The sequence below is a fragment of the Streptomyces sp. NPDC107454 genome (assembly GCF_055582885.1).
Map to the genome: position 1 here is coordinate 110972 of NZ_JBVJPA010000010.1, position 57671 is coordinate 168642.

General features: G+C 70.6%; 46 protein-coding genes and 2 pseudogenes (2 of these 48 running past the window's edge). 33 read left to right on the plus strand and 15 right to left on the minus strand.

Annotated features, from left to right (window positions below; genetic code table 11):
• The 4 genes and pseudogenes from ACZ69M_RS26040 to ACZ69M_RS26055 form a co-directional block, all read left to right on the plus strand.
• Window positions 1–602 carry the 3' portion of an SDR family NAD(P)-dependent oxidoreductase gene (locus ACZ69M_RS26040; RefSeq protein WP_470053380.1) on the plus strand. 157 nt of this gene lie to the left of the window's left edge, so only the last 602 of its 759 coding nucleotides appear in the window; its start codon lies off the left edge, out of view; it ends in the stop codon at window positions 600–602.
• Window positions 603–647: 45 nt separating this feature from the next.
• Window positions 648–1918 (plus strand): annotated as a pseudogene (locus tag ACZ69M_RS26045) (SMI1/KNR4 family protein); the annotation flags it as partial.
• A gap of 224 nt (window positions 1919–2142) precedes the next feature.
• Window positions 2143–3126, plus strand: a complete 984-nt coding sequence (locus tag ACZ69M_RS26050) for a Dyp-type peroxidase (protein ID WP_470053382.1) — start codon at window positions 2143–2145, stop codon at window positions 3124–3126.
• A 22-nt stretch (window positions 3127–3148) separates the two neighbouring features.
• A complete protein-coding gene (locus tag ACZ69M_RS26055) occupies window positions 3149–3946 on the plus strand; it encodes a family 1 encapsulin nanocompartment shell protein (RefSeq protein WP_470053873.1) in 798 nt (265 codons plus the stop codon).
• Window positions 3947–3997: 51 nt separating this feature from the next.
• On the opposite strand, the gene ACZ69M_RS26060 is transcribed toward ACZ69M_RS26055, so the two are convergent.
• Window positions 3998–4462: a GreA/GreB family elongation factor gene (locus ACZ69M_RS26060; RefSeq protein ID WP_470053384.1), complete on the minus strand. Its 465-nt coding sequence runs from the start codon at window positions 4460–4462 to the stop codon at window positions 3998–4000.
• Window positions 4463–4635: 173 nt separating this feature from the next.
• Between ACZ69M_RS26060 and ACZ69M_RS26065 the strand changes: the two genes are divergently transcribed.
• From ACZ69M_RS26065 to ACZ69M_RS26115, 11 genes are all read left to right on the plus strand, one after another.
• Window positions 4636–5016, plus strand: a complete 381-nt coding sequence (locus ACZ69M_RS26065; RefSeq protein WP_470053386.1) for an NUDIX hydrolase — start codon at window positions 4636–4638, stop codon at window positions 5014–5016.
• A gap of 123 nt (window positions 5017–5139) precedes the next feature.
• Window positions 5140–5445, plus strand: coding sequence for a hypothetical protein (locus tag ACZ69M_RS26070; protein ID WP_470053388.1), 306 nt, complete (start codon window positions 5140–5142; stop codon window positions 5443–5445).
• 30 nt (window positions 5446–5475) lie between these two features.
• Window positions 5476–5949: a hypothetical protein gene (locus tag ACZ69M_RS26075; RefSeq protein WP_470053390.1), complete on the plus strand. Its 474-nt coding sequence runs from the start codon at window positions 5476–5478 to the stop codon at window positions 5947–5949.
• A gap of 127 nt (window positions 5950–6076) precedes the next feature.
• Complete coding sequence (locus ACZ69M_RS26080) at window positions 6077–6703, plus strand: DUF1345 domain-containing protein (RefSeq protein ID WP_470053875.1); 627 nt, start codon at window positions 6077–6079, stop codon at window positions 6701–6703.
• A 16-nt stretch (window positions 6704–6719) separates the two neighbouring features.
• The gene (locus ACZ69M_RS26085) at window positions 6720–8453 is read left to right on the plus strand and encodes an FUSC family protein (protein ID WP_470053392.1); all 1734 of its coding nucleotides are present in this window, start codon (window positions 6720–6722) and stop codon (window positions 8451–8453) included.
• An 80-nt stretch (window positions 8454–8533) separates the two neighbouring features.
• Window positions 8534–10882, plus strand: a complete 2349-nt coding sequence (locus ACZ69M_RS26090) for an FdhF/YdeP family oxidoreductase (RefSeq protein ID WP_470053394.1) — start codon at window positions 8534–8536, stop codon at window positions 10880–10882.
• A gap of 83 nt (window positions 10883–10965) precedes the next feature.
• A complete protein-coding gene (locus ACZ69M_RS26095) occupies window positions 10966–11238 on the plus strand; it encodes a hypothetical protein (RefSeq protein WP_470053396.1) in 273 nt (90 codons plus the stop codon).
• Between the two features lie 33 nt (window positions 11239–11271).
• Complete coding sequence (locus tag ACZ69M_RS26100) at window positions 11272–12384, plus strand: serine hydrolase domain-containing protein (protein ID WP_470053397.1); 1113 nt, start codon at window positions 11272–11274, stop codon at window positions 12382–12384.
• 321 nt (window positions 12385–12705) lie between these two features.
• Window positions 12706–13809 (plus strand): LLM class flavin-dependent oxidoreductase, encoded by a 1104-nt coding sequence (locus tag ACZ69M_RS26105; protein ID WP_470053877.1) that lies wholly within the window; start codon window positions 12706–12708, stop codon window positions 13807–13809.
• Between the two features lie 90 nt (window positions 13810–13899).
• Window positions 13900–14334 carry a tetratricopeptide repeat protein gene (locus tag ACZ69M_RS26110; protein ID WP_470053399.1) on the plus strand — a complete coding sequence of 145 codons (435 nt, stop codon included), beginning with the start codon at window positions 13900–13902 and terminating at the stop codon, window positions 14332–14334.
• Between the two features lie 246 nt (window positions 14335–14580).
• The gene (locus tag ACZ69M_RS26115) at window positions 14581–16581 is read left to right on the plus strand and encodes a protein kinase domain-containing protein (RefSeq protein ID WP_470053401.1); all 2001 of its coding nucleotides are present in this window, start codon (window positions 14581–14583) and stop codon (window positions 16579–16581) included.
• On the opposite strand, the gene ACZ69M_RS26120 is transcribed toward ACZ69M_RS26115, so the two are convergent.
• Together ACZ69M_RS26120 and ACZ69M_RS26125 are read right to left on the minus strand one after the other, a co-directional pair.
• Window positions 16521–18077, minus strand: coding sequence for a hypothetical protein (locus ACZ69M_RS26120; protein WP_470053403.1), 1557 nt, complete (start codon window positions 18075–18077; stop codon window positions 16521–16523). The two genes, ACZ69M_RS26115 and ACZ69M_RS26120, sit on opposite strands and share 61 nt — an antisense overlap.
• Window positions 18067–23883: a hypothetical protein gene (locus ACZ69M_RS26125; RefSeq protein ID WP_470053405.1), complete on the minus strand. Its 5817-nt coding sequence runs from the start codon at window positions 23881–23883 to the stop codon at window positions 18067–18069. The genes ACZ69M_RS26120 and ACZ69M_RS26125 overlap by 11 nt, the downstream gene beginning before the upstream one ends.
• A gap of 178 nt (window positions 23884–24061) precedes the next feature.
• On the opposite strand from ACZ69M_RS26125, the gene ACZ69M_RS26130 reads away from it, so the two are divergent.
• On the plus strand, window positions 24062–24991 hold the full coding sequence (locus ACZ69M_RS26130; protein WP_470053407.1) for an S-4TM family putative pore-forming effector: 930 nt from the start codon (window positions 24062–24064) through the stop codon (window positions 24989–24991).
• Between the two features lie 42 nt (window positions 24992–25033).
• Here ACZ69M_RS26130 and ACZ69M_RS26135 read toward each other — a convergent pair whose 3' ends face one another.
• Window positions 25034–26461 carry an alkaline phosphatase family protein gene (locus tag ACZ69M_RS26135; RefSeq protein WP_470053409.1) on the minus strand — a complete coding sequence of 476 codons (1428 nt, stop codon included), beginning with the start codon at window positions 26459–26461 and terminating at the stop codon, window positions 25034–25036.
• A gap of 216 nt (window positions 26462–26677) precedes the next feature.
• A complete protein-coding gene (locus ACZ69M_RS26140) occupies window positions 26678–27415 on the minus strand; it encodes an SAM-dependent methyltransferase (RefSeq protein ID WP_470053411.1) in 738 nt (245 codons plus the stop codon).
• A 272-nt stretch (window positions 27416–27687) separates the two neighbouring features.
• Between ACZ69M_RS26140 and ACZ69M_RS26145 the strand changes: the two genes are divergently transcribed.
• Both ACZ69M_RS26145 and ACZ69M_RS26150 read left to right on the plus strand, forming a co-directional pair.
• Window positions 27688–29613: a glycoside hydrolase family 5 protein gene (locus ACZ69M_RS26145; RefSeq protein ID WP_470053413.1), complete on the plus strand. Its 1926-nt coding sequence runs from the start codon at window positions 27688–27690 to the stop codon at window positions 29611–29613.
• A 107-nt stretch (window positions 29614–29720) separates the two neighbouring features.
• Entirely contained in the window at window positions 29721–30911 is a 1191-nt protein-coding gene (locus ACZ69M_RS26150) for an MFS transporter (protein ID WP_470053415.1), read from the plus strand.
• A gap of 48 nt (window positions 30912–30959) precedes the next feature.
• Here the strand turns inward: ACZ69M_RS26150 and ACZ69M_RS26155 are convergent, their stop codons facing one another.
• Window positions 30960–32690 carry an IclR family transcriptional regulator domain-containing protein gene (locus tag ACZ69M_RS26155; RefSeq protein ID WP_470053417.1) on the minus strand — a complete coding sequence of 577 codons (1731 nt, stop codon included), beginning with the start codon at window positions 32688–32690 and terminating at the stop codon, window positions 30960–30962.
• Between the two features lie 282 nt (window positions 32691–32972).
• Here ACZ69M_RS26155 and ACZ69M_RS26160 point away from each other — a divergent pair, with 282 nt between their 5' ends.
• Both ACZ69M_RS26160 and ACZ69M_RS26165 read left to right on the plus strand, forming a co-directional pair.
• Window positions 32973–33719, plus strand: coding sequence for an aquaporin (locus tag ACZ69M_RS26160; RefSeq protein WP_470053419.1), 747 nt, complete (start codon window positions 32973–32975; stop codon window positions 33717–33719).
• Between the two features lie 103 nt (window positions 33720–33822).
• Complete coding sequence (locus ACZ69M_RS26165; protein WP_470053421.1) at window positions 33823–35292, plus strand: aldehyde dehydrogenase family protein; 1470 nt, start codon at window positions 33823–33825, stop codon at window positions 35290–35292.
• Between the two features lie 112 nt (window positions 35293–35404).
• On the opposite strand, the gene ACZ69M_RS26170 is transcribed toward ACZ69M_RS26165, so the two are convergent.
• The gene (locus ACZ69M_RS26170; RefSeq protein WP_470053423.1) at window positions 35405–36577 is read right to left on the minus strand and encodes an acyltransferase family protein; all 1173 of its coding nucleotides are present in this window, start codon (window positions 36575–36577) and stop codon (window positions 35405–35407) included.
• A gap of 170 nt (window positions 36578–36747) precedes the next feature.
• Between ACZ69M_RS26170 and ACZ69M_RS26175 the strand changes: the two genes are divergently transcribed.
• Window positions 36748–37737: a phosphotransferase gene (locus ACZ69M_RS26175; protein ID WP_470053425.1), complete on the plus strand. Its 990-nt coding sequence runs from the start codon at window positions 36748–36750 to the stop codon at window positions 37735–37737.
• 13 nt (window positions 37738–37750) lie between these two features.
• On the opposite strand, the gene ACZ69M_RS26180 is transcribed toward ACZ69M_RS26175, so the two are convergent.
• Window positions 37751–38851 (minus strand): winged helix DNA-binding domain-containing protein, encoded by a 1101-nt coding sequence (locus ACZ69M_RS26180; protein WP_470053427.1) that lies wholly within the window; start codon window positions 38849–38851, stop codon window positions 37751–37753.
• 160 nt (window positions 38852–39011) lie between these two features.
• Window positions 39012–39596: a DinB family protein gene (locus tag ACZ69M_RS26185; RefSeq protein WP_470053879.1), complete on the minus strand. Its 585-nt coding sequence runs from the start codon at window positions 39594–39596 to the stop codon at window positions 39012–39014.
• Window positions 39597–39718: 122 nt separating this feature from the next.
• Between ACZ69M_RS26185 and ACZ69M_RS26190 the strand changes: the two genes are divergently transcribed.
• The 4 genes from ACZ69M_RS26190 (at window position 39719) to ACZ69M_RS26205 (ending at window position 43934) form a co-directional block, all read left to right on the plus strand.
• Entirely contained in the window at window positions 39719–40786 is a 1068-nt protein-coding gene (locus ACZ69M_RS26190) for a helix-turn-helix transcriptional regulator (RefSeq protein WP_470053428.1), read from the plus strand.
• A 53-nt stretch (window positions 40787–40839) separates the two neighbouring features.
• Window positions 40840–41013, plus strand: coding sequence for a hypothetical protein (locus tag ACZ69M_RS26195; RefSeq protein WP_470053430.1), 174 nt, complete (start codon window positions 40840–40842; stop codon window positions 41011–41013).
• Between the two features lie 111 nt (window positions 41014–41124).
• Complete coding sequence (locus ACZ69M_RS26200) at window positions 41125–42987, plus strand: ABC transporter ATP-binding protein (RefSeq protein WP_470053432.1); 1863 nt, start codon at window positions 41125–41127, stop codon at window positions 42985–42987.
• 77 nt (window positions 42988–43064) lie between these two features.
• Window positions 43065–43934, plus strand: a complete 870-nt coding sequence (locus tag ACZ69M_RS26205; RefSeq protein ID WP_470053434.1) for a serine/threonine-protein kinase — start codon at window positions 43065–43067, stop codon at window positions 43932–43934.
• Here ACZ69M_RS26205 and ACZ69M_RS26210 read toward each other — a convergent pair.
• Together ACZ69M_RS26210 and ACZ69M_RS26215 are read right to left on the minus strand one after the other, a co-directional pair.
• Window positions 43912–44667: a hypothetical protein gene (locus ACZ69M_RS26210; protein ID WP_470053436.1), complete on the minus strand. Its 756-nt coding sequence runs from the start codon at window positions 44665–44667 to the stop codon at window positions 43912–43914. The genes ACZ69M_RS26205 and ACZ69M_RS26210 overlap by 23 nt on opposite strands.
• Window positions 44657–45256: an RNA polymerase sigma factor gene (locus ACZ69M_RS26215; protein WP_470053438.1), complete on the minus strand. Its 600-nt coding sequence runs from the start codon at window positions 45254–45256 to the stop codon at window positions 44657–44659. Before ACZ69M_RS26215 ends, ACZ69M_RS26210 begins: the two co-directional genes overlap by 11 nt.
• Before the next feature lie 299 nt (window positions 45257–45555).
• Here ACZ69M_RS26215 and ACZ69M_RS26220 point away from each other — a divergent pair, with 299 nt between their 5' ends.
• Together ACZ69M_RS26220 and ACZ69M_RS26225 are read left to right on the plus strand one after the other, a co-directional pair.
• Window positions 45556–46353 (plus strand): SAM-dependent methyltransferase, encoded by a 798-nt coding sequence (locus ACZ69M_RS26220; RefSeq protein ID WP_470053440.1) that lies wholly within the window; start codon window positions 45556–45558, stop codon window positions 46351–46353.
• A 58-nt stretch (window positions 46354–46411) separates the two neighbouring features.
• The gene (locus ACZ69M_RS26225) at window positions 46412–46942 is read left to right on the plus strand and encodes a GNAT family N-acetyltransferase (RefSeq protein WP_470053442.1); all 531 of its coding nucleotides are present in this window, start codon (window positions 46412–46414) and stop codon (window positions 46940–46942) included.
• A 164-nt stretch (window positions 46943–47106) separates the two neighbouring features.
• Here ACZ69M_RS26225 and ACZ69M_RS26230 read toward each other — a convergent pair whose 3' ends face one another.
• The 3 genes from ACZ69M_RS26230 to ACZ69M_RS26240 all read right to left on the minus strand — a co-directional run bounded on the left by ACZ69M_RS26230 (window position 47107) and on the right by ACZ69M_RS26240 (window position 50166).
• On the minus strand, window positions 47107–48087 hold the full coding sequence (locus ACZ69M_RS26230) for a CU044_5270 family protein (RefSeq protein ID WP_470053444.1): 981 nt from the start codon (window positions 48085–48087) through the stop codon (window positions 47107–47109).
• Window positions 48084–48836 carry an RNA polymerase sigma factor gene (locus ACZ69M_RS26235; RefSeq protein ID WP_470053446.1) on the minus strand — a complete coding sequence of 251 codons (753 nt, stop codon included), beginning with the start codon at window positions 48834–48836 and terminating at the stop codon, window positions 48084–48086. Before ACZ69M_RS26235 ends, ACZ69M_RS26230 begins: the two co-directional genes overlap by 4 nt.
• Window positions 48837–48963: 127 nt before the next feature.
• Complete coding sequence (locus ACZ69M_RS26240) at window positions 48964–50166, minus strand: MFS transporter (RefSeq protein ID WP_470053448.1); 1203 nt, start codon at window positions 50164–50166, stop codon at window positions 48964–48966.
• 314 nt (window positions 50167–50480) lie between these two features.
• On the opposite strand from ACZ69M_RS26240, the gene ACZ69M_RS26245 reads away from it, so the two are divergent.
• A complete protein-coding gene (locus ACZ69M_RS26245) occupies window positions 50481–51152 on the plus strand; it encodes a beta-glucanase (protein ID WP_470053450.1) in 672 nt (223 codons plus the stop codon).
• Between the two features lie 159 nt (window positions 51153–51311).
• On the opposite strand, the gene ACZ69M_RS26250 is transcribed toward ACZ69M_RS26245, so the two are convergent.
• Window positions 51312–54686, minus strand: coding sequence for a pyruvate carboxylase (locus ACZ69M_RS26250; protein ID WP_470053881.1), 3375 nt, complete (start codon window positions 54684–54686; stop codon window positions 51312–51314).
• 378 nt (window positions 54687–55064) lie between these two features.
• Here ACZ69M_RS26250 and ACZ69M_RS26255 point away from each other — a divergent pair, with 378 nt between their 5' ends.
• The 5 genes and pseudogenes from ACZ69M_RS26255 to ACZ69M_RS26275 all read left to right on the plus strand — a co-directional run.
• Window positions 55065–55538, plus strand: coding sequence for a hypothetical protein (locus ACZ69M_RS26255; RefSeq protein ID WP_470053452.1), 474 nt, complete (start codon window positions 55065–55067; stop codon window positions 55536–55538).
• 340 nt (window positions 55539–55878) lie between these two features.
• Window positions 55879–56448, plus strand: coding sequence for a carbonic anhydrase (locus tag ACZ69M_RS26260; RefSeq protein WP_470053454.1), 570 nt, complete (start codon window positions 55879–55881; stop codon window positions 56446–56448).
• 83 nt (window positions 56449–56531) lie between these two features.
• Window positions 56532–57092 (plus strand): hypothetical protein, encoded by a 561-nt coding sequence (locus tag ACZ69M_RS26265; protein ID WP_470053456.1) that lies wholly within the window; start codon window positions 56532–56534, stop codon window positions 57090–57092.
• A gap of 147 nt (window positions 57093–57239) precedes the next feature.
• A complete protein-coding gene (locus tag ACZ69M_RS26270; RefSeq protein WP_470053458.1) occupies window positions 57240–57362 on the plus strand; it encodes a hypothetical protein in 123 nt (40 codons plus the stop codon).
• Between the two features lie 205 nt (window positions 57363–57567).
• Window positions 57568–57671: pseudogene (locus tag ACZ69M_RS26275) on the plus strand (MFS transporter); its annotated part runs 418 nt beyond the window's last position; the annotation flags it as partial.

Here is a 57671-nt window from a genome sequence, read left to right on the forward strand (position 1 = left end):
CCGTCGCGCTGCCGCTGGACGTCGGTGAGACCGGCGCCTTCCCGGCATTCCGCCGGTCCGTGGTCGACGTGTTGCGCGACACCTGGCAGCGCGACACGTTCGACTACCTGGTCAACAACGCCGGCTTCGCACACACGTCGCTGATCGAGGATACGACCGAGGAGATGTTCGACAGGCTGATGCGGGTTCTGCTCAAGGGCCCGTACTTCCTGACGCAACGCCTGCTGCCGCTGATGGAAGACGGTGGGGCCGTCGTCAACACGAGCAGCAACTCGGCGACGGGGTCCGGCCTGGAGCCCGGCTACTCGGCCTACGCGTCGATGAAGGGCGCCCTCAACGTGCTGAGCCGCTACATGGCCAAGGAGTTCAGTACACGAGGCATCCGCGTCAATTCCGTTTCACCGGGCTCGACGCGCACCCGGATCGCCGACGACGCCTTCGAGCGGTTTCCCGAAGTCATCCCGGCCCTCGCGGCGAAGACCGCTCTCGGCCGGGTCGGCGAACCCGATGACATCGGCATGATGATCGCCACCCTGCTCTCCGAGGAGAGCCGCTGGGTCACCGCTCAGAACATCGAGGTGTCGGGAGGCTACAACCTGTAGCCCGACACACTGACTCACCTTCACCAGAGCGACCGGGGACCGCCGTTGCCCGGGATACATGACTTCGCGACCTGGGAGCCCGTGCTGCGGCTTCTGCGAACCGCCCATGCGCAGAGCAGCGCCGCACCGGGCGGCCATGCGGAGGGACGGATCGGCCGACACGGGTCGAGCCTGCCCCCGCCGCGGCGGCGCCCGCGGCCCGGACGAGCCCTCCAAGTCGAGGACATGCGGGACGAGTTCGACGCGGTGGAGCGGGTGTGCGGCGCACTCGCGGACGCGGGTGTCGACGACATCTCGTTCGCGGCGGAGATCTCGCGCGACGGGAGCGCCGTACTCCACCTGCTCCACCCCGGCCCCGCCGCTGAGCCCGGTATCGGCCATGCGCATCCGGGTTCACTCATCCTGGTCGAGAATGCCGTCCCCGAGCCCTGGCGTCGCCTTCCCGAACCGGTCCCCGCAGCATTACCCGCCCCGTCGGCGGATCTGGCGTCGCTGGAGCGGACGCTCCGCGCGGATCCCCGATGCCATCGCCGCCACCGGGGCGGAGATCGCCGCCGCGGAAGCGCGCCTCCGACGCGGTCGGCTGCGAGCTCTTCTCCCTGGGCGAGCTGTACATCGCCGACGCGCCGTCCCGTCCGTCCCCCTGGAAGTTCGCGGCGATGAAGGCGGTCGGCACCCCGACCGACGCCGCGGCGCAGGGGCTGGTCGGCTCCCCCGGCTGGATCGTCTTCGGCGACAACGGCGGCGGCGACCGCATGGCGGCGGACCTGACACCGGGCCCGCGCGGACACGCGGGACAGATCATCATGCTCGACCATGAACAGAATGTCGGCGCAGACCTGCTCGCCGACTCCCTCACCGACCTGGTGTCGAACGGGCTCGGCGCAGGGCGACGGGGCCCTCGCGGGGACCAGCCACCGGCCGTGGCCCGGGTCGACATCGGGAGCCTGAGCAGTGTCGAGGCCGCCGTCCATCCCGAGCTGGAGGTCCTGTCCATCGGCGTGTGGGAGGGCGAGCCGCTCAGCCTCGCCCCCGTCACCGGGCTCCCCCGCCTGCGGACTCTCACCGCCTGCCCCGGTACGCTCGCCGACCCGCTGGAGATCGCCGAGCTGACCGGGCTCGGGTTCCCAGGACTCGGCCCGGAGGGCTGGCGTGTCCTGCTCGATGCCGGAGCCGTCCCGCGTAGCCGGTCGGCCGCCTCCATCGAGATCCACGACACCCGCCACCCGCTCCCGATCGTGGCCCTCGCCAACGAACTTCTCGCCCTCTGGGACCGCCCGCTGATCACTCGGACGACCCTCGAAGGCAACCTCGGCCCCCTGGCGCAGACCGGTTCGCTCCGGCGGGTGTTCGCCTCGAAGTCCTGTCCGCCACAACCCTTTCACGACCCTTTTTGCGAATCGCCAGGATTCCCTCGTGAAGCGCCTGTGTACCCGCACCGGTCGACATCACCGTGACGCAATCCTAGTATTTATTCTGTTTCCTCACGTTATCCTGCCGTGCGTAGCGCCATAGCCACGACAAGTAGGAGGCAGGCTCCGTGGTTGAGTCGCAGTTCGTGATCGCCCCGCCCGCCAAAGCCGCCCTGTTCCTCGTGTGCACCATGGCACCTGGCGGCGAGCCCGCTGTTCGCGACCTGCTCCAGGATGTGGCCGGGTTGCGACGATCGGTCAGTTTCCGTGCTCCGGACGCGGAGCTGAGTTGCGTCGTCGGCATCGGCTCCGCCGCCTGGGACCGGCTCTTCGCAGGACCCCGCCCACGCGATCTGCATCCGTTCGTCGCGTTGACGGGCTCCCGGCACCGAGCCCCGTCCACCCCTGGTGACCTGCTCTTCCATCTGCGAGCCCACCACATGGACCTCTGTTTCGAACTGGCCCAGTTGATCGGCGAACGCCTCTACGGAGCGGTCGCCGTGGTGGATGAGGTGCACGGTTTCAAGTACTTCGACGAGCGGGACCTCCTCGGCTTCGTCGACGGCAGCGAGAACCCCGAGGGCCGGGTCGCCGCCGACGCGGTGTTCATCGGTGACGAGGACCCCGATTTCGCGGGCGGCAGCTATGTGATCGTGCAGAAGTACGTGCACGACCTTGCCGCCTGGAACGCGTTGCCCACGCAGGAACAGGAAAAGGTCATCGGCCGCACGAAGCTGGCGAACGTCGAAATGCCGGACGACATCAAGCCCGCGGACTCGCATGTCGCGCTGAACACCATCACCGACGCGGACGGAAACGAACGGAAGATCGTCCGTGACAACATGCCGTTCGGCAGCATCGGACAAAGGGAGTTCGGTACCTACTTCATCGGCTATGCGCGCACTCCCGAGGTGACCGAACAGATGCTGAGGAACATGTTCCTCGGTGACCATCCCCAGACCCACGACCGGATCCTCGACTTTTCCACGGCGGTCACCGGCTGTCTGTTCCACGTACCGAGCGCCGATTTCCTCGACGACCCACCCGCCGCGCCCACCGGAGCGTCGGCAATCGAGGGCTCCCTGGGCATCGGCAGTCTCAAAGGAGCCTGATCACGTGTCCACGCCCAACGGTATGAACAACCTGCACCGCGAACTCGCGCCGATCACGCCCGAGGCATGGGAACAGATCGAGGAGGAAGCCCGACGTACCTTCCAGCGCAACGTGGGAGGCCGTCGTGTCGTGGATGTCACCGGACCCGACGGTCCCGCGCTTGCCTCGGTCGGCACCGGCCATCTCACCCGCATCGAAGGGCCTGGACCGGGCGTCACCGCTCTCCTGCGCCAAGTACAGCCCCTGGTCGAACTGCGCGTCCCCTTCAAGGTCGGTCGCGACGCGGTGGACGACGTGGAGCGCGGCTCGAACGACTCCGACTGGCAACCGGTCAAGGACGCGGCGCGCGCGATGGCGTTCACCGAAGACCGGGCCGTCTTCGAGGGGTACGAGGCAGCGGGCATCGACGGGCTGCGCAGGCGTACCTCCCATCCGGTGCACGGCCTGCCGGCGGAGACACGTGAGTATCCGGATGCCGTCAGCCGCGCGCTGACGACCCTGCGCCTGGCCGGAGTCGCCGGCCCGTATTCGCTGCTGCTGGGTGCCGACGCGTACACCCTGGTGAGCGAGACGTCCGACCACGGCTATCCGATCACGGAGCATCTCAGCCGGATGCTGGACGCCCCTCCCATCTGGGCGCCCGCGGTCGACGGCGCTTTTCTGCTGTCCACCCGCGGTGGGGACTTCGAACTGCGGCTCGGCGAGGACCTCGCGATCGGCTACACCACGCATGACGCGAACGAGATCGAGTTGTACTTCCGCCAGAGCCTGACCTTCCTGGTGTACACCGACGAGGCTGTGGTGGCACTCGGCTCGTGAACACGGCGGCCGGGCGTACGTGGATGGCACTGGGAGACGGCGCTACGGGTCCTACGCGGCGCCCAGCGACTGCACCGTCACGGTCGTCCGTCCGTCGGGCGCCTCGTAGCTGACGGAGTCACCGGCACGGCGGCCGAGCAGTGCGCGGCCGAGAGGACTGTCGGTGGTGACCAACATCTGGTCCAACGGCTCGGCGACATCGCCGATCTGGACCGTCTCCTCGCCGCCGTCCGCAAACCGTACGGTGACGGTGCTTCCCGGACCGACCACGTCGGTGCGGGGCGGACCGGCCTCGGCCGCCCCGTCCAGCCGCACGGTGATCTGGGTGATACGGGCGTCGAGGCGGTCCAACTGAGTGGCACGCTGCAACTCGTCGGCCTGGTCGGCTGTGTCTCCCGCTGAGTCTGTGTCGCCCAGGGTTGCCGCGACCGCGTCGCGTTCGGTGTACAGATCCGCAAGCTCCTGTTCGAGCGCCCGACGGGCTTCGGCGCTGATCGGCCCGGCTTCACTGGTCATTCCTGCTCCCGTTGTGCAGGTGGAACAGCTGGGTGACGAAGGGCGATTCCGCTGTTTGCAAGCATAGTCGCGAGCTCGCCGCGCCGCGTGAACTGATGTGCCCCGGGTAGGAAACGGGTGCTCGGACGGGGCCGGTCGGCCGGTCGCGCGAGGAGGAATGGGACGGTTGGGCCATGACGCTGGAGCAGGCTGCCCGGGGTGCGGTGGACGCGGTTGTCGTGTACGACGGGCGTCTGCTCATGGTGGCCCCGCAGGACGGCTGGGGGTTGCCGTCGGGCGCCCCGCAGCCCGCCGAGTCGGCGGAGGCCGGCGCCGCGCGCCTGGTGTACGAGCTCACCGGGTACCTGGTCGACGGCACATCGGTGCTGCGGCCGAAGGGGACGGCTGGAGAGGACGCACGGCCCGCTGTGGTGTGCCAGCTGTTGAGCCAGGCCCCCTCGGCGGAAGCACGACTCGGCCAGGAGCAGATCCGCTGGGTTCCGTTCGCCGAAGCCATCGACGCGGGGCTGCCCGAAGCCGTGCGGGCCTACCTGGTGGGCCATACACCCGTGTAGGGGTGCGGGCGCGGCATTTATCAAGATCGGATCCTGATTTCAAGTCACGCTGTTCCGTGACATGACGCGAAGCCTCTCGGTGAAGTTTTCTGGATGCAGAATTTCTCAGGTTAGGAGATTCTCATGCAGGTCATCGCCATCACTGCCACCGTCATCGTCGGGGCATTGTCCAGCATCACTTATGTGCAGTACGCCGCGTCGCGCAGCCCAGGGCGGCCGATCCCGCTGTTCTCGACCCGGCTCGCGCTTTTTCCCCTATGGGCCGACGTGACGTTCACGACGGGCTGGATCGTCAGCTCATTCACGCTCATTTTCGTGCTGCCGATCTGGGTGGGAGTGGCCGCTTGCTGCGGGGCGACGCTACTCCCCTTCGAGGTGATGCGCCGCCGTCACAACCGCCAGGTCAGAGGCCGCGTGCTCACTCCGTGAGCGGGCCACGGACACCCAGTGGGAGGATCCATGTTCAACAGGCTCAGCAAGTTCAGCGTCGCCGTCACCGTCGCTTCCAGCGCGCTGGTGCTGGTCACCGGGACCGTATCGAGCGCGATGCCGGATACCACCGACACCGCGGTCGTGGCCCCGCCACCAGTGACGGTCCCCAGCCCGCCTCCTTACGAACAGCTCGCTCTCAAAACCCTCGACCAGGTCGTGAAGGGAAACTTCGTCGCCGTCTCGGCGCGCTTCGACGAGTCGATTCGGAAAGAAGGAAATCCCGCGGTTCTCGCGAACGCCTGGAAGGAATACCAGGATCAGCTCGGTTTCGGTCGCTACCAGTCGCACGGAGCGCCCCAGCAGGTCGTATCCGCCGATCGGACGGTGGTCGACATACCACTGCGCATGGCCAAGCAGCCCGGAGATTTCCGCGTCGCCTTCGACGGAAAAGGACACATCGAAGGTCTGTGGTTTCTCAAGAAAGGCGTTCCGGTCCCGTAGGAGCTCGTGACACGATCACGACGCGTGGACGTCCCGTACGCCCGGCCGTGGGCGGGACTCCGTCACCCCTGGTCCCGCTCTCGCCGTGCCGAGCAGCCACGAAGCACTACCGTTGTGGCTTGTGAGCGTGAACATCCGTTTGTCGCTTTCCGCAGTCCCACGGCTTGCCATCTCGGTCGTCGTCGGAGCGGCGGTCGGCGTGGCCGTCGCATCGGCCGGCGACACACCGCTGGCCATTCTCGCGGGTATCGCCGCGACCCAGACATTCTTCGTGGTGGTCGGCTGGATCGTGCTGTGGCCGATGGACGCCGCCTCGACCCGAGGCAACGCCCGACGCGAGGACCTGCGCCCCGTCCTCGAGGAAATCGTCGTCGTCACCGTCGCTCTGTGCGGTCTGGTCGGCATCGTGGTATTCCTGCTCGGCAACTCCGACACCGGCCATGCCGCGACGGCGCTGCTGGGCGTGTTCATGGCCTGGGCGGCACTGCATCTGATGTACGCCACCCGCTACGCGTACGTCTATTACGTGGCTTCCGGGGGCGGGATCGATTTCAACTCCGACCAGCCCCCGGCGTACCGGGACTTCTTCTACTTCAGCTACAACCTCGGCATGACCTACCAGGTCTCCGACACCGACGTCTCCAGTGGGACGATCCGCTCGATGGTGCTCCGGCACACATTGCTGTCGTACGTCTTCGGCACCAGCATTCTGGCTACCGCCATCAACCTCTTCGCAGGAATCCTCGTTCACTGATCTCGAAGAAGTGGGCATGTCCCACCGTCACCGCACCGCATTGACGCGCGTACTCTCGCCGCGCGGCGTGCTCACCCTGCACGCAGTGGACGGAGCGCTTCTCTTCGCTCTGCGCGCGGCGCTTGCCATGGCACTGCCCGCAGTGCCGTTGGTGCTCTCCGGACGAACCGCGCTCGCCGTCTTTCCCATGCTGGGCGCGTTCACCACCACGTTCGGGCGCAACCTGCCCTACCGCCGTCGTGCCCGCGTCCTCGCCGTCGCCGCGGTGGCCATGACGATGTGCGTCGGCCTTGGTGCGACGCTCGCCGCACTGACCGATCCGCAGGCGGGAGGTCTCGGCGCTGCCCTGGTGATTGCCGCGATGGCGGTCACGGCCGGCCTGGCGAAGTTCCTCTGCGACGCGACACGGCTGAGTGGCCTCGGTGCCGTGCTGATGCTCTTCTCGTTCGCCGTGGCGGCCAACGGCCCTGCCGACCGGTTCACCGACGTGCTCACCCAGACGGGGCTCGCCGCGACAGGCGCGGCCACGGCCTGGGCACTGGCACTGGTGGGCTGGGTCGTGCACCCGGACCGCCCGCAGCGGCTCGCGGTGGCCGTGGCCCTCCGTGAACTCGCCGACCTGCTGGAACAAGGCGGAGGAGCCGATGGCGCCTGGCACACACGGCACCGGGCGACCGCCGCCGTCCTACGGGCGTATCAGTCGCTCGGCCTGGGCCCCCTGACAACCGCTGAGCGGCACGGTGAGCGGAGCGGGACATGTGTTTTCCTGACCGACCTCGCCTGGTCGCTCCTGATCACCTCCGCGCGCCGACAGACTCCCGACGCCCCGACAGCACGGTATCTGCGTGTGCAGGCTCGGTACCTGACCGTCAGGTACCGCCGCCCCCCGTCCCCGCTGCCCTGTCCGATGTTCCGGTCCGCCTCGTCCGCCCGGTACACCCCGTCCGCAGATACGGCACCCGGCCATCCGGACGAGGCCGGTCCCGCGGCCCGGCGCGCCGCCGAACTGACCGTGGGCACCGGTGCCGGCAGCCCAGGCCATGTCGCGGTACTCGTCGTCCCCGCGTTCCGGATGGCTCTCGGCACCGGCCTGGCAGGTGGCACGGCCGCGTTCCTGAGCTTTGGACACGGTTACTGGGCCGCATTGTCCGCGGCCGCCGTACTGCATTCCGTCAACGTCCGCTCCACCTTGGAGCGTGCCCTGCAACGCACCCTGGGCACGGCGGCCGGACTCCTGATCGCGTTCGGCGTGCTGGCCACCCACCCGGCGCCGACAGCTCTCGTCGCCCTGATCGTGGTCTTCGAATTCCTGCTGGAATACACCGTGGCCCGGAACTACGGCCTCGGCGTCGTCTTCCTCACGCCGCTCGCACTGCTGATGAGCGACCTGGCATCCCCGGCTCCTGTGGGAACGCTCGTCCACGACCGGACGCTGGGCAGTGTCCTCGGCATCCTCATCGGTCTGGCATGTGCCCTGCTGGTCGTCCACGGGCGTCCGGCAGCACGTGTGGAACGAGCGCTGGCCGCGTGCGGCGAAGCATCCGCGCGCGCCGAACAGGCACTGGCCGACTCCACAGCCGTACCGCACCCCGCCGTTCAGACACAGCTGGCCGTGGCAGTGGTGGAACTGCGCGAGGCGGACGACGCCGCCGCCGGGGAACTGTACGCGGCGGAGGTCGACCCCGCCCAGCTGGCGGCCGCGGAGCAGCGCGCCTATGTGCTGCTCGAGCGCCTTCATCGGACCACCTGAAGCCCCGATTGAGAGAGCCACAGGATGGTTGTAGCGTTTCCACATACTCCTTCGGCGGCAGACACGAAGGGTCGATGAGCATGACTACCTACGATGCCGACAAGGCTGTCGCGGAGAACGAACCGCCGCACGGCGCAAAGACACCGGCCGGGGGCGAGGGGCCCACCACAGACAAGCAGCCGTCGCAGCGGGCCTACCATCATCCGGCCGCCGGCTGGGGTGCCGCCAAGAGCGTCACACACGTCCTCCTGCGGGAACACACGCTGATCGACGGACCACGCGCCATCTTCAAGATGAACCACGAGAGCGGGGGGTTCGACTGCCCGGGCTGCGCGTGGCCCGACGACACCAAGGGTCTCAAGCTCGACATCTGTGAGAACGGCATCAAGCACGTCACCTGGGAGATGACGCCCAAGCGTGCGGGACGTGAGCTGTTCGCCGCGCACTCCGTCTCGGAGCTGGCGACATGGACCGACTTCGCGCTGGAGGACACGGGCAGGCTGACGGAGCCGATGGTCTACAACGAGGAGACGGACCACTACGAGCCCATCACCTGGAAGGCCGCGTTCGAGCTCGTCGGAAGCGAGCTGCGGGCCCTCGACGACCCGAACGAAGCCGCCTTCTACACCTCGGGACGCCTCGGCAACGAGGCGACGTTCCTGTACCAGTTGATGGCCCGTGAGTACGGCACCAACAATCTGCCCGACTGCTCCAACATGTGTCACGAGGCGTCCGGACGCGCCCTGCAGGCGTCGCTCGGCACCGGAAAGGGCACGGCCGACCTCGCCGACTGGGAGAGTGCCGACGCCCTGTTCATCATGGGCGTCAACGCGGCCTCCAACGCTCCGCGCATGCTGACCGCGCTCGCCGAGGCATATCGGCGGGGTGCGCAGATCGTGCACGTCAATCCACTCATCGAGGCTGCCGCCACCCGGACCATCGTCCCGCACGAGTTCGTCGACATGGCCCTGTTCAAGTCGACGCGCACGAGCACGCTCAACCTGCAGGTCCGTTCGGGCGGCGACATGGCGCTCCTGCGCGGCATGGCCAAGGCGGTGATCGAGGAGTCGGCCTCGAACCCGAAGGCACTCGACCGCGAGTTCATCGACCGCCACACCCAGGGGTTCGAGGAGTACCGGGCCCTGTGCCAGGCGACACCGTGGCAGGAGCTGGAGCGCCAGTCCGGGCTGACGCGTGCGGACATCCTGAAGGCCGCCGACGTGTATTCGCGGTCCGACCGGACCCTGATCAGCTGGTGTCTTGGGGTGTCCCAGCACGAACACGGTGTGGACACCGTCCGGGAGATCGTCAATCTCCTGCTGCTGCGCGGGAACCTCGGGCGCGAGGGCGCCGGGCCGTCACCCGTGCGCGGGCACAGCAACGTGCAGGGGAACCGTACCTGTGGCATCGACCACCGGCCCACACCCGAGTTCCTCGACCGGCTCGCCGACGTCTGCGGGATCGACCCGCCCCGTGCGCACGGGCTGGACACAGTCGGCGTGGTCGAAGGAATGCACCGGGGCACGGTCAAGGTGTTCGTCGGAATGGGCGGCAACTTCGCGATGGCCGCACCCGACACCACGTACACCGCCGAAGGACTTCGACGCTGCGGGCTGACGGTCCACGTCAGCACGAAGCTCAACCGCAGCCATGTGATCCACGGCAAGAAGGCACTCATCCTGCCGTGTCTCGGCCGGACGGAGAAGGATCACCAGCGCCGTGGGCCGCAGGCCACGTCCGTCGAGGACTCCATGAGCATGGTGCACCTGTCGCTCGGCATGAAGCGCCCGGCGTCGCCGCATCTGCTGTCCGAACCCGCCATCATCGCCTGCATGGCGCGGGCGACTCTTCCCGACAGCGCCGTCCCGTGGGAGCAGTACATCGAGGACTACGACCGTATCCGGGACACCATGGCCCAAGTCCTGGACGGCTTCGAGGACTTCAACCGCCGCGTGCGGCTGCCGCTGGGGTTCCGGATCAGGCAACCGGCCCGCGAACTCGTCTTCCGCACCCCGTCCGGCCGGGCCGAGTTCTCCGCCGCCGTACTGCCGGATGTCGTGCCCAAGGACGACATGTTGGTGCTGCAGACGATGCGCTCCCACGACCAGTGGAACACGACCATCTACTCCGACGACGACCGCTACCGGGGTATCAAGAACCTGCGCACACTCGTCCTCATGAACCGCGCCGACATGCGCTCCCGTGGCATCACCCCCGGCAGCCTGGTCGACATCACGGCCACCTCCAAGGACGGCAGCAAGCGTTCCCTCACCGGGTACCGGGCGTTGAGCTACGACATGCCCCGAGGCTGCGCGGCGGGGTACATGCCCGAGATGAACGCCCTCATCGGCGCTGCCGACTACAGCACGCAAAGCAATCAGCCACTGATGAAGAACGTCAACGTCCGTGTCGCCCCGAGCCGGCTGTGACATGTGCGAAGCGAGATCGTCACGGGTCTGAGCCCGGTGGGTCGCCGTCGAGGGCCGCGGCACGGAGGGCGGCTGCCACACGTGTGACCGGTTCGCTCGGCGGGTGGGGAAGACGGGCCAGGAACGGCAAGTCCGCGGCACAGGTCGTGCTCCGCCGGCTGTCCCAGCGCGGCGTCGTCGCGCTCCCCACGTCGGTACGCGCCGACCGTATGGCGGAGAACACCGGCGTCTTCGACTCCGGGCTCACGGACGACCAGATGACGTCCATCGCCGGCCTGGACGCCGGCAGGTCTCCGTTCTTCGACCACCGTGACCCGGCCATGGTCCGCCACCTCACTCAGCGGATATTCGGTTGACCGCGGTGGTGCGATGCGGGCTATGTTCCGCGCATGGCCGAGATTCAGGGTTCGTACGACGATCTCTTCTCCGCGGTACCCGGCGCACTCGCCGAGTTGCTCGACGCCGGAGACGTGGGCGCCTCGGTGGCGGTCTTCGTGGACGGTGAGCCGGTGGTGGACGTCTGGGGCGGATTCACCGACAGGGACCGCACGGTCCCGTGGCAGCGCGAGACGATCGCGGGCGTCTGGTCGGTCACCAAGACGATGACGGCGCTGTGTGCCCTCGTCCTCGCCGACCGTGGCGAGCTCGACCTGACCGCGCCGGTGGCCCGGTACTGGCCGGAGTTCGCCGCGGCGGGCAAGGACGGGGTGCTGGTGCGGCACCTGCTCGCGCACACCGCGGGCCTGCCCGACTGGGACGGGCCGACGACGACCGGGGATCTCTACGACTGGCCGTCCGCCACGGCGCGGCTCGCCGCGCAGGCTCCGCGGTGGGAGCCGGGCACCGCGGCCGGATACCACTCGCTCACCCAGGGGTTCCTCGTCGGCGAGGTCGTACGCCGGATCACCGGCCGCACCCTGGGCGAGTTCTTCGCCGCCGAGGTGGCCGGGCCGCTGGGCGCGGACTTCCACATCGGGCTGTCCGCCGAGCACGACCACCGGGTCGCGCTCACGATCCCGCCGCTCGCGCGCGACGAGGACTACGTCTCGAGCGCGCCCGGTAGGACCGCAACCCCTACCGCCGGAGGCGGGATACGGGTCCGTGACGGGAACAGCGTCGCCTGGCGGCGCGCGGAGATCCCCGCGGCGAGCGGATTCGGCAACGCCCGCTCGGTCGCTCTCGTGCAGTCGGTGATGGCGTGCGGCGGAACGGTGCGCGGGGTGCGGCTGCTGTCGCAGGCCGGCTGTGCTCGTGCGTGGGAGGAACAGTTCCGCGGCGAGGACCGCCTCCTGGGCATGCCGATGCGCTACGGCATGGGGTACGGCCTCTTCGGCAATACGTACGGCTGGAGCGGCTGGGGCGGTGCGACGGTCATGATCGAACCCGAGGCGCGCATGGCGGTGTCGTACGTGCCGAATCAGATGCGCGAGCCCGGGGACGACTACCGGGGACTCGAGGTCGTGATGGCGGCCTACGACGGGCTCAAGGGGCTGCGCGCCTGACTTGTCGTCGGGCGCGCAGCAGGATCCGGCGGATCCGAACTGTTCGCAGGAGGACCTGGATGCCGGTGTCCGCGGCGTCGAACGCCACGAGGGCGAGAACGCGCGCCGGCCCGGGGTGGGCGGCGGCACCTCCACGACACTCAGGACGTCGGTGCTGCCGTAGTCGGAGAACTGCGCTCCGAGAGACGTGTGCTTCGGCTCCAAAGGACCGCATCACACAGGATCGCCCTGGTCGCGGCAGACGAGAAGCTGCTGGAATACCGAGGCTCCTCGCCACGTTCACCGTGCAGTTGATACATCAACCGCATGGAGATGGGTGCGATGCAGTTCGGGATCTTCACCGTCGGTGACGTGACCACCGATCCGACCACCGGCCGGACACCGACCGAGCACGAGCGGATCAAGGCGATGGTGGCCATCGCGCAGAAGGCCGAGGAGGTGGGCCTCGACGTCTTCGCGACCGGCGAGCACCACAACCGGCCGTTCGTGCCCTCCTCCCCCACCACCGTGCTCGGCTGGATCGCCGCGCGCACCCACCGCATCATCCTCTCCACGGCCACCACACTGATCACCACCAACGACCCGGTGAGGATCGCCGAGGACTACGCGATGCTCCAGCACCTCGCCGACGGACGCGTCGACCTCATGATGGGCCGCGGCAACACCGGCCCCGTCTACCCCTGGTTCGGCAAGGACATCCGCCAGGGAATCCCGCTCGCCATCGAGAACTACGCCCTCCTCCACCAGCTCTGGCGCCAGGAAACCGTCGACTGGGAAGGCAGGTTCCGCACACCCCTGCAGTCCTTCACCTCCACCCCCCGCCCACTGGACGACGTACCCCCGTTCGTCTGGCACGGCTCCATCCGCTCCCCCGAAATCGCCGAACAGGCCGCCTACTACGGCGACGGCTTCTTCGCCAACAACATCTTCTGGCCCAAGGAGCACTTCCAGAAACTCATCAACCTCTACCGCGAGCGCTACGCCCACTACGGCCACGGCACCCCCGAACAAGCCATCGTCGGCGTCGGCGGCCACATCTACATGCGCCACAACTCCCAGGACGCCCTGCGCGAGTTCCGCCCCTTCTTCGACCACTCCCCCCAGATGGGCGGCGGCCCCTCCCTGGAGCAGTACATGGACCAGACCCCACTGACCGTCGGCAGCCCCCAGCAGGTCATCGAGAAAACGCTCACGTTCCGCGAGCACTTCGGGGACTACCAGCGACAGTTGTTCAACGTGGACGGCGCCGGCATACCCCTCAAGACCGTGCTGGAACAGCTCGACATCCTCGGCGAAGAAGTCGTCCCCGTCCTGCGCGAGGAATTCGCCAAGTACCGACCCGCCACCGTGCCCGACGCTCCGACACACACCTCACTGGTCGCCGCTCGCGACGCCGAGCGCATGTCCGCGGCATCGAACGACTGAGTCCTCGGACCGTCGAGGACTTCAACAGTGGCCGTCCGGCTTCGAGAACGCCGGACGGCCACCGCACACGACTCCAGGAAGGCAAACGTCGTGATCGACAACCTCAACGACTACCAGCCGAACGGCGATGTCGCGGCCGACCGCTGGGCAACTGCCCGGCACCTCTTCGACCATGGTGTCGGCGTCCCCCCCGAGGAGACCACCGTCGAGCGTTGGGAGCGGGCCCAAGCGCGCTTCGAGGCGAAGGACTACGCCGGGGCCGCCAAGCTGCTTGCCGCCGTCGTCGAGGAAGTCCCCGAGCAGACCGGCCCCCGACTGCTGCTGGCCCGCGCGTACTACCACTCCGCGCAACTGCGGCGTGCCGAGGAGCAGTTGCGCGAGATCATCGACCGTGACCCGGTCGAGCACTACGCCCACCTGATGCTCGGACGCACTCTGGAACGCCAGGCACGCCACGACGAGGCCGCCCCCTGGCTCCGCATGGCCGCCGCCTTCACGGGCGAACTCCCGACCGACACCATCTGACCGAAGTACGTCTCCAACGCTGGGCGGTCGGCGCCGACCCATCCACACATGACCTCGGCGCCGATCGGCCCGGGCGGCGGCCCGCGACGACGGAGACCGCGAGCACGTGAGTCAACCGTCACCTGGAACAAGGGCGTCCAGTGGACCGCCTCGGACACCGGGCCGAATCCGGCCAACTCGCCTGCCGTACAAGTGTGCTGCGCTAATCTCGCGCTCACACGCGTCACGCGAGAGACCAGGAACCCCATGCCAGTGCAGCACCGCAGCCGGTCCGAGATATTGGCCTACGCAGCGGTCGGTATGGAACCGCCGCCCGTGATCCCGCTGCGGAAGAGCGATCCGAGGCAGGCGGGTCCGTACCGGTTGGAGGCGGTGCTCGGCAGCGGTGGCATGGGCCGGGTCTATCTCGGCCGGGACACCACCGGCGGGACAGGTCTGGCCGCGGTCAAGGTGATCCGGCCCGAATACGCGGAAGACCCGCTGTTCCGGAAGCGTTTCGAGCGGGAGGCCGGCGCGCTGGACCGCGTCAAGGGAGCGCACATCGTGCGGCTGATGGGCAGCGGCTGCGATGAGGACCTGGTCTGGGTCGCCACCGAGTACATACCGGGGCCCACCCTCTCGGACGTCGTCACCGAGCGCGGCCCGCTCGACGCGGCGGCGGCCTGGCGGCTGCTGGCGGACGTGGGGCGGGCGATCGAGGCCATATGGCGTGCGGGGCTCGTTCACCGCGACCTCAAACCGTCCAATGTGATCCTGGGAGCCGACGGTGCCCGCGTCATCGACTTCGGCGTCGTCCAGGCCGGCGACGCCACCTCCCTCACCGCCACGGGCCAGAACGTGGGGACCCCTGCCTACATGTCCCCGGAACAGACCAGAGGCCTGGAGGTGACCGCCGCCTCCGACGTCTTCTCCCTGGCCTCCACCCTCACCTACGCCGTCGCGGGGCAGGCGCCGTTCGGCGAGGGCACGGGTGTCGACGTCCTGCACCGGGTGGCCTTCGACTCGCCACGGGAGGGAGTCCTCGACAAGGTGGCGGACGTCGATGCGGAACTGGCCGCGTTCATCCGTACCTGCCTGGACAAGGATCCCGAGCAACGGCCATTACCGGAGACGGTGTTCAGGACCGCCATCGGACACCAGTTGTCGGCGCCGACCGGCGGGCCCTCGCAAGCCGCACGCAAACGCCCCTCCAAGCGTGCCCCCCTCCACGACAGGCGGCCCGAGGCACTTCCCGCCGCCGCGCCCTCCGTCCCGCCCGCCGAATCCCCCGCACTCGGCGCGACAGCCGCCCCTGCCGCATCCAGGAAGCGCGGACGGTTGATCGTGGGGGCCGCGACGGCGGCCGTCCTGGTCGCCGCGGGTGTCACCGTGGCGCTGCTGCAACAAGGCGACAGCCGGACGCCGGCGTCCCTTCGGCCGGAGACATCCCCGGCCGTGTCCGGAAACCCGAACCCGGCGCCCAGCGTCTCCAGGAGCGCGCCCACCTCCACACCGCCGAAGACGGACCGGGCGGCGGGCAAGCCGTCGAGTCCGGCCGGCACGGGGAATCCCACGTCCCTGGACCTTCGGTCCGCCGCCTGCGCCGCCGAGATCGCCTCGGGAGCCCACGGCGACTGCGTCAAGGCCCTGCAACTGCTGCTCGCAGGCTACGGACTGCACGTCACGGTCGACGGGCAGTTCGGGGAGGCCACGGTCACCGCGCTCAAGGCCTTCCAGACCGAGGCCGGGATCGCCGTGAACGGGAAGGCCGGCACGGAAACCAAGAAGCTGCTGTACGGCACGGCGCGCGGGCCGGTGCAGGTCGGTTCGCTGACCGTGACCGAGAGCGTCGACGGCGCCTCGGTCGCCAGGTGTCTCGACGCCCACACCGGGGCCACGGGCGGGGACGGTCCGGACGTCCAGGTGTGGACGTGCCACGGCACAGCTGACCAGAAGTGGGCTCTGCATCGCGTGCCCGGCCAGAGCTCCCAGTACATCGTCGTCGATCAGGGCAACCACCGCTGCCTGGACGCCGACCTCGGCACCGTCGGCCAGAACGGCCAGAAGATCCGCGCCAGGATCTGCAACGGGCTGAGCGCCCAGCGGTGGCGCCTCGGCGCCTCCGGTCCGTCCGGCGGACGGACACTGGTCAGCGTCCCGGACGGCTTCTGCCTGGACGCGGAGGCGACCTCGTCCGGGAAGGACGGTCAGCCGGTCCAGGGCTTCGGATGCGCGGGCAGCACCAACCAGGTGTGGAGCTGGTCCTGATACACCGTCAGGAAGGACGGCCGGTGGTCACCGGTCGAACTGTGTCTTTCCTTCGGCACCCGCTCACCCGCCGCGGCAGCCGCGGCAGCCGCCAAGAGGGAACGCAGCAGGTCGGTGCCTTCCGCGGGCCGGTCGACGAAGTCGGTCGGCACGGCGGGGGCCATGTGCGGGACGGGGAGCCGGTTCACCGGTGGCGCGGCGACGGTCGTGGTAGGGGTGGCCGTGGACGCGCACCCTGCCATACCTGCCTGCGCCGGGGGCGAGACCGCGGGCGCCGACGAGGGCGGGGTCACCCCGTGCCGCGACAGCAACTCGCCGCCCGCGTGGGCCGCCAGACGGAAGAACCTCCACCTGCGGGCGTCGCCCAGGTCCTCGTAGGTCGTGAAGCGCAACGCCGTCGCAAGGACGGACAGCAGCAGCTCGTCCGACCACAGAGCCTGCCAGCCGCCCGGTGCCACGTCGGTACAGGAGGAGTGCAAGTCATCGACCAGAAGCGCCAGTTCCGGCACGATGTGGGCCACGTACGCGTCCCTCGGATCGACCAGGTGGCGCAGCAGTGCGAGCTCGTGCTCGTCGATCAGGCCGGTCGGCGCTCTCTGGGCCAGGACCGACAGCATCAGTGTCGCCACGTCCCGGGTGAGCGGGGCGTCTTCGGCGAAGGTGGACAGGTCGATGAGCCGAAAGGCTTCCGGACACAACGTGCCCCTGCGCAGGGGCACCAGGGCGTTGTGCAGATGCAGGTCACCGTGGGCGAGCCCGTGCACGACCAGGATCAGGGGGTCGGGCAGCTCGTCGTCGCCGAGGGACATGGCCAGCGGATTCGGCAGGACGATGCCGCCGACCTCGATCCAAGCCGTGTCGGGGCGCAGACTCTCGATCCCGGCGCCGTAAGCCCGTGCCGAACCGGCCTCGGCGACCGATGCGTCGAGTTCGCGCCGCAGGAACTCGGAGACGCTCACGAGTTCGGTGTCCTTGGACTCGAGTCCCTGGTTCCAGTCGGAGACGAGGCCGGTGACGACGGTGCGAAAGGTCGATCGCAGGTCCTCGTCGTTCAGCTGCGCCATCGTGACGACGTTGCGCAGGTCGTCGCCGGCGGGGCTCTGGAACGTCAGCAGCCGTCCGTCGCCCACCGGGTGCGGCGGGTAGAGCTGCCGGGTGAGGTGCCGGCGGGCGAAGTCACCGCGGAGTTCGGAGGCACGTCGCGCCCGCGTGTGGGCGGCGTGTTTCGCGCGCTGATCGGCGGGACACAGCTTGACCACGACGACTCCGGGGCCCGGTGTGACCGTCACGGCTGCCAGCACCGCTCCGGTGTACCCCTTGCCGGACGGGGCCCACCTGGGGTGCGTGGGCCGCACGGTCGCCGGGATGGCCTCGGCCCATGCGACCAGTGCCCGCGCCGCGCGCTCGTCGCCCAGGCACTCGCTGAGCTCCTCCACACCGCTCGGCGCGTCCAGCGCCGAAGTGCGTGCCCGCCCCGGGGCCGATTCAGGAATCATGGTCACCCCGAGAAGACACCGGCAGGTCCGCCTCGGCCGGCGGACAAACGACGGTGAGCATCAGATAGCCTCCCCCGCCCGCGAGGTACACCCTGTCGCCCTGGACGGTGACGTCGTTGACGGTGAAGGGCAGCAACAGCCGCACCGGTGTGGTGTCGTGGCTCGGTCGGTCCAGCCGGAGCAGCTCCACGCCGTCCTCGACCACGTAGACCACGAACGGCCGGCCGTCCGCCGTCCGGCCGGCCCTGGGCGGACCGACAAAGGCGTCGTGTGCACGCGACCGGTGGACCACGGCGCCCGACTGGCCGCCGGTCTCCGGGTTCCAGATCCTCAGCCCGCGGGCGTCGTCGGCGCTGTGGCCGGTGACCACGACCGGAGGCGACGCCGCCACGACGGTGGCTCCGATGACGCGTGCGTCGTCCCTCGTCAGGTCGTGCACGAGCGAGCCGTCGACGGCGTCGTACACCGCCAGGCCACCGTGGGTGTCGCCCGCCAGTACCCGCATGCCGTCGCCGCCGGGCACGGGCATGACGACCGTGACCATGCCCAACTCCTCGGCGAGGGGTGGCAGTGCCCGGGCGGGCCCGTCGTCGCTCCATGACCAGCGGACCAGCAGGCCGCCCTGGGTGCCCGCGACCAGGACCGGGTCGGGGCCCGGCGTGGACACCCACGCGAGGCTGATCACTTTGCGGCCGGCCTCCGACAACGGCCGGCCCGAGGGGGTCGCCGCGGGCACGTCCAGGTCACGCATGTCGCCGGTGGCCGGATCCACGACGAGGACCTGCTGACGGTCGGCCACGGCCAGCAGGACCCGCCCGGGACGTTCGAGCACCGCGAGCCGGCCGGGTGCCGTCAGCCCTCGTTCCAGCAGCACGCCCGTGCCGGGTTCGAGCGCGAAGATCTGCAGCAGCGTGGACGAGGTCACGGCGATCCGGCCGCCGTCGGGCCCGCTCCACCCGACGACCGCGAAGGGATGGCCCGTGGGAATGGGCAACGCGCCCACGGAGCGTCCGCTGCGCGCGGACCAGAGGTGGATGCGGCCGTCGTCTCCGAGCGTGGCGAAGACGGCCGACATCGCGTCGACGGCGATCAGATGGGCGTCGGCGTCGTGCAGGTCGTACGCCTCCGGGTCCTGGCTCACCTCGTCGAGCCGCCACAGGTCCGCACCGCTGTTGTGCCCGACCGCCACATAGCGTCCGCCTTGGCGCAGCGCGCCCATGGCGAGGGCGTGGGCGGCCGAGCCGACCAGCGTGGTCGAGTCCCGGCCCGGGCCCCATTCCCACACCCGGATACGGCCGACGGTGTCCACAGCCACGATCGCCGGCCGCGGCACTCCGGTGGGGCCGATGTGCACGGCGTGGACGGACATGCCCGCGTCCTGCAAGCGGCGCGGCGGGGTGTGCTCGTCGCCGTTCCACAGGTCGACCGCGCCGCTGACGTACCCGAGCGCGATGCCGGATCCGCCCTCGCCCTCCCAGCTCGCGGTGCAGACCGGGACCTCCGGGAAGGGCCATGGGCGCGTGCCGGTCGACGACCGCCACAACAGTGCCTCCTTCGAGTGCAGACCTGTCGTGATCAGCAACACGCCGTCGGCGCGGTCCGGTTGCAGTGCCGCGAGCTGGATGTTGAAGGCCGCGTCGAGATCGATCGTGTGGCGCAGGCGACCGGTGTCGGGCTCCCAGACGGTGACTCTGCCACCGGCGGCCACCGCCAGCAGGTTGGTGCCGTCGCGGTCCCGCACCACTGTCGCCGTGGTGATGGGCTGACGTCCCGGCTCCCATTCCAGGGGCAGCACGAGCACCTCGCCGGTCCGGCCCGGGCGCCAGATGCCGATGTGTTCGTCCGTCCACCCGGCGAGGAACGCCTCGCCGTCGGCACCGACGCCGTGGACGAGGCCGCGGCGGAAGTCCACCGGGTGTTCGGCCCGCAGGGCGCGCGTCGTCGCGTCCCAGACCCGGACGCCGCCGTCCCGGCCGGCCGTCGCGACGACGGGGAAGCCGTCGTCGTCGAGGTAGGCGGTCATGGCCCACACCTCGTCCGCCCCGGTCAGTATCGTCTCGACGAGCGCGCCCGAGTCCGGGTCGCGCACGTCGAGGAAGCGGCCGTTGGCGAGGAAGAGCAACGGGTCGCCGTGGCGGCTGTCCGCGCATGCCAGGGCCGACACCGGCGCGCCCTCGGCCACCGACTGCCGCAGCGCCTCGTGACGGACCCGGACATGGGTGACGGACACCGGCATGCCGGCCGCCGCGGCGAGCGCGTCGGAGAGTCCGTGCCGGTTCATCACGGTCGCGGCGACCGACAGCAGAAAGCCCCGTCCCGGTGGCGAGGCGGTCCGCAGCCGGTGCAGGTAGGGGCGCAGCAGGCGGCTCAGGGAGACGAGTCGTTGGGTTCCCGAGGAGACCAGCGCCTCGTGCAGCCGGTCCGGGTCGCAGTGCGTCAGCAGCCCCGGGTCGTCGGCCAGGGACGTGAGCTCGCCGCCCTGGCGCGCGTGTTCGGGCAGCGCACGCCGCAGATAGGCCGACGCGCGCTGCCACTCCCGTGTGCCACCCGTGACCAGCGTGTCGAGCAGCGCCCCGGTGATGGCCCGGTGAGCCGCCGTGCGGTCGCCGCGTCCGGTCAGGAACGATTCGGCGAGCGCCTCGTGGTGGAAGCGGTAGGCGCTGGGGCCGCCCGCGTCGACCTCCATGACCAGGTGGGTCGCCACGCGCTGCTCCAGCAGCGCGGTCACGTCCGCGTCGCCGAACGTGCGCCCGTCCGGATCCAGTCGGGTGGCCAGCAGCGCCCACAGGTCTGTCGCACCGGCCGTTTCGCGGGTGAGTCCGATGCCTTCGGCGAACGCGAGCGGGCGCAGCAGCGCCAGTTGTCGGTCGGCCTCCTCCACACCGTAGAAGGCCTCGATCTCCTGGCGCATCGCGTCCCCGATGCGCTGCGGGAACTGCCGACGCCACGCGGGGCTCTGCACATCGGCCGGTGCGCTGTCCAGCGTGTGCCGGCGGGCGACATGCGCGGCCAGCAGGAAGGAGTGGCCGGCCTGGGTCTCGATGGAGCGGGCGAGCACGCGGCGTGCCCGCGGGCTCGCGGCGTAGGTGTTGGGGTTTCCTCGGTCGTTGGCCTCGACCGAGAGCAGCCGCTCGCAGTACTCGGCGATGTCACCGGTCTCCAGCCACGGTGCTTCGCCCACGTCCACGACCGTGCCACCGTCCCCGACGAGGGGCCCGATCAGGTCACCCCAGGGTGCCAGTACGTCCGTGGGGTCGTGCCCGACCGGCCGGCTCCGGGTGGCGATCAGCAGGCGGGGGCCGCCGGACCGGGCCTGCTGGACCAGGGGACGCAGCACCTCGGCGACGATCCGGTGCGGGTCGTACGCCTCGTCCAGGCCGTCGAGGGCGATGACCAGCGGCGCGCCCGCACCGGAGGTCTCCGTCACCCTCTCCAGGCGGGCCTTCACCTCCTCCAGGGTGAGTTTCGTCAGTCGCATGGTGAGGGCGAAACGGAAGTCCTCCGGCGCGGTCTCCGTGGGCCGGAAGGCTCCTGGCTGCCCGCGTAGCCGTTCCCGCAGGTCCGGTACGGTGGCCACCACCGTGCGCGCCATGACGGTGCTCTTGCCCGACCCCGGGGCTCCGGTGAGGACGAGCACCGGTTCGGCCGGGTCGGCGAGCCAGTCGGTCACCCGCTTGTTCAGCTTGCGGCGTCCGCTGAAGAACCAGGCCGACTTGCCGACCCCCGTCGAGGCCCGCGCCGTGGGCTCCCACCAGGACGACATCTCGCCGGGGTCGACGCCTGCGAGGTGGTGCCGGGGGTTGGGCAGGCAGCGGTTGGGACCGGCCGGGGTCGGAGAGGCCACCCGGATCGCGTACCCGGGCGGGGCGCTCGCGCGCAGCCGGTCGGCGAGCTCGTCCAACGCGAGGTAGGGCTGGTCGCGGGGCGTGTCGTCGCCGGCGGTCAGGGCGTGCGCCCACGCGGTGGCGAATTCCGCGCCGGGCTCGCCCGCCGAGCGGACCGCGACCACCAGGTGCAGGCCTCCGGAAGGGCTCTCGCCCGTGCCGAGGTCCGCCATCATCGCGGCGGCCTCCCGCGTCACGTCGTCCGGGTCGGCGCCGCGTACGTCGAGCACGAGCAGCAGGGATCCGGTCCCGCCGCCCGGGGGCCGTTCCCGCATGCCTTCCAGCAGCGAGGTCAGCGGCAGGGTGCCGCGGTCGTGCCCGGGCCGGGAGCGCGGAGTGTGCAGGACCAACTGGCGCGGCCTGCTGGCTGTCGCCTCAAGACGCTCGACCACGCCGGTGACGTAGACCGCGACGGCGTCCCGCGGCCCGGTCCGCGCCAGCCGTTGCGCGAGCAGGTCCCTCGGGACCTGCGGGCCGGTGAGGGGCACGACGACGTCGCCCGCGCTCTCGTATCCGATCGCGCGGAACGAGCGGACCGCCGTCGCGAGCGTTTCCCGCACCGCTCCGGATTCCTCGTCCTGGTCGTCGCCGGGTACGACGACCAGCAGGGATCGGTGGAACCCGTCCTCGACGCGCAGCGGTTCGGCGGCGCCCTCCGATGGGCGGCTCACGCTCGTCCTCGTTCGAGGTACCGCCGTGACGGCCACGCGGTCGAACAGCCGCCGGACCTCGGGTGCGTGCACACCCCTGGACTCCAGGAACGCGGTGCCGGCGTGGGCGGCGAGGCGCAGCAGCCACCAGCGGGCCTCGGCGTCGACGTTCTCGAAGGACAGGTGGAGGAGGGCGGTGGCGACCAAGGAGAGCAGGAGTTGCTCGGACCAGTTCTCCTCGAACTCGGCCTGGAGGAAGGAGGGCATGGCCGCGTAGCGCACGGCGTCGACGAGTGCGGTCGCGTCGGAGGGCGGGTCGCCGGCCGCCGCCGCGGTGCGGTCGACGAGGTGGTGCAGCAGTGCCTCGTTCTGCGCGGGCGTCTGGGCGGACAGCAGGCGGACGACGGAGGAGACCGCCAGCATGGCGAGGTCGGCGCTGAGCGGGGCGGCCTCGTCGAACGTCGACAGGTCGACCAGACGGAAGGACTCGTGCTCCACTCTCCCGTCGACACGCGGCACGAGCACGTTGTCCTCGTGCAGGTCCCGGTGGGTCAGCCCGGCGATGAACTGCACACGGTCGTCACGGCCGACCACCGAGCCGTCGAGGAGGGCCAGCGGATTGACCAGTGGTCTGTGCGGGCCGTCCTCGGCCGTCTCGATCCAGCAGGCGCCGGGGTCGAGCAGCGTGGCGTCGACACCGAGAGCGTCCGCCAGGTCGGTTCCCGCCACGGCGGAGGTCACGTCGAGTCCGTCCCGCAGGAAGCCGGACACCGTCAGCTCGTCCAGGTGCCAGGTGGTCTCCCCAGTCCAGTCCTGCGTCAGCGCCCGGGCGACCGCCGCGGCCGTCAGGGCCCGGTCGGCCGGGGCGAACTCCGACATCGGACGGCAGCGGGCCAGGCTCGCGCCGGCGATGTTCTGCAGCAACAGCTCGCCCCCGCCCGGCAGTCCGATCGGGTCGCCTTCCATGGAGACCAGATGGCGGGCGGCGAAGTCGGCCGGAGACATCTCCAAGGCGGCATGGTGGCGGGCGCCTTCGCGGCGTCGGCCGTCCGCGGGGCAGACCTTGACCACGTATTTGCGCGGCCGCTGCGGTGCCGGCGGCCGCGAACGCTCCACCACCGCGGCGAGCCGCGCCCCGGTGTAGCCCGCCGCCGTCCAGCGGGGTTCGGCCAGGTCGACCTCCCGGTTCCGGGAGCTCGCCGCGGCGCGCAGCGCCTCGGACGCCTCGGTTCCGAGTACCGCCGTGAGGCGGAGCGTCGCTTCATCCCCCATCCGGCCGACTGTATTGCAAGCCGTGCTCGCCTGCGGGGTCGTCGGGATCTCTCCCGCGGCGCTGGTGCGATCCCTGCCACCGGTTGCCCGAAGGCATACGCCGGACGGCTCCTGGGCATGTCCCCGGAGTACGGCCGCATCGGACATTACGGATCTTCTGACTGTCAGGGGGGACAGCATGAGTCCACGGACGCTGCCGCCGATCGTCGAGCACCAGAACGATCCGGAGATGCTGCGGCTCCTGCGCGCCGCATCCGCCTCCCACGCACGCGCCCAGCGGCTCACCTCCGGCCATGTCGTGGTGTCCACGGCGCTGGCGGTCGGAGCGGTGGTCGGCGTATTCGTGCCCGTGACGCTGACCCCGCTCAGCCTCGTCGGTCTGGTGTGGGCGGTCGTCTACGCCGTGGGGGCGAGCGCCTGGACGAAGAGCGAGTTCCGCAGGGCGGCCCTGCTCCAGGAGACCTTCGACACCAGGTTGTTCGGGCTTCCCTGGAACCACGTGCTCGTCGGCCGCGGGCCGTCCGCCGACGAGATCAGCCGGTTGGCGCGTCACTACCGCGGATCGCCCGCGAGGCTGCGCGACTACTACGAGATCCAGGACCTGCCCCGCCCCTTCGACGTCGTCGCCTGCCAGTTGCAGAACCTCGGCTGGGGCTCACGCATCCGCCGCCGCTACGCCGGTTTCGTACGGACGGGTCTCGTCCTGTGGTGTGCGGCGGGAGTGCTGGTCGGCGTTGTGAACCGGATGCCGCTGACCGACGTTCTCATGGACTGGTACGTCCCCTCCCTGGGGCTCCTGCTGCTGGGCGTCGACACCTACCGGGCGCAGCAGGACACGGTGGCCGCGCGGGAGCACGCGCGGAAGACACTGCTGGCGCGGACCGAGCAGTACGCGCGAGCCGGAGCTCGCGAGGCGCAGGCCGCCGGAATGCTGTCGCTGGCGCGGCAGGTGCAGGACGTGCTGCTGCAGACCCGGCAGACACAGGCGCGGGTGCCCAACTGGTTCTTCAACCGCTTCCTGGACACCGACCGCGCGGACTTCGCAGCCGCCATGGACGAACTCGGCCGCCTGGTCACCACGCCGACCACCGCCTCCGGACAGGGCTGATCCCGGAGCCGCTGCCCGCGAAGCCCGCACATTGCACGGCCGTCAGACGTGTGGCCGGTCTCCCGTCTCCTGGTGCGGTACCGACTGGTCGGCGCCCGGAAAGGTGGGTGCGGGCAGTGTCGCCACTTGCGCCTTCGCCTTCTCCAGTTGCTGCGCCGTGTCGTCGGGCAGGTGCGGCGGCAGCGGCTGTGGCTGCGTGAAGCGGAAGGCCGAGGTGAAGTCGCCGAACGCCGCGCGGCGCCAGGCGCTGATGTTCGGTTCCTGAACGCCGGTGAACTGTTCCAGGAACCGCAGCGTCGAGGTGTGGTCGAAGGTCTCCGAGGCCACCCAGCCGCCGACCGTCCAGGGCGAGACGATGATCGCGGGGACCCGGAAGCCGCCCCCGATGGGCCGTCCCTGGACGAACTCGTCCGGCGTACCCGCCGGGGGCGTCGGCGGCGGCACGTGGTCGAACAGGCCGTCGTTCTCGTCGTAGTTCAGAATGAAGACGGTCTTGCTCCAGACCTTCGGGTTGGAGGCGATCGCCTCGATCTTCGACGCGACGAAATCGGCGCCCGCGGCGGGCAGGTGGTCCGGGTGCTCGGACTGGAAGCTCGTGGGCATGATCCAGGAGACGGCGGGCAGCCGGTCGTTGCGCGCGTCGTCCTCGAACGTGCCCTCCGGCTGCGGGCGTACACCGCGCTCGTACAGGTCGGATCCCGGCGCCGCCGCGCGGAACTTCGCGAACTGCTCCAGCATGTTGCAGTCGTAGTCGTCGTCCTGCTGATATACCTTCCAGCTGATCCCCGCAGCCTGGAGCCGTTCCGCGTACGTCGTCCACCGGTACGGCGTCGAGGCCGTGTTCCCTGTGATCGGCCCGCCCTGTGTGCCGCCGGGGTCGATCGTGCCGGTCATCCAGTACAGCCGGTTGGGCCAGGTCGGCCCGAACACCGAGCAGAAGTAGTGGTCGCAGATGGTGAACGTCTCGGCGAGGGCGAACTGGAAGGGGATGTCCTCGCGGGTGTAGTAGCCCATCACGTACGGGCCGTTGATCCCGTCCGCCTTGCGGTGGGCCGGCAGCCAGCGGTCCATCTTCCCGCCGTTCCACGCGTCGTGCTGCACCGACCATGCATGGCTGGTGGAGGGGATCGCCTGGGCGCTGGACGTGTGGGTGTCGAGGTGGAAGGGGAGCAGATAGCCCTTCGGGTTCACGGCGTCGGGCTGGTAGAAGACCGACCGGCCGGTGTCGAGCTTCAGCGCGTGCGGGTCGGCGAAGCCGCGGACGCCGGACAGGGTGCCGAAGTAGTGGTCGAAGGACCGGTTCTCCTGCATCAGCATGACGACGTGCTCGATGTCGCGGAGCGAGCCGTGTTCCCGCGGCCCTGCCGCGACGGCCTTCTGGACGCTCGGCGGGAGGAGGGAGAGTGCCGCGGTGCCGCCCAGTACACCGGCGGCCGAACCCAGGAGTCTGCGGCGGGTCAACCCTGTCATGAACACCCCTTCTTGAGATTGCGTCAGCTCTCCGGCGCGCAGGTCGGTCCGCACGTGGACCGACCTGCTGGATCACTCTGCTCGGAGACACCGGCGCTGGGGTGGAGGCGCACGGTGATCATGACGACATTGTGCGGCGAAGGGCCGGCCGGGCGATCACCGGCATGGACGCTGTCGCAGGGAGACAGGGGGTCGCCGGACCGGCGCGGGCAGGCTTCAGTCGGACGTCGGGCGCAGGATCAGGCAGACGAAGCCGAAGGCGTCCCGGTAGACACTCAGCCATTCGGTGCGGTGGGTGGTGGCTGCCGCCAGCGCCTGCGAACTGTCCGGATCGTCGGGGTGGTCCAAGGCCCATGAGGCCAGTGACCCCGTCCACGCCCATTCGTAGTCGTCGAGCTCCCGGCGCGTGCTGATGTGGCCGTCGACGGGTGTCCATCCGTCGGAGATGACGCGGTCCACGGTGGTCGGCAGGTCGGCGAGGTCGCCGAGCATCTCCACGGCGCCGGGGGAAGGCTCGTGTGACCAGAATCCGTCGCCGACCAGGACGCGGCCGCCGGGGGCCAGGTGCTTGCGTGCCGCCTCGAGGGTGGCGAGCAGGCCGCCGAAGGCATGCGTGGCACCGACGCTGATCACCAGGTCGAACATGTGGGGGGCGGTGAAGTCCGCGGCATCCTCCTGGTGGAGGACGAGGCGCTCTTGCAGGCCGAGGGTGCGCGCGGCACTCCGCGCACGTGCCAGCGCACTCTCGGAGACGTCGACGCCTTCGGCCCTCAGGTGCGGATGCGTGGCCAGGGCGCGCAGGAGCCACTCCCCGCCACCGCAGCCGAGGTCGAGTACACGCGCGCCGCCTCGCGGGATGCCGCGTGCCAGCAGTCGGCGCACCGAGTCGTCGTCGAGCGGGGCCGCGATCGGATGATCCGCATGGGCAAGGGTGGAGATCTGTTCACGATTCACCGGCGGAGCCTGGCACGGCCCCAGGCCGGACCGCACCTGCTTTTTCTCCGGACCGCACCGGACGGACCGGGACGGCCGCGACAACCGAGGCCGACCCGGCTGCCGTCCGCCCATAGGCCGACGGCCGCTGACAATTGTAGGCTGGCGGCCGCCACCAAGACCGGTGACCAGGGCCGGACTTGATGTCACTCCGCAAGGGTGCCGTTCACCGGCGCTCGTCCGTCGCGACACCGACTCGTCAGCTTCACCCCAGCGCCCCCACAGAGGACCGGATGCCGACCACACATAGACTTGTCAAGTACCTGACATTAGCGACGGCGGCTCTCGCGTTGCTGACCGCGGCGCCGACGGCGATGGCCACCGTCCCGGAGCCCGTCGCCGCCAAGGACCTCCCCCAGGCCACCGCCGCGGCGGCCGACACCTGGCAGGCTCCGCTGTCAACCCAGGGCCGGTACATCGTCGACGCCCGGGGCAACCGGTTCCGGCTGAAGTCGGCCAACTGGGACGGCGCACAGGGCTCATGGACCGGAAGCGGCAGCATCACCGACCCCGCCAACCACCACGCCGGCCAGGACTCCTACGGCATCCCCCTCGGCCTCGACCGTGCCCCGCTGCAAGAACTGCTCGCCGACTTCCACGCACTCGGCATCAACAGCATCCGGCTGCCGTTCTCCAACGAGATGATCCACGCGACAGCGCCCGTGCCGGACGTGGCCGTCGCCGCCAATCCGCAACTGCGCGGCAAGGCGCCCCTGCAGATCTACGACGCCGTCGTGGCCGCCCTCACCCAGGACGGGTTCGCGGTCATCCTCAACAACCATACGAACACCTCCCGTTGGTGCTGCGGCGTCGACGGCAACGAACGGTGGAACAGCAGCCAGTCCACCCAGCAGTGGACGGACGACTGGGTCTTCATGGCCCGCCGATACGCCACCGACTCCCGTGTCGTGGGCGCCGACCTCTACAACGAGGTACGCCGCGACGTACTGGACGACCCCAACTGGGGCGCGGGCGACGGCCACGACTGGTACGCCGCCGCCCAACAAGCCGCGGACCGCATCCTCACCGAGGCCAACCCCAACCTCCTCATCGTCATCGAGGGCATCAACTGGACCGGCGTCCCCGTCGACGGACTGCCGCACGACCGCCCCACCCTCACACCCGTGCGCACGCTCTCGCACACCCTCGTGGACGCCCACAAGCTGGTCTACTCCGCCCACTTCTACGGCTACACCGGCCCCCGGCACAGCGGCGCCACCGGAATCGGCGAGACCCACGACGCCCGCTACCAGGACCTGACCCGCGATCAGCTCTATCAGGTCCTCGCCGACCAGGCCTTCTACGTCACCACGGAGGGGCAGCACTACACCGCGCCGGTGTGGATCAGCGAATTCGGCATCGGCGCCAACGAGACGGGCACCGCGCCCCGCACCTGGTTCGGCAACATCACCAACTACTTCGCCGACCATGACGCCGACTTCGCCTACTGGCCCCTGGTCGGCTGGGAGGGCCACGACGACTGGGCCCTGCTGCGCTACGACACCGCGGGACGACGGTACGGCATCCTCGACCAGGGCGACTGGCGCGCCACCGCCTGGAATCACCTCATGACCTCTCCCACACGTACCGGAACCATCACGCCGGTCCCTGTCTGGCGCATGCTCACCACCGACCACGGCGACCAAGTGCAGTCCGTGCGCGTACGGGCCGGCGGCGACTGGGATTCGGGGGCCTACAAGGCCGCCTGCCCCGACGGCCTGCGGCTGATCGGCCTCAGCCACACCTCCGGGCGTGGCCTGTGCACCGACACCACCGCCGGCGACCTGCGGGCCGCGGGCAACGCCCAGACGGTCGTCACCGACGAACGTTACGTCCCCGCGGGCGGCGACTGGGCCGGTGGCTACACCAAACTCCAGTGCCCCGCCGGGCAGTTCCTCATCGGCTACAGCCGCCGCGGTGACCGCGTGTCGGCGGCCCTGTGCGCGCCCGGCCGCACCCCGCTGGGGGCCACCGGACGGACTGTCTGGTTCGACCGCTCCGACACCCGGCCCGCCGACATGGCGGGCGGCGACTTCGCCTACGGCGCGTACAAGGGCCAGTGTTCCGCCGACGAGTACGCCGCCGGTATCGCCTTCACCACCCGTGTGGGCAGCACCGCGGGACCCGCCGCCCTGCTGTGCACTCCGATCAAGCCCTGAGCCCCTCACCGCCCCTCATTTCCGCATCACCGCAGGTGGGTGCTTCAGACGCGCCACGACCGCGGCCCGACCGGGCCGGGGCCGTGTGCGGGGTTACCGTCGGCGGCATGGACGGTGATCGCCGAGGGTGGCTCCAGTGTTTGCTCAGCGGGGCGGTGTTCGTCGTGTGCATGGCCGGCACCACGCTGCCGACTCCCCTCTACGGCCTCTATCAGGAGAAGTTCGGGTTCTCCGAGCTGACGGTCACCGTCGTGTACGCCGTGTACGCCTTCGGGGTCATCGGCGTGCTGCTGCTGACGGGGAACGCCTCGGACGCCGTGGGCAGACGTCCGGTCCTGCTGTGGGGCCTGGGATTCTCCGCGGCGAGCGCCGTCTGTTTCCTGTCCGCCACGGGGCTGGGCTGGCTGTACGCGGGGCGGCTGCTGTCGGGGCTGTCCGCCGGTCTGTTCACCGGGGCTGCCACGGCGTACGTGATGGAGTTGGCGCCGTACGGCGGCGCCTCCCGGGCCACGTTCGTGGCGACGGCCGCCAACATGGGCGGCCTCGGCTGCGGCCCGCTGCTCGCCGGATTGCTCGCGCAGTACGCCGCCTGGCCGCTGTACCTCCCGTTCGCCGTGCATCTCGCCCTGGTGGCCTGCTCGGCCGTCGTCCTGCTGTGGCTTCCGGAGACCGTGCGGGAGCGACGGCCGCTGAGCACCGTACGGCCGCAACGGCCCGGACTGCCCGCGCAGGTGCGGGCGGTGTTCGGGCCCGCGGCGATCGCCTCGTTCGTGGGGTTCGCGCTGTTCGGGGTGTTCACGTCGGTCAGCCCGGCGTTCCTCGCGCAGTCGCTGAACGTGCACAGCCACGCCGTCAGCGGGCTGGTCGTCGCGCTGGCCTTCTTCGCCTCGACCGCCGGGCAGCTCGCCGTCGGCCGGGTCGGGATGGGGCGGTCGCTCCCCCTGGGCTGCGTGGCACTCCTCGCCGGGCTGGCGCTGCTCGCGGGCGCGCTGCGGTGGGACCTGCTGGCGCTGGTGGTGCTGAGCGCGTTCGTCGGCGGGGGCGGGCAGGGGCTGGCGTTTCGCGGGGCGCTGTCCGCGGTGGCCGAGGCGTCTCCCGCGGACCGGCGCGCGGCGGTGATCTCGACGCTGTTCGTGGTGGCCTACGCGGGTATCTCGGTGCCGGTGATCGGTGTGGGGCTCCTGGCGGGTCCCCTCGGCCTGGAGGGCGCGGGCCTGGTGTTCATCGCGTGTATGGCCGTCCTGGTCTCGACCGCGGCCGTGTACCTGCTGCGGCGGCCGGTACCGGTGAGGACGTGAGCGCGTACGGAGGGGTGAAGTACGTGATGTGTTCCTCGCTCCGCAGTGTCAGCCCGTCTCCACGGGAGCGTGGGCACTCGCGAGGGCCAGGTCGGCTTCGACACGGGCGGCGCACGCACGCAGGGCGGACAGCATGGTGTCCCGGGTGTGCTCGGGTGACTCCGGGCCGGCGTGCATCGCGACGTTCAGCGCCGCGACGGCGCGCCCGCTCCGGTCCCTGACGGGTACGGCGAGTGAGCGCAGCCCTGCTTCCAACTCCTGTTCGGCCAGGGCGAATCCGTCGTCGGCGGCCTGGGCGAAGGCCGCGGTGAGCGCCTCGGGCGAGGTGAGCGTGTGCGGGGTCAGGGCCTGCGGGCGGAGGGACCGGATGCGCTCCGGCCACTGCGCCCGCGGCAGGTCCGCGAGCAGGACGCGTCCCATGGAGGTCGCGTAGGCGGGCAGTCGGGTGCCGGGGGTGATGCGCGCGCTGGTGATCTGCCCGGTGGCCACGCGTGCGACGTATCGCACCTCGGCGCCGTCGAGCACCGCGAGCGAGGCGGACTCCCGTACCCGTGACACCAGGTCGGCCAGATGCGGACGGGCGATGTCGGCGAGGGTCAGCGTGGACAGTCGCGCGTATCCGAGTTCCAGGACGCGCGGGCCCGGGAGGAAACGGCGTCCGTGCTGTTCCACGTAGGAGAGTTCACTCAGCGTCAGCAGATTGCGCCGGGCGCTCTGATACGAGAGTCCGGCGGCCTCCGCGGCCTCGGCGAAGGTGAGTCCGCCGCGTTGTCCGCCCAGCGCGGTCAGTACGGCCAGGCCCTTGGCCAGCGCCTGGAGGAAGGACGGCCCCAGCTCGGGCTTGGCGTCGGCGTACGCGGGGGTGGCGGCGGGCGGCGGCGCGGCGGGCAGGGGGTGCGGGGTGCCGTACAGCGCGTCGGCGACGTCCTGGGCGGCCCGGTTCATCTCGGTCAGGGCGTGGGCACGGAGGTCGTCGGCGCTGTGGCGGCTGGTGTGCGCGAGCACGCTGATCGCGCACACGGGCCGCCCGCCGGGGTCGCGCACGGGGACCGCCAGTGCGACCAGGCCCGGGGCGACCAGTTGGTCGTCCAACGCCCAGCCGTTCGCGGCCGCCGCCGTGGTCCAGGCAGCGAAGTCCGCTTCCGTCCGCTCGGGGCGGGGAGCCGTGGGGCGCATGGGGACGGCCGGGAAACCTGCGTCCAGGGGGTCGGCCGCGCGCCGGGCCCGCCAGGCCTCGTGCGTCGGCGGGTCCCAGCCGGTGGCGAGTACGGCTCCTGCGGCGCAGCGCTCGGAGGGCAGCAGGTCGCCGACGCGGAAGCCGAGGGGGATCACCCGGCCGGGCGGGACGGCCGTACCGACGATTCGCGCGTCGCAGCCGTCGAGGACGATCGCCGAGACCGACTCGTCCAGGATCCGGGTCAGCCGCTCCAGGCTCGGGCGCAGCGCGCGGGACAGGCCGCTCGCGTCGAGGTAGGCGTTGCCGAACTCCATGAGGCGAGGGGCGAGCACGAGATCGCGGCCCTCGGCACGCAGGTACCCGAGGTGAACCAAGGTGGCGGCGATCCGGTCGACGGCGGAACGGGCCAGGCCGGTGGCGCGGACCAGGTCACCCGGCCGTACCGCCTCCGCGGAATCGGCCATGACGCGCAGGACGTCCAGACCGCGTTCCAGCGGGCCGACGGCTTCCCCGCGGCCTGCTTCGGATCCAGCGGCCTGCGGCGCGGTGCTCGTGGGCTGCTTCGGCGCCCCGGCTCGCGCCCCCGCGACGCCCCGTGCCATGGCCTCTCCTCCCGCGCTTCCCCACTCGTCGGCGCATACGGCCGGACCCGTGTGGAGAACGCTACCGGGTCGCGGGCCATTGACAGCCGTCACCCGATCCCGCAGACTCACCGCACTCGGTGAATGAACACAAGTTCACTCAGCGAAAAAACATCAGCGACAAGAGCACAGGTCGCCTGCCGGGTGCACCGCGAAACGTTCCGCACCCGGCCCCGGCCTCCCCGCGGCACGGCCGGAGCCGTGCCGCGCCCCAAGACCCCCTCCCTTGCCCCGAGGACTCCCATGAGCACTTCCGCCCAGAGCCGCGCGGACCTGATCCGGCACAGCGCGTACGAGTTCGCGCTGACCACGGTGCTTCTCTTCGCCGTGGTCAGCCTGGTCCGCTGGCTGGCCTTCCCCGGCTCGTCCCTGGCGATCGCTGACCCGGACACGCTGTTCGTCGTCGCGGGAACCGTCGTGGCCGCGCTGATCGCGGCGCTGATGTACTCACCGCCCGGCCGCGCCTCCGGCGGCCATCTCCACCCCGGCGTCACCGTCTTCCTGTGGACATGCGGGCTCTTCCCGGGCCGCACCGTCCTGCCGTACGTCGCCGCACAGCTCACCGGGTCCCTGGCCGGGACCGCGCTGGCCCGGGTGGTGTGGGGCAAGGTGGTCGACCAGGTCGGGTACGGCGCCGTGCATCCCGCGCCCGGTACCGGCGCCGTCGAGCTCTTCGTCGTCGAAGGCGCCGCGCTCGCCGCGGTGTTCGTCGCGGTCGCGCTGGTGATGTCCCGAGCCGCCCTGCGCGGACTGATCCCCGCGGTCATCGGGCTCGGCGTGGGCGTGGTCATCGCCACTCTGGGCACCGTGACCGGCGCGAGCATCAACCCGGCGCGTGCCTTCGGCCCGGCCCTGCTGTCCGGCCAGTACGACCACTTCTGGAACTACATGATCGCGCCGCTGGTGGCCCCGGCCCTCGTGGGCCTCACGCACCGCGCCCTGCGCACCCGCCGGGACCGGTCCGCACCGACCGCGCCGGCTGAGGCGTGACCCGACGGCGACCGGCCGCCCCAGCCTCCTCTCCCCCGCTCCCACCTCCTCCCCTCCTTTCCTTTCGCCGCCTCCCCTCTGCCCACTCACCCAGGAGAACCCCATGTCCACCGCCCGAGGCCTGATCATCAACGGCCAGGAAGTCCCCGCCTCCTCCGGCCGGACGGCATCCGACATCAACCCCTGGACCGGCGCCGTCTACGCCGAGGTCGCCGCCGGGACCCCCGAGGACATACGCCGAGCCGTGGACGCCGCCGACGCCGCGTTCGAGGCGTGGGCCGCGACCAGGCCCGCCGAGCGGCGCCGGATCTTCCTGCGCGCCGCGCAACTGATGGAGGAGCGCGCCGAGGAGGTCGTCCGGCTGATGGCGGCGGAGGTCGGGGGCGTCGCGCCCTGGGCCGGCTTCAACGCCAAGCTGGCCGCCGACATCCTCATGGAGGCGGCGGCCGCCGTGAGCGGACCCACCGGGCAGACGCTCGCCACCGACTCCGAGGGCGTCCACTCGGCGCAGGTACGGGTCCCCAAGGGCGTGATCGCCGCGATCTCGCCGTGGAACGCGCCCGTCATCCTCGGCGTGCGCGCGGTCGCGATGCCGATCGCGATGGGCAACACCGTGGTGATGAAGCCCAGCGAGGACGCACCGATCGCCTGCGGTCTGCTGGTCTCGGACGTCCTGCACGAGGCCGGGCTGCCCGCGGGCGTGCTCAACGTCGTCACCAACGACCGCGCCGATGCCGCCGAGGTGGTGTCCGCGCTGATCGCCGACGACCGGGTACGGATGGTCAACTTCACCGGTTCCACGGAGGTCGGACGGGTCATCGGCGTCCAGGCCGCGCAGCACCTCAAGCCCGCCGTCCTCGAACTCGGCGGCAAGAACGCCCTGCTCGTCCTGGAGGACGCGGACGTCGAGTACGCGGTGGACGCCGCCGTCTTCGGCTCTTTCATGAACGCCGGGCAGATCTGCATGTGTGTGGACCGGGTCATCGTGCACCGCGCGGTCGCCGAGGAGTTCACGGCCGGGTTCGCCGCCCGCGTCCAGGCCCTGCCGTACGGGGATCCGGCCGACCCGGACACGGCGGTCGGCCCCGTGGTCAACGCCGCTGCGGCCCAACGGGTCGCCGCGCTCGTCGCGGACGCCGTGGCCCACGGAGCGCGGCTGGCCGCGGGCACCGGACAGGTCGAAGAGCCCGGCACGCTCATCCGCCCGGTCGTACTCACCGGCGTCACCAAGGAGATGAGGATCTACTACGACGAGATCTTCGGCCCGGCGACCGTGATCCACGTGGTCGACAGCACCGACGAGGCCGTGACGCTGGCCAACGACACACCGTACGGCCTGACCGCCGGCGTGATCACCGAGAACCTGGCGACCGGTCTGGAGGTCGCCCGCCGCCTGCGTACCGGCATCGTTCACATCAACGACCAGTCGATCGCGGATGAACCGCAGGCCCCGTTCGGCGGCGTGAAGAGCTCGGGCTACGGCCGCTTCGGCGGGCAGGCGGGCGCCGAGGCCTTCACCGACACCCGCTGGATCACCGCCCAGACCAGCGGCCACGCCCACTACCCGATCTGACATCCGCCGGACGCACCGCTGTCCGGGCTCACTTCGGCCCCTTCGACACCCACATGTCGAAGGGGCCGGCAGTAGTTCCCGATGTGTTGACAGCCGTCCGGGCGAGGAGAGCTCAGGCCCGGCGGCGTGAGCGGCTGAATCGGCGTACGAGTGGGGCCTCGACCAGGGTGTAGAGCGCCCAGGACAGCAGGACCGTGCCGACGGCCGTGCCGACCAGCATCGCCACGCCTGTCCCGGTGGAGTACATCTGGTGGGTGCCCAGGGCCTTGCGGAGCGTGGACAGCGCTGTGTAGTGCAGGAGGTAGAAGGCGAAGGAGATCTCGCCCAGCCAGACCATCGTGCGGTTCCTGAACGGGGTGAAGCGGCCCTCGATGTCCGCGGTGGCCGCGGCCGCGATCAGCAGCGCGATCGGCAGGATCATCGCGGCGCGCTGACCGTAGAGATAGGGCACGTGGAAGGTCAGCACGTACCCACCGACCAGCAGCAGGCTCGACCAGAACATGCCGATGTTCCGCCAGCGCCCGTGCTTCACCGCGAGCGCCACCAGGATGCCGAGGGCGAAGTCGACCATGCGGACCGGGGGCAGCACATAGCTGAACCAGTACTGGGAGACCGAGAGGTCCTGGCCGCTGGGCACCCGTGGGGTCTTCGGGAACAGGGCGTACGCCAGCGCGGGGGTGGCCCACACCGCGGCGATCGCTCCGGTGATCCAGTACTTGAGATGACGGGCGTCGATGCGCCTGAAGACACTCAGCAGCAGGGGGAAACTCAGGTAGAAGACGGCTTCCACGGCCAGCGACCAACTCGGTGAGTCCACACTGAAGTTGGTGAAATAGCTGGGCACCCACACCTGAACCATGAACAGGTTGGCGAGGGAGACATGGGTGGATGTGTAGGAACTGGCGAACAGCAGCATGGCGAGCGCCCAGGCGACCACGTAGTTCGGGTAGATCTTGACGAACCTCCGCCGCCAGAACCCCGTCGTGGTGTCGCCGCGCCGCGCCGACCAGGTCAGGACGAAACCGCTGAGCACGAAGAAGAACGACACGCCGAGGCCGCCGGCCTGCGAGGTCCAGTCGGCCAGGCGGTACTCGGTTCGGTCGTCGGACAGGAGCCGCAGCGGGGGTATCGGGAGGAAGGCGTGGTGGGCGAAGACGGCCAGCGCGGCGGGGAACCGCAGGCCGGTGAGGGAGGGCAGCCGGGAGACGCGGGGGCGCTTGGGCTCGGCGGCTTCGCCGCTCTCGTCGGCGGGCGCGGAGCCGGTCAGTACTTGCTCGGTGGCCACGGGATTTCCTTTCTCGAGTGTCGTCCTGCAGCGGCCCGCTCTTTGTACAGTCGCGTGCTCGTGGCTCACTCAAGAGTTGTTGTTGGATTGAGCTCGTTCGGGCTGTGGTGAGGTCGACTCAACCGGCCCGGCCACGAAGCCTGGTCGTCACCGTCCGGAGAGGTTCCTGAATGCACTTCGCAGCCGACTTCATAGCGGAGACCTACCAACTCGGCGCTGGGCCATGGGCGTTGGCGCCCGTCACCCGTGGCGCGTTGGGCCAGATCTGGAGGTTCTCCGGGAACGGCTCCTCATGGGCGGTGAAGGAGCTCCTCTTCGGCTGCGACGAGGAACAGGTCCGCCGGGAGGCCGCATTACGGCAGGCCGCGGAGGACCTGGGCATCGCGTCACCGCGGCTTTTTCTCAATCGCCACGGCGCATACGTCTCACGCATCACCGCTTCTTCGGGTTCTTCAGGCGGGTCCTATGTGAAGCTGTACGACTGGGTCGACGGCGCCAAGGCGGACGCGTCCGATCCGGACATTCTGGACTGGTTCGGCCGGACCACGGCACTTCTCCACACGGCGGGACAGGGCGCGAGCGAGACGCCGGATGCCTGGTACGAGCGGTCCCCTCAGGACGTCGAGTGGAAGGCCCTGTACAAACAGGTGCGTCAGGCCGGCCTCCCGTGGGCGGAGGCGTTGGGGCGGTTCATCGACACTTCCGCGGCAGAGTTGGCGCACTGGGTGACACCGGCCGACGCCGGCGATCTGGTGACATCGCATCTCGACCTGCAGCCCCAAAACGTTCTGGTCGGCCGGGACGGGCCGGTCCTCCTCGACTGGGACAACGCCGGGGTCACTTCGGCGGAACGCGAGTTCGCACGCGCCGTGTACGTCTGGTCGGGCGGCAATCATGTGGACATCGACTCCGCCCGGCGGCTGGCGCGGGCCTATCGGAGTGCCGGAGGCCGCGCCGTCGTCACGGGTCCTCAGTCGTTCTCGATGCTTTTCGCGACGGCCCTGAACTTCGTCTACGTACAGGCCGAGTGCGCCCTCGACCAGACTGTGACCGCCGCGCAGCGCGAGTTCGCGAGCAGGCAGGTCGTCGACTCCTTGCGGGGCATGCCGGAGCTGGAGGTCGTGTCCCGGCTGGCCGCCGAGCTCGATGCCGTGCGGTAACGGGGCGTGCCCCTCAGCCAGGAGCCGCCGCGACCCGTACGCGGCGGCTCTCGCTGTCGGAGAGGAATGACATCAGTTCCTCTCCCTGTTCGGCGACGGCGGTGCGCTCGGCCGCGGAGAAGCGGCGCAGTGGCGTGATGTTCACGGTGCCTGCCTCGACGTTCCAGGTCGCGGCGACCCGGCCGTCGACGAGGACGACGCGGGCGCCCGCGACCGACAGCCCGCGGTGGGCGTCGTCGACGATCCGGCCGCGGTCGTGGTAGCCGAGGAGCGCGTTGTCGAACGCCGGCAGGAACCGGACCGGGGCGGGTGTGTCGGGGTCGGGGCGCGGCATGCCGGGGAGGTCCAGCAGTTCCCGGCCTCGCTCGTCGCGGAAGGTGACCAGCTCCTCGCGTATCGCGGACACCGCGGCCGGCAGTCCGGCGAGGCCGCACCAGGCGCGCAGGTCGGCCGAGGCCGCGGGACCGAACGCGGCCAGATAGCGCCGTACCAGCGCCTGGCCCACGGGATCGGAGCGGTCCTCGGTCGGCGGGTCGATCTCCCGGCCCAGCCAGGACGAGAGCGGCACGTTGCGCACTCCCGCCTTCGTGCGCCACAGCCCGCGCGGCGGCAGCTGCGCCATCGGGACGAGGGCGGCGATCAGCATCTCCCCCAGGGCCCGCGGTCCCGGTGCCGGCCAGCGCTCGGCGAGCGCCCGCGTGAGCTCGGTCATCGAGCGGGGCTCGTCGTCGGACATCACCGCCCGGCCCGCCGCCGCGAGTTCGTCCAGGTCGATCCCGTCCAGCTCGCGGCGGTAGGTGCCGAGCACCCGTTGGCGCAGCATGGCATCGTGGCGGGACCGCCAGGCGAGGGCATCGTCGGCGGTGAGGAGGTGGACCGTACGGCGCATGAGATGGGTCCGCACCACACTCCGCCCCGTCAGCAGGTCCGAGAGCCCTGCCGGATCGAACGCCCGCAGCCGGGACCAGAGTCCGACGTACGGTTCCTGCGGTTCCTGTGCCTGAAGACCGCACAGGTGCGCGACGGCGTCGAGGACCGGTAGGTCGCCGTGCTCGAGCAGCAGTTGTCGGGCGAGTGTCGCGCGGTTGAGGGCCCGGGTGCCGAGCACGGTCATGGGGTCACGCCGATGCCGGTCCGCCCCGGTTCGCACATCTTCACGGTGACGCCGTTCCCTTCGGTTCCGTGCGGGTCTTGATCGATTCCGTGCGGGTCACGCGGTCGGGACCGGGTGGCGGCCGGCGGGCAGCCGCCACCCGGTCGAGCTCCGCCACCGGTCAGGTCGACGTCTGCCCGTCGAGCGTCTCGCGCAGGATGTCCGCGTGCCCGGCGTGCTGGGCGGTCTCGGCGATGACGTGCAGCAGCACCCGGCGCACACTGCGCACCGCTCCAGGCTCGTGCCAGGGCGCCTCCGGCAGCGGGTGCGTCGTGGACAGGTCGGGCAGGGAGGCGATGACCTTCTCGCTCCGGGCGGCGACCTGCTCGTAGCGCTCGATGATCCCCGCCAGCGTCTCGCCGGGCAGCATCCGGAAGTCGTTCTGGTGGTCGATCGCCCACTGCGGGAACTCGCGTGCGGTACCGGCGTTGAGGTCGGCCCAGGTGACACCGTCGGGCAGGTCGTAGCGCATCGCCGAGGGGCCGTCGACCGCGAAGCTCATCCATCCCTCCTCGATGGACGCGACGTGCTTGATCAGCCCGCCCAGGCACAGCGCGCTGACCGTCGGGGGCTCGCCGGCCTGTTCGTCGCTGAGCCCGCGCGTCGTGTTGGTCAGGGCGGCTCGCGCGGTCGCGAGCTGGGCGAGCAGGTCGGCCCGCTCGTCGTCGAGCGCGCGGGGCGTGGAGGGCGTGGAGGTGGCGGTCATGGTGATCGGGTCCTTCTCTTCGTTGCCGTTGGCCGGCTGTTCGTTGCTGTGGTCGGGCACGGAGGAACAGTCGCAGGAGAAGCGGTCAGGATGTGTCCGCTTCTCGGGGCACCATGGAAGTCATGCAGAAGACCTCCGCGCGGCTGCTGTCGCTGCTCTCGCTGCTCCAGGCGCGCCGGGACTGGCCAGGAGCGCTGCTGGCCGACCGGTTGGACGTCAGCCCGCGCACCGTGCGACGCGACGTCGACCGCCTGCGCGAGCTCGGCTACCCCATCGTGGCCACCAAGGGCCCGGACGGCGGGTACCGACTCGACGCAGGCACACAACTGCCCCCGTTGCTGTTCGACGACGACCAGGCCGTCGCCCTCGCCGTCGCGCTCCAGATCGCCACCACCACCGGTGCCGGCATCGAGGAGGCCGCGGCGCGCGCGCTGAACAGCGTCCGACAGGTCATGCCGGCGCGGCTGCGCCGCCGCGTCGAAACCCTCCAGGTCACCGCCGTCGAGCGGCCCGTGGCCCGGCGTCACCCACAGGTCGACAGCAGCGTGCTCATGACGCTCGGCGACGCCGTCCACGCCCGCCAAGTGCTGCGCTTCGACTACACCCCCGCGTCCCCGGCGGGAACCGGCGACCGCGACCCCGCCGGGGCTCCGCCGCGCCGGGTGCAGCCCCACCACCTCGTCACCTGGGGCGGACGCTGGTATCTCGTCGCCTGGGACCTCGACCGCGACGACTGGCGCACCTTCCGTGCCGACCGGATCAGCCCGCGCACCCCCACGGGCCCCCGTTTCACTCCGCGTGAACTGCCCGGCGGGAACGTGGCCGCCTTCGTGACCAGCAGGTTCCAGGGCGCGGACGGCTCCGACGGCGCGGACGGCTCCGACGGCTGGCCCTGCCGAGGTGAGGTGATCCTCGACCTCCCCGCCGCCGTCGTCCTGCGCCACACCCGCGAGGGGATCGTCGAGGAGCTCGGCCCGGACCGCTGCCGCCTCGTCCTCGGCTCATGGTCGTGGCCCGGCCTGGCTGCCACCCTCGGCAGGTTCGACGCCGACATCGAGGTCGTCGGACCGACCGAACTCAAGGACGCCTTCGCGCACTTGGCCCGCCGCTACGCCGCCGCCGCGGCCGACGTACTGACACAGAAGACCCAAGAGGACAAAACCAACTATTTACTTCAAAACGACATCTAAACGACATCCAGGACCGTATCTGATATAAGGCACACCCCAGCGGGAGGAATGCCATGGCCATCTTCAGTGATCTCTTTCCTGCCAGACACGACGACCACGACCATGGGCACGACCACGGCCACGACCACGGAGGGAACGACCACTCGGGTCACGACGAGGACTCGATGAACAGGCACCACGGCCGTCACTCCGACTTCGAGGACCACCGGTCCGGTCACGACGAGTGAAAGCGGGAGCGGACCGGCGTCCGGAGGACCGACCGGAGCCGGTCCGCTCCGTCGTCCGCGCGACGGTCGACGAACGGCTGACGGACGACGAACGACTGACGGACGCATGCGATGAAGCGTGTCGCGAACCGTGTTCTGGAGCGGCTGCTGTTGGTGGGCGAGGAGTCCGCGCCCCTGGTGACGGCCGCGCCGCCGGTGCCCCCGCACGAGGTGTTCCGCCGTTTCTGGCCCTACACCCGCGGCCGACGGCAGTGGCTCGTGCCGCTCGTGCTGTTCAGTCTCGCCGGTCCCCTGGTCGACGCGGCCGAACTGTGGCTATTCAAGGTCGTGGTCGACGACGTGCTCGTCCCGCGGGACCTACGACCGTTCCTCTGGATCGCACCGACCTACCTGGGGCTGGTCGTCGCCTCCGGTGTCCTGGGGTTCGCCGACGACATGACGGCCACATGGGTCGGCGAACGCTTCCTGCTGGCCCTGCGCGCCGACGTGTTCCGGCATGTCCAGCAGCTTTCGCTCGGGTTCTTCGAGCGGCGGCGGCTCGGGGACGTGCTGTCGCGCGTCACGGGTGACGTCGACGCCGTCGAGACGTTCCTGCTCTCCGGTGTGGCGGACGTTCTCTACAACGTGATCCGGCTGGGCGTCTTCCTCGGGCTGCTGTTCTACCTGCGCTGGGACCTGACGCTCCTCTCACTCGTCATCGTGCCGCTGTTCTGGCGCGCCGCCCGGCACTTCTCCCGGCTGGTCAGAGAGGCGTCCCGGGAGCGCAGGCGCCGCAGTGGCTCGCTCAGCGCCGTCGCCGAGGAGTCACTGGGGAACGTGGCCCTGGTCCAGGCGTACAACCGGCAGGGCTGGGAGGAGCGCCGCTTCGAGCGCGAGAACGTCGGCAAGTTCCAGGCCTCGATGACCACGGCACGCATCCGTGCCGTCTACCGGCCGGTGGTCGAGCTCATCGAGGTGTCCGGTGGTCTCGCCGTCATGGGCCTGGGCACCTGGAAGCTGGCGCAGGGCCAGCTCACGCTGGGCGGGCTGCTGGTCTTCCTGGCCCTGATCGGCAAGCTCTACAGCCCGATCCGCGACCTGTCCCGCCTCGGCAACACCTTCTATGCCGCGTCGGCCTCCGCGGAACGGATCATCGAGTTGCTGGACCAGCGTCCCCAGGTCGTCGAGTCCGCCGACGCCCGCCGGATCGGCCGGGCCCGCGGCGAGGTCGAGTTCGAGAGCGTGTCCTTCCGCTACCCCGGTACGCCGACCCTGGCCCTGTCCGAGGTGTCGTTCCACGTCTCCCCCGGCGAGACCCTGGCGCTGGTCGGGGCCAGCGGCGCCGGCAAGTCCACCGCCGCCAAGCTGCTGTTGCGGTTCTACGACCCCGACCGGGGCGCGGTCCGGCTCGACGGGACCGACCTGCCGGAACTGGCCCTGTCCGACGTGCGGGAGAGCCTCGCGGTGGTCTTGCAGGAGACGCTGGTCTTCCACGGCACGGTGCGGGAGAACATCGCCTACGGCCGGCCCGGCGCGACGGATGCGGAGATCGTCGCGTCGGCCCGCGCGGCCGACGCCCACGACTTCATCCGGCTGTTGCCCGACGGCTACGACACGATGGTCGGCCAGCGCGGCCGGACGCTGTCCGGCGGACAGCGCCAGCGCCTCGCGATCGCCCGGGCGATGATCAGGGACGCGCCCGTGCTGCTGCTGGACGAACCGACCACCGGCCTCGACGCCCGATCGGGCCTGCGCGTCATGGACCCGCTGCGCCGCCTGATGGCCGGGCGGACCACCGTCGTCATCTCGCACAACCTCCTCACCGTGCGCGACGCCACACGGATCGTCGTACTCGACCACGGGCGGGTCCTGGAGACCGGGACCCACGACGACCTGCTCGCTCGCGGCGGTGCGTACGCCGGTCTCCACCGGTTGCACGCCGTGCCCGGCCCCGTCCGGGCGGGCGCCCCGCTGCCGGGGACGGTGCCGTCGTGACCGGGGCGCGCACGCGAGTACGGGCGCCCGCGGTGGGGGAACCGGTCCCCCCACCCCTGGCCCCAGGCACCCGTCCCGTGCCGGACTACGAGATCCTGCGGCACCTCATGCGCACGGGATGGCTGGACCTGTACGACACGTGGAGCGAGGAGCGGGCCTGCCGGTGTGTCGTCAAGGTCGTACGCCCGGACCGTCGCGACGAGCCTGTGCCGCGGGCCCGGCTGCTGCGTGAGGGCCGGTGGCTGTGCGCCTTCAGCCATCCGCATCTGGTCCGCGCGTACGAGACCCTGGAGTGGCCGGAGCCGCTCGTCGTCCTGCAGACGCTGACCGGGGAGACGCTGTCCCATCTCGTCCCTCGCCTGCGACGGCGAGCGGCGGCCGGCGACGTGGCCCTCCTCGGCGTGCAGTTGTGCTCCGCGGTCCACTACCTGCATGGCCGGGGCCTGCTGCACCTGGACCTCAAGCCGTCCAACGTGGTGGTGGACTGCGGCCATGCGAAGGTGCTCGACCTCAGTGTGGCCCGGCCGCCGGGGCGCGCCCCGGCGGCCGGGCTTGGCACGTTCCGCTACCGCGCGCCGGAGCAGGCGCACGGCGGCCCGCTGACGGCCGCCGCCGACGTCTGGGGCATCGGCATCACGTTGTACGAGGTGGCGAGCGGCGACGCGCCTTTCGACCCCCGCGGGACCGCGGAGGGCACGGCCGACGGCGATCACCACCGCTGTCCTCGACCGGAGGTGAGCGCACCGCCGGTCGGCTCGCGGCGCCGGCTGCCCCGCGCGCTCGCGGCGGCCATCGACGGCTGCCTGGCCATGGACCCGTCGGCCCGGCCGACGGTCACCGAACTGGCCGCATCGCTCGGCGCGACCCTCCCGGCGTACGGCCCTCGTCCGCCCTCCTGCGGACACCCGGGAGCCGGGGACGTCGCTACGTTTCCCCGCCCGACGTGAGATGGGCGGTGGCGAGCACGGTGCCGTCGGGCGACGTCAAGCGGGCGCCGGACAAGGCGGCGGGGTCGACGCGGGTCGGGCCGCCCCAGAACCCGCGGCCCTCGTGCAGGGTGAAGGTGCCCGTCCGGACCGTGCCGCCACCGCGCCGCTCCAGCAGGCAGGAGACCGAGCCGCTGTACGGGTCGCGAGCGCCGGGGAGATCGACGGTCATGTAGATCCAGCCCGGGGAGCCGGTGTGGGCGTAGACCTCGCCGGCCGACTGCCTGGGGGCCGCGGCCGAGGTCAGATCGCCATGCAGCAGGTCGGCCTCGTCGCCGACGGACCGGGAGGCGCCGGCCACCGCGTTCTCGATCGCCGTTCCGGCCGCCCAGCCACCGAAGCCGACGGCGAGGACGAGTGCGGCCACCGCGGAGGCGAGCCGGAGCCGAAGCCGGCCACCGAAGCCCCTGCGCCAGGCGCCCGGAACGCGGGCGCGCGCCCGGCCGTCCTGGGCCGGCGTCCCCTGGGTCAGCGCCTGCGCCACCCGGGTCTCGAATCCGACCGGCGGCTCGCAGCCCGGCAGCAGTCCGATCAGCCCGTCGCCGACGAGGGTCAGCTGCTCGACGTACTCGCGGCAGTCCGCGCATCGGTCGAGATGGGCGACCGCTGCGGCCCGCTCGCGTCCCGGAAGTATGCCGAGAGCGAGTTCGGCGCCGATCTCCCGCAGCTTCTCGCAGGTCATGTCATTGGACATGGTCGCCTCGCTTCGGGGACACGAGCGTGGTGCGCAGCTTCGCCATAGCGGTCCTGATACGCGTCTTCGCGGTGCCCAGGGGGATGTCCTCCCAGTCGGCAACCTGCTGGGCCGTCATGCCGTAGATGCTCGCCATCACCAGCGCGCGGCCCTGTTCGCGGGGCAGTTCCGCCACCGCCGCCCGCAGCCGGGAGGACGCCTCGTCGGCCAGGACATGCTGTTCGGGGGTGTATTCGGGGGTGTCACTGACGACTCCCAGGATCACGTCGAGGTCCTCGGGCGCCACCGGTTCCGGCCGCCGCGCGCGGACGGCGTCGATGGCGAGGTTGTGTGCGATGGTCGTCAGCCAGGTCTTCACCGAGCCGCGCCGCGAGTCGTAGATCTGGGCATGCCGCCAGGCACGTTCGAAGGTCTGCTGGGCGATGTCCTCGGCGAGTTGCGTGTCCCCGGTGACGGCGACGGCGACACCGAAGACCGTGTGCTGGAACCTCCGTACGAAGGTGACGGCCAGCTCCGGGTCGCCGGTGGCCAGCCCGGACAGCAGAGCTTCGTCCGGGAGACGGCCCACGGGGAACCGAAATCTCGACATACCCATATATACGGTCCGCCCTCGCCAGGAGATTGCCCGGCTGCCACGGAACCCCACCCTCCGATTGTCCCGCGCTTCCGCCTACGCGGCACGGGCAGCGGCCCGACGTGCCTTTTCCGGGCGTGTGACCTTCCGTATGTCGCCCGGCGTTGTGGACCTCAGGTAATCCCGCGCGCACCGACCGTGACGGTACCGCTCGCGCCAGTAACTGCGGTCATGGGCACGGCAGTTGATATGCGAAGCTGTCGTCAGCCGCTCGCGGGCAAGGTGGCCGGGGCAGTCGTCGAGAGGAGCACAGCGTGAGTCAGGACGGCTTCCGCACCGGGGAGATAGACACCAGCAGGCCACACCCTGCGCGGATCTACGACTACCTGCTGGGCGGCAAGGACAACTACGAGGTCGACCAACAGGCCGGCGACCAACTCGCCTCCGCCGCTCCCGAGGTGCGGATCGGGGTGCAGGCCAACCGCGCCTTCCTGCAACGCGCCGTCCGTTACGTCGTCAACAGCGGCGTCCGTCAGATCCTCGACGTCGGCACCGGGCTGCCCACCGCCCCGAACGTGCACGAGACCGCCCACGAGGTGGCCCCCGACGTGCGCGTCGCGTACGTCGACAACGATCCGATCGTGAAGGCACACGCCGACGCGCTGCTCAGCCGCTCCGGTGCGACCAGCATCGTGCTCGCCGACCTGCGCGATCCGCGGGCCGTGATCGACCACCCCGACGTCCGCCGAGTCATCGACTTCGACGAGCCGGTCGCCCTGCTCCTCGTCGCCATCCTCCACTTCATCACCGACGCGGAGAAGCCCGACCAGGCCGTCGCCGCCCTTCGCGACGCGCTGCCCGCCGGCAGCTTCCTTGTGCTCTCGCACGCCACGGGCGACTTCGCCGACCGCAGCGAGGCGCAGGCCGTCTACAACAACGCCACCGCCACGCTGAACCTGCGGACCCGCGCCGAGGTGGAGCGGTTCTTCGACGGCTTCGAACTGGTTGAGCCCGGCCTGGCCCAGGTCCCGTTCTGGCGTCCGGACGCCCCGCCGCCGGCACGTTCCGGCGAGATCGGCTTCTACGGGGGCGTGGCTCGCAAGATCGGCTGAACCGACCTCTCCGGCCGATGAGGTGGCCAGGCACCGGCACGAACAGGATCATGGCGAAATGACTGATCGCCTGCCCGCCGCATCGCCGACCGTGGTGCGGCTCACGGAGTACACGAGGACCGACCAGGCTGAAATCCTGGGTGACGGCGCCGATCCCTTCGGCGTCGCGGACGCCGGCTTGACATGGCTGCCCAAGAAGGATCATTTCGGCATCAGGCAGCAGGACCGCCTCGTCGCGCACGCCGGCCTGTTGGAACTGCCCATGATCATCGGCGGGGTGCGCACACAGGTGGTGGGCGTCGGCGGAGTCGCTGTCGCTCCTGGCCTGAGGGGGCAGGGACTGGCACGGTCGGTCGTATCGGCGGCCCTGGAGCACGCACGGACGCTGGGGCCCGAGTTCGGGCTCCTGTTCTGCCGACCGCCCCTCGTCCCGCTCTACCGGCGACTCGGCTGGCGCACGGTTGAAGGTGACGTCCAAGTGGATCAACCCGAGGGGCCCGTGATCATGCCGCTGCGGACCATGTGGACGCCACTGCGTGATTCGACTTGGCCCACCGGACAGGTTCGCCTGCTCTCGCTCCCCATGTGACCGAGGGCGCCGGTGAGCAAGCGGTTTTCCACGTGGCTGAGCGTGTGATACGGCCCACACGCACGAACTCGCGAAGTGGGCGCGCGTACCGTCAGGACGGTCGGCGACCTGGCCGTCAGCAGACGGGGCATGGGCCGGACGACCGTCCTTCGGGCTGACCGGTGTCAGTTACTGGGCTCCTTGCCCCGGTTGTCGGTGACTCCGGTGTCGAGCAGAGCCTCCTTGTCCGAGCCCAGGTACGTGAGGGACTTCTTGTCGAAGACCCACACATCACGGCCGTCACGGCTCTTGAAGCTCAGGCCGATGCCGGAGCGGCCGGCGAGGTCCTTCGCGTTCTCGACGACCGAGACGCCCGGGATCTTCGCCGCCGCACGGTAGAGCGCGGCATCCAACTCGGGGAGAAGCGTCGCGCCGTCGAGCATGTCGCCGATCGTCTCCAGCGCCGCACTCTGCCTCGTCTGCCCCTCCCCCTTCGAGTCGGCGTAGATCTTCTTGAGCAACGCGTCGGGGTCGTTGGGCAGCGCCTCCATCTCACGGAATGTGCTGACGTTCGGGTCGGCGTACAGCGTCATGTCCCTCGTGCCCTTGGCGTACGAGGAGAACGGGTCCCTCGGGCGGGGCGGTGGGCCCTGCAGCACCGTGATCCGGCTGAGTCCCGGGCGCTTGCCGTCGACGGCGGTCCAGCGCGAGTCGCGGAAGATCCGGATGTCCTTGTCCGTGATCTTCAGGGAGTTCTGGGTGCGGATGTAGACGTACTGGTCGTCGCGGACGGGCACGGCCTTCTTCGCGGCGGCGACCGTGGCGATGCGGTTCAGGAGGTCGACGGCCTCCGGATCGGTGGTGCGCGTATCGGTGATGCCGGTGCCGATGACGACGGCGGCCGTGACGACGGCGGCAAGGGGTACGGCGATCACGGCGAACCGGCGTCCGGGAGGGGCGGCGGTCCTCCGCGGTGTGGCGACCGTCGCGGCGAGCCGGGCGTCCTGGGCACCTTGGACATCCTGGATATCAAAGGTGTTCTGGACTTGCGGAGTGATCTCTCGCATCAAGTGGTCCTTCAGCAGGTCGTAGCGGTCGCTCGTCAGAACCGGGTCGCCCGGGCTCGGCACCAGCCGGGCCAGTTCCTGTCGCTCTTCGGGGTTCATCGGTACTTCTCCTGTGTCGACCGTGCCGCTTCTGGGCGGCCACCCGGTTCCTGTCCGATGGGGGGATGGAGTCTCGGTTTCTCTTCTGACCCGGGTGGTCCCGGCCGGCGTCGGGACAACTCCTCCTCCGCCAGGCGACGCAGGCGCGCGCGGGCCCGGGAGAGGCGCGACCGTACGGTGCTGGCCGGTACGCCGAGGGCCTCGCCCGCGGCCGCGTAACTCAGGCCCGACCACACACACAACGCGAACACCTCGCGCTCGGGTCTGCGAAGCCGGCCGAGCGCTGCGCGGGCGGCGGCGAGCCGTTCGGTGTCTTCGATACGGCCGACGAGTTCGTCGGCGAAGTCGGGCACGGTGCCGTGGTACGACGGGCGGTCGGGAAGCCGGGCGAGCGCGGCGCGGTGCCGGCGGGCGGCGCGCTGTGTGTTGCGCAGGACGTTGGTGGCGATGCCGTAGAGCCAGGGCCGCAGGCCGTCCCCCTCCGACGACTCGGAGGGCTCGTACGGCGCGCACGACTCGTACGACTCGGCGTCCGGGTCGCCCTCTTCAGGAGCGGCGGCGTCGGGTCTCAGCCTCTCCCGCAACCGCCACGCCTCCAGAAAGGTCAGGGACACCACGTCCTCCGCGGCGCCCCGGTCCCCGGTCAGCCGGGCGGTATGGGTGTACACAGCCCGGGCGTGCACGCCGAACAGCTCGGCGAAGGCCTCCGGGTCACCGGCCCGTATCCGGGCACGTAGGGAAAGTTCCACGACCAGCCCTGTCCGCTCAGCACTCCGCGTCTCTATGGCGTCCGTCACACGTACGCCCCCGCGCCCACACGGAGAGGCCCTGGTGAACCCACGTGCCGTGCCCGGAGATTCGCGGGATCAGCCCCCGTCAGCCCGTGGCTTGCGCTTGTTCGGGCTCGTAGGTCTGCGGAAGGTCACGCTCTCGGCGCATCGGGCTCATGACGAGGATGAGCCAGCAGGGCGCGACGAGGCCCGTCATGATCCACATGGCGGGCCGGTACCCGACCAGGTCTCCCAGGACGCCACCGAGCAAGGACCCGACGGGGATGGTGCTGTGATTGATCATCATGGTCGTCGCCACGACCCGGCCGAGCAGATGCGGTGGGCAGTAGGTCTGCCGGAAGCTGCCGACCACGATGTTGGCCACGGAGATGCCGACTCCGACGAAGAAGCCGCCTGTCGCGAACAGCAGGAGCTCCGGCCCCGCCGTGGTCATCGGCATCAACAACGCGAACGGCGCGGTGGCGGCCTGGAGGAGAAGCAGCCCGCGCGCGGTGCCGAACCGCCGGGTGAACCCGGTGGCCAGCAGCGCGCCCACAATGCCGCCGGCACTGCCGCTGGTCAGCAACAGCCCGACCATGGCCGGATTCAGTCCGACGGTGCGAACCAGGAACACGACCTGCACCGCTTGGTAGCCCATCAGTGCCATGTTGATCGCGGCACCCCAGATGACCATCGGCCGCAGGTACGGGTCCCGGCCCACGAAACGGAGCCCTTCGACGATCTGCCGTCGGAGAGGGGCGCGTTCCGCGCCGGGAGCGTGGTCCGGCTCGACCACCCTCATCCGCTTCAGGCAGACCACGGAGATCAGAAACGTCACGGCGTCGGCCAGGAGCCCGGCCACCGCGCCGAACGCCTGGGCGAGCAACCCCGCCGCCCCCGGCCCGGCGACCCGGACGGCGGCCTCGCTGCCCTGCAGTCTGGCGTTGCCCTCCAAGAGGTTTCGGCCGTCGAGCACGATCGGGATGTACGAGTGGTAGGCGGTGTTGAAGCACACCGCCGCGGTGCCGCATGTCAGCGCGACGACGACCAGGTGCGGAAGGGTGAGCGCGTCGAGCCACGCCGCCGACGGAACGCTCAACAGCGCGGCGGCGGCCACCAGATCGCATGCGGTCATCAGTGGGCGTTTGCGCGTCCGGTCCACCCAGGCGCCCACGGGCAGACCCACCAGCAGCCAGGGCAGCCACACCGCCGCGGCGAGCAGACCCACGGCGGTGGAGTCGGCGTCCAACACCTCGACCGCGATCAGTGGCAGGGCCACGCCGGTGACGCTGTTGCCCAACCCGCTCACGGATTCGCCTACCCAGAGCAGGCGAAAATCCCGTTGGGTGAGTACTCCCCAGCCCGTTCTGGGCCGGTCTTGCGTGTCATGCGTCGGGTTCACCCGACGCATGATGCCGTGAGCTCCCCCAACCGGTCGTAGTGGTTGGGCAGTTGGCCTCGTAGCGGGCAACGGCTCGGTGCCGAGTGCACCCGGGGCCTCGTTCACTCCGAGTTCACTCCGAAGGGTTGTTTCCCCGCCGGTCGAGGTGAACGGAGCATGCGTCGCGCTCCTCGGGGGAGAACCAGTGGCGTACGTGAAAGCCGACATCAAGGAGGCCGCGCGTGTCCGATGTCGTCTTCACCGCGGACTTCACCTCGACGCGGCAGTGGGTCGCGGGGCATTCCTGGGCCTATCCCGACGGCGGCCCCGTCAACCCGGACGACGACAAGCTCGACTACCTGGTCACCGACCCCGACCACTGCCGCACCGGCACCTTCCGTGCCACCCGGCGCCCGGACGGCAGATGGAACACCGGCCTCCTCACGACCGAGGACAGCGACGACGGCTTTCTCCTGTGTGCGGGGGACGTGCTGGAGACCCGGGTGAGACTCCCCACGCAGATGGGCGCCTGGCCGGCCATCTGGACATGGCGGGACGGAGACCAGGAGGTCGACGTCTTCGAGTACCACCCCGACCATCCCGATCTCCTGGAACTCTCCAACCATGTGCGCGGTGGGCACCGCTACTACCGCGACGAGGCCGTCCAGCCGGGTGCCTGGGTGGACCTGCGCGTCGAGTTCGGCGCCCGTTCGGTCGTCTGGTGGGTCAACGGCGATCGCGCCTACGCCGACCGGCGGGGCGTAGGGAGGAGCTGGCAGGCCTACCTCATCGTCAACCTGTCCGTCTGCGCCGGGCGTTACCACCCACCACCGGCCGACGGGGTCTCCGAGATGGGGTTCGAGGTGGCAAAGCTACTCGTCCACAGACCGAGCATGGTGGGCGACGGCCTCTAGCGTCGGCACACGACCGGCCGCGACACCGTGGCCCGCCGCGCCGCGACACCGTGGCACCCCGCTCGCCGCCGGCCGCCCGCCTGTCGAAGATCGGGCGGGCGGCCGGGTCGGTTCTGACGGTGCACGCGTGCTCGGCGCGCGCGTGCACCGTGACAGGCCTCAGCCGACCTCGATGAGCAGGTCGCCGCCTTCCACCTGCTGGATCCGGTTGATGGCCAGCCTGGTCACCCGGCCGGCCTTCGGGGCGGTGATGGAGGCTTCCATCTTCATCGCCTCGATGGTGGCCACGGTCACACCGGCCTCCACCTCGTCGCCCTCGGCGACCGCGAGCGTCACCACACCGGCGAACGGCGCCGCCACATGCCCGGGGTTGGCCCTGTCGGCCTTCTCGGTCACCGGTACGTCGGAAGCCGCCGCGTTGTCACGGACCTGGATCGGCCGCAGTTGGCCGTTCAGGGAGGACATCACGGTGCGCATCCCGCGTTCGTCCGCCTCGCCGATGGCCTGGAGCTCGATGAGGAGCCGCACGCCGGGCTCGAGGTCGACGGCGTACTCCTTGGCGGGGCGCAGACCGTAGAAGAAGTCCTTGCTGTCCAGCACGCTGGTGTCGCCGTAGGCCTGGCGGCGGGTGTCGAAGTCGCGCGTCGGCCCGGGGAACAGCAGCCGGTTGAGGGTCGAACGCCGGGACTTCTCCAGGCCGGTACGGTCCTCGGCGCTCAGCTCCGGTACGGGCTTGGCCTCTGCGCGGCCTTGCAGCGCCTTGGTACGGAAGGGCTCGGGCCAGCCGCCGGGCGGGGTGCCCAGTTCGCCCCGCAGGAAGCCGATGACGGAGTCGGGGATGTCGAACCTGTCCGGTGTCTCCTCGAAGTCCTCCGGCGCCACCCCGGCACCCACCAGGTGCAGGGCGAGGTCACCGACGACCTTGGAGGAGGGGGTGACCTTGACCAGGCGGCCCAGGATACGGTCCGCCGCCTCGTACATCGCCTCGATGTCCTCGAAGCGGTCGCCGAGGCCGAGCGCGACCGCCTGGGTGCGCAGGTTGGACAGCTGGCCGCCGGGGATCTCGTGGTGGTAGACGCGTCCGGTCGGCGAGGCCAGGCCCGCCTCGAAGGGCGCGTAGATCCTGCGGACGCTCTCCCAGTACGGCTCCAGGTCACCGACGGCCCCAAGGTCCAGGCCGGTGGGCCGGTCGGAGTGGTCGGTGGCGGCGACGATCGCCGACAGCGAAGGCTGGGAGGTGGTGCCCGCCATGGAGGCGACCGCGCCGTCCACCGCGTCGGCGCCGGCCTGGATCGCGGCGAGGTAGGTCGCGAGCTGACCGCCCGCGGTGTCGTGGGTGTGCAGGTGCACCGGCAGATCGAACTCGCGGCGCAGCGCCGACACGAGCGTGGCCGCGGCGGGCGCCCGCAGCAGACCGGCCATGTCCTTGACGGCCAGGACGTGTGCGCCCGCCGCCACGATCTGCTCCGCGAGGCGGAGGTAGTAGTCCAGGGTGTACAGCCGCTCCGACGGGTCGGACAGGTCGGAGGTGTAGCACAGGGCGACCTCGGCGATCGCCGTCCCGGTCTCCCGTACGGCGTCGATGGCCGGACGCATCTGGCCGACGTCGTTGAGCGCGTCGAAGATACGGAAGATGTCGATGCCGGTGGCCGCGGCCTCCTGGACGAAGGCGTCGGTCACCTCGGTCGGGTAGGGCGTGTAGCCGACGGTGTTGCGGCCGCGCAGCAGCATCTGGAGGCAGATGTTGGGCACGGCCTCGCGCAGGGCCGCCAGGCGTTCCCAGGGGTCCTCGGCGAGGAAGCGCAGGGCGACGTCGTAGGTGGCGCCGCCCCAGCATTCCAGGGACAGCAGCTCGGGCAGTGTCCGGGCCACGGCCGGGGCGACGGCGAGGAGGTCCTTGGTGCGTACCCGGGTGGCGAGCAGGGACTGGTGGGCGTCGCGGAAGGTGGTGTCGGTGACGCCGATGGTCGGCGACTCCCGCAGCTGCCGGGCGAAGCCTTCCGGGCCGAGTTCGACGAGGCGCTGCCGGGAACCCGCGGGCGGCTCACCGGCGGGCAGCGGGGGCAGTTTGGTGACCGGGTCGATCAGCTCGGGCCGTTCGCCGTGCGGCTTGTTCACCGTGACGTCGGCGAGGTAGGTGAGCAGTTTGGTGCCGCGGTCGGCGGAGTGGCGGGCGGTGAGCAGGTGCGGCCGCTGTTCGATGAACGACGTCGTGACCCGCCCGGCCTGGAAGTCGGGGTCGTCCAGTACGGCTTGGAGGAACGGGATGTTCGTGGCGACGCCCCGGATGCGGAACTCGGCCACGGCACGCCGGGCGCGGCCGATCGCGGACTTGAAGTCCCGGCCCCGGCAGGTGAGCTTGACGAGCATCGAGTCGAAGTGCGCGCTGATCTCCGTACCCGCGTGGGTGGTGCCGCCGTCCAGGCGGATACCCGAGCCGCCCGGCGAACGGTAGGCGCTGATCCGGCCGGTGTCCGGGCGGAAGCCGTTCGCCGGGTCCTCGGTGGTGATACGGCACTGGAGCGCGGCACCGCGCAGGGTGACCGTCTCCTGGGAGAGTCCGAGATCCGCCAGCGACTCGCCCGAGGCGATGCGCAGCTGGGCCTGGACGAGGTCGACGTCGGTGACCTCCTCCGTGACCGTGTGTTCCACCTGGATGCGCGGGTTCATCTCGATGAAGACGTGGTTGCCGTCGCGGTCGAGGAGGAACTCCACGGTGCCGGCGTTGCGGTAGCCGATCTCGCGGGCGAACCGCACCGCGTCGGCGCAGATCCGGTCCCGCAGCGCCGGATCGAGGTTCGGCGCGGGCGCCAGCTCGATCACCTTCTGGTGGCGGCGCTGCACCGAGCAGTCACGCTCGAACAGGTGGATGACGTTGCCCTGTCCGTCGGCGAGGATCTGCACCTCGATGTGGCGCGGATCGACGACGGCCTTCTCCAGGAAGACGGTGGGGTCACCGAACGCCGACGTCGCCTCGCGGGAGGCCGCCTCGATGGACTCACGCAGTGTGGCCGGGTCCTCGACCCGCCGCATACCGCGCCCGCCGCCGCCCGCGACGGCTTTGACGAACACGGGAAAGCCGACGTCCTCGGCGGCGCGGACCAGTTCATCGACGTCGGTGGAGGGCGCCGAGGAGCCGAGGACCGGCACGCCGGCCGCCCGGGCGGCCGCCACGGCGCGGGCCTTGTTTCCCGTCAGTTCGAGCGTGGGGGCGTCCGGGCCGACGAACGTGATGCCCGCCTCCTCGCAGGCGCGCGCCAGTTCCGGGTTCTCGGACAGGAACCCGTAGCCCGGGTAGACGGCGTCCGCACCCGCCTTGCGTGCGGCACGGACGACCTCCTCCACGGAGAGATAGGCCCGCACCGGGTGCCCCGGCTCGCCGATCTCGTAGGCCTCGTCGGCCTTCAGCCTGTGCAGCGAGTTGCGGTCCTCGTGGGGGAAGACGGCCACGGTTCGCGCGCCCAGTTCATAGCCAGCGCGGAACGCGCGAATCGCAATCTCGCCGCGGTTGGCGACCAGCACCTTGCGGAACATCCTGGATCCCTTCGGCCTGCCGGTGACGAGGACCATGCTGTCGGTGACGCCCGCGATATGCCATGTGAACCGGGCCACTCCCGTCCTTGCCCCGCTCGGAACACCGTGCATTCGGGGTGGGCCGTCCAGGGCGAACGCACGTCGTCGCCCGCACGGGTGGTTCCCGCCACCATCATGGTGCCCCGCGTGCCCCGACGGATGCGTACCTGCCGGCGTACGACGGGGGCTCGGGAGGCGTCCGGGTGCGCCGTCGTCAAGAAGCAACCGTCGGCCGCGGTTGGCAGATTGTCGCCGTTGACCCGTATGTACGGCGCATGACAGCGTCGGCGCTGCCCGGGCGGCAGGCCCCGGGCGCATCCGCGGAGGGGACCGATCAGCATGGGCGGCAGACGGACCACGTACACGGTGGCGGCGGCCACAACAGCCGCACTTCTTCTCGGAGTCTCGGGCACGGCGGCCTCGGCCGCCGCCGCGCCTTCCCCGGCCGCGACACCCCTGGCGACCGTGCACGCCTTCGGCCAGAGCGACTTCTCCCCGGAGGAGGAGGCGCACCTGCGGGAGGTGGCCGCCTCCATCTGGAACGCCGACCTGGCCGCCGGCTGGAACATGAACCCCGACGTCGCCGACGTCCTCTCCCAGGCGACCGGCGAGATCCTCCGGTGCTCCGAGGCCTTCGCGCTGGTACCCCGGCCGCCCGGCTTCCTCCCGGGCATCGGCTACCTCCTCAGCTACTGGAAGAACCTCAAGGACTACTTCCTCGTCGTGAAGGACAACCGGACCTATCGGGCCTGCGTGGTGACCGCGGCGGCGAACTACCGGTCGGCGATCGAGATGGCGTCGATGGGCATCTGACCGGCCGGCAGTGACGCTCCGCCCCAGACCGTTCCGGATCTCCGGGCCGTGGGCCATCGGTGGCGCAGTGGCCCGCGCCCGCGTGTGCCTCCCGTCCTGTTCCCTCACCACACCGCACAATCGCCCCTGGTCAAGACGTACGGAGACGTCGCGGCGGACTGAGAGGCCAGGGCTGATGGACAGAGCGGGACATCCCGATCGCAGAGTTCTTCTCGTCGGCGGTCTCATGGCCGCCACGGTCACGCTTGCGGGGTGTTCGCCGACTAGCGCCGCCTCGTCGGCGACCAGCGCTCCGCCGCAACCGCCGCCGACCACGCCCGCCGCGGCGTTCACCAGACTCATGGAAGGCAACAAGCGCTGGGTGAGCGGCGATCTTCGACATCCCGACCGCGATCCGGACCGGCGCCAGTTCGTTGCCGAGAAGCAGGAACCCTTCGGGGCGATCCTGTCCTGCATCGACTCCCGGGTACCGCCCGAACTCCTCTTCGACACCGGTCTGGGTGACCTGTACGTGATGCGCACGGGCGGGGAGGCCATCGGTCCGGTGGTCACGGGTTCCGTGGAGTACGGGCCCATGACGAGCGGCACTCCGCTCATCGTGGTTCTCGGGCATCAACGCTGCGGCGCCATCGAGGCGGCGTACAAGTCCATCCGTGACGGCAAGCCGCTGCCCGGCAATCTGGAGGCGATCGCCAAGGCCCTGCGTCCGGCGTACGAGCAGGCGGTCCGCGAGGGCGGTGCCGACCCGGTGGACTCCATGGCCCGCGCGCAGGTCACGCTGACCGCCGCCGGCCTGCGCTCCAATCAGGACCTGGCCCCCCTCGTGAAGAAGGGTGCCCTCGCCGTGGTCGGCGCCTACTACTCGCTCGACACCGGCAAGGTGGAAGTCCTGGCCGGAGCGCCCGCCTGAGCGGTCCGAGCCGCTGGCGGAGGGCACGGCCCGCATGACAGGGTCATCCTGATCGGACACAGGCGGGCGACGAGGATGAGTTCATGGATGCACAGACGTGGGACGCGCTGGTGGAGTCGATGAAGAGCGCGTACGCCGCGGGGCTCGCCGAGGGAGCCGTGCCACGGCCGGTCATCATGCCGCTGGTACGCGGCGAGTTGGTCGGCCTGATCTGGGTGCGGCCGACCGAGCCCGGCAAGGACGCGCTCACCGGCATCGCCGAGCTCGCGAACATCGCCGCGGCGGCCGGCGCCGACGAGGTCGTTCTCGCCTGGGAGACCCACGACGTGGCCACCGCCTGCCAGTTGCCGGTCACCGGCCCGGTGCCGTGTCTGAACATGGTGCACGCCACGAAGGACGGCCATGTGCTGCACCAGTTCCCCTACACCGAACAGACCCCTGCGGGTCGCGGCCCGGCCGAGCCCGCCTGGCAGCCCGCCGTCGAGCCACAGCCGGGCGGCGAGTTGGTCCTTCCCGTCCAGGCCGCGGTCAACTACTCCTTCATCCCGCTCGAACTGGACCATCCCTCTCCGTTCGGCGTCACCGTCGTCCTCATGGAAGAAGACGGCTACAACGTCCGCCTGAACGAGGCGTTCGCCGGCTGACCGCGCTTGCGGCTCACTCAACAGCCGGAAGTCACCGCGTACGCCGAATGGCAGGCCGAGCCGTGCCCGGGAGCGCTGTTCGCTCGGAGGTGCGACAGGGCCCCGCATACCTCCCGCGCCGGTCGAGGCGCCCGCGGACTGGAACGCATGACAGGTGAGCAGCGAAACGGCACCGACCTGGGGCGCTTCCTGCGTGCCCGCCGGGCCCGGGTGACCCCGGAGGAGGCCGGGCTGACCGCCGGCGCCGGGCCGCGCCGCACGCGCACCTGACCGGTGACGTCCCGGTTTCCGTCGGCGACGAGGGCACCTCGTGAGGTACGTGAACCTGCTGCGGAGCCCGCACGGGGCCCGGCTGCCGGCGGGCACACTTGTCGGACGGCTGCCGAGCGCAATGGGCGCCGTCTCGATCCCGCGGGCCCTGCGCGAGGCAGGCGAGCCGTGCGGGTTCGTCGGGCTCGTCGTCGGGGCGTTCGCCATGGCCACGGCCGTGGGAGGGCCGCTGCTCGGCCGTCTGGTCGACCGTGTCGGCCAGACCCTGGTACTGCCGCCGGCCGCCCTGCCGGCTGGCTGCGGGTTCCT

What these genes read in the sequence shown, in the direction of transcription:
- ACZ69M_RS26055 (WP_470053873.1), top strand. Translation starts at nt 3,149, where the DNA reads ATGAACAACCTGCACCGCGAACTCGCGCCGATCACGCCCGAGGCATGG.
- ACZ69M_RS26060 (WP_470053384.1), bottom strand. Translation starts at nt 4,462, where the DNA reads ATGACCAGTGAAGCCGGGCCGATCAGCGCCGAAGCCCGTCGGGCGCTC.
- ACZ69M_RS26065 (WP_470053386.1), top strand. Translation starts at nt 4,636, where the DNA reads ATGACGCTGGAGCAGGCTGCCCGGGGTGCGGTGGACGCGGTTGTCGTG.
- ACZ69M_RS26070 (WP_470053388.1), top strand. Translation starts at nt 5,140, where the DNA reads ATGCAGGTCATCGCCATCACTGCCACCGTCATCGTCGGGGCATTGTCC.
- ACZ69M_RS26075 (WP_470053390.1), top strand. Translation starts at nt 5,476, where the DNA reads ATGTTCAACAGGCTCAGCAAGTTCAGCGTCGCCGTCACCGTCGCTTCC.
- ACZ69M_RS26085 (WP_470053392.1), top strand. Translation starts at nt 6,720, where the DNA reads ATGTCCCACCGTCACCGCACCGCATTGACGCGCGTACTCTCGCCGCGC.
- ACZ69M_RS26090 (WP_470053394.1), top strand. Translation starts at nt 8,534, where the DNA reads ATGACTACCTACGATGCCGACAAGGCTGTCGCGGAGAACGAACCGCCG.
- ACZ69M_RS26100 (WP_470053397.1), top strand. Translation starts at nt 11,272, where the DNA reads ATGGCCGAGATTCAGGGTTCGTACGACGATCTCTTCTCCGCGGTACCC.
- ACZ69M_RS26105 (WP_470053877.1), top strand. Translation starts at nt 12,706, where the DNA reads ATGCAGTTCGGGATCTTCACCGTCGGTGACGTGACCACCGATCCGACC.
- ACZ69M_RS26115 (WP_470053401.1), top strand. Translation starts at nt 14,581, where the DNA reads ATGCCAGTGCAGCACCGCAGCCGGTCCGAGATATTGGCCTACGCAGCG.
- ACZ69M_RS26120 (WP_470053403.1), bottom strand. Translation starts at nt 18,077, where the DNA reads ATGATTCCTGAATCGGCCCCGGGGCGGGCACGCACTTCGGCGCTGGAC.
- ACZ69M_RS26125 (WP_470053405.1), bottom strand. Translation starts at nt 23,883, where the DNA reads ATGGGGGATGAAGCGACGCTCCGCCTCACGGCGGTACTCGGAACCGAG.
- ACZ69M_RS26130 (WP_470053407.1), top strand. Translation starts at nt 24,062, where the DNA reads ATGAGTCCACGGACGCTGCCGCCGATCGTCGAGCACCAGAACGATCCG.
- ACZ69M_RS26135 (WP_470053409.1), bottom strand. Translation starts at nt 26,461, where the DNA reads ATGACAGGGTTGACCCGCCGCAGACTCCTGGGTTCGGCCGCCGGTGTA.
- ACZ69M_RS26145 (WP_470053413.1), top strand. Translation starts at nt 27,688, where the DNA reads ATGCCGACCACACATAGACTTGTCAAGTACCTGACATTAGCGACGGCG.
- ACZ69M_RS26150 (WP_470053415.1), top strand. Translation starts at nt 29,721, where the DNA reads ATGGACGGTGATCGCCGAGGGTGGCTCCAGTGTTTGCTCAGCGGGGCG.
- ACZ69M_RS26155 (WP_470053417.1), bottom strand. Translation starts at nt 32,690, where the DNA reads ATGGCACGGGGCGTCGCGGGGGCGCGAGCCGGGGCGCCGAAGCAGCCC.
- ACZ69M_RS26160 (WP_470053419.1), top strand. Translation starts at nt 32,973, where the DNA reads ATGAGCACTTCCGCCCAGAGCCGCGCGGACCTGATCCGGCACAGCGCG.
- ACZ69M_RS26165 (WP_470053421.1), top strand. Translation starts at nt 33,823, where the DNA reads ATGTCCACCGCCCGAGGCCTGATCATCAACGGCCAGGAAGTCCCCGCC.
- ACZ69M_RS26175 (WP_470053425.1), top strand. Translation starts at nt 36,748, where the DNA reads ATGCACTTCGCAGCCGACTTCATAGCGGAGACCTACCAACTCGGCGCT.
- ACZ69M_RS26180 (WP_470053427.1), bottom strand. Translation starts at nt 38,851, where the DNA reads ATGACCGTGCTCGGCACCCGGGCCCTCAACCGCGCGACACTCGCCCGA.
- ACZ69M_RS26185 (WP_470053879.1), bottom strand. Translation starts at nt 39,596, where the DNA reads ATGACCGCCACCTCCACGCCCTCCACGCCCCGCGCGCTCGACGACGAG.
- ACZ69M_RS26190 (WP_470053428.1), top strand. Translation starts at nt 39,719, where the DNA reads ATGCAGAAGACCTCCGCGCGGCTGCTGTCGCTGCTCTCGCTGCTCCAG.
- ACZ69M_RS26195 (WP_470053430.1), top strand. Translation starts at nt 40,840, where the DNA reads ATGGCCATCTTCAGTGATCTCTTTCCTGCCAGACACGACGACCACGAC.
- ACZ69M_RS26200 (WP_470053432.1), top strand. Translation starts at nt 41,125, where the DNA reads ATGAAGCGTGTCGCGAACCGTGTTCTGGAGCGGCTGCTGTTGGTGGGC.
- ACZ69M_RS26210 (WP_470053436.1), bottom strand. Translation starts at nt 44,667, where the DNA reads ATGTCCAATGACATGACCTGCGAGAAGCTGCGGGAGATCGGCGCCGAA.
- ACZ69M_RS26215 (WP_470053438.1), bottom strand. Translation starts at nt 45,256, where the DNA reads ATGTCGAGATTTCGGTTCCCCGTGGGCCGTCTCCCGGACGAAGCTCTG.
- ACZ69M_RS26225 (WP_470053442.1), top strand. Translation starts at nt 46,412, where the DNA reads ATGACTGATCGCCTGCCCGCCGCATCGCCGACCGTGGTGCGGCTCACG.
- ACZ69M_RS26230 (WP_470053444.1), bottom strand. Translation starts at nt 48,087, where the DNA reads ATGAACCCCGAAGAGCGACAGGAACTGGCCCGGCTGGTGCCGAGCCCG.
- ACZ69M_RS26250 (WP_470053881.1), bottom strand. Translation starts at nt 54,686, where the DNA reads ATGTTCCGCAAGGTGCTGGTCGCCAACCGCGGCGAGATTGCGATTCGC.
- ACZ69M_RS26255 (WP_470053452.1), top strand. Translation starts at nt 55,065, where the DNA reads ATGGGCGGCAGACGGACCACGTACACGGTGGCGGCGGCCACAACAGCC.
- ACZ69M_RS26260 (WP_470053454.1), top strand. Translation starts at nt 55,879, where the DNA reads ATGGAAGGCAACAAGCGCTGGGTGAGCGGCGATCTTCGACATCCCGAC.
- ACZ69M_RS26265 (WP_470053456.1), top strand. Translation starts at nt 56,532, where the DNA reads ATGGATGCACAGACGTGGGACGCGCTGGTGGAGTCGATGAAGAGCGCG.
- ACZ69M_RS26270 (WP_470053458.1), top strand. Translation starts at nt 57,240, where the DNA reads ATGACAGGTGAGCAGCGAAACGGCACCGACCTGGGGCGCTTCCTGCGT.